The organism is Pseudonocardia oceanicola, from assembly GCF_047200735.1.
In the GTDB taxonomy this organism is placed as follows: Bacteria; Actinomycetota; Actinomycetes; order Mycobacteriales; family Pseudonocardiaceae; genus Pseudonocardia.
The window spans coordinates 228,998-281,764 of sequence record NZ_JBJZON010000005.1 but is presented as its reverse complement, the minus strand read 5'-3'; the positions used below and the strand labels follow the sequence as shown (position 1 = coordinate 281,764).

The following is a 52,767-nucleotide window of genomic DNA, read 5'->3' as shown; positions in this document are numbered from 1 at the left end:
CCACGCCGCACTCTCCGCCAGCCCGGAGGTCGGCCTGCTACTGCCCTGCAACGTCACCGTCCGCCGCGCCGAGGGCCGCACCCTCATCCAAGCCGTCGACCCCGGCACCCTGCTCGGCATCGCCGCCGGCGACCAAGCCGAACTCGCCGACACCGCCGCCGATGCCGGCAAACGCCTGCGCACCGCCCTCGACTCACTGGCATGACCAAGACTCGCAATCGCTGAGTAGCCTGCGCACCGCCCTCGACTCACTGGCATGACCAAGACTCGCAATCGCTGAGTAGATCCGCGCGCAGCGCACTACGACACCCAGAGCGATCCCGGCATCCCGCAGGGCGAGCGCCGCGACGCCAGTGTGCCGCTCCCGCCCGCCGGCCGCGTGTCAGCCGCCACCCAGGATGACGACGGGCTGGTTGTAGTCCGCCATTGAGGATGCGGACGAACGTCGCCGTTGGTGTGTCGTGTTGATCGGCTTGGTCGGCGCCGCCATCGTGACGACCTTCATGGGTCGAGGCATGCCACGGCCCTCCCGCTGATCCGCCTGGCCAGCAGTCGTGCGGAAGGGCCGTGTGCGCTCTGGAGGCGCGGTGCTCACGGTAGGGATGGATGCGGGACGGGTCGAGCACGAGCTCCGTTCGGGGGAGCTGGCGTGTCCGGGTTGCGGAGACCGGCTGAGCGGCTGGGGACGGGCGCGGACCCGGTCGGTGCGCGACGAACGAGGTATCCAGACGCTGACGCCGCGACGGACCCGCTGTGTCGGCTGCGGGGCCACGCATGTGCTGTTGCCGCTGCTGGTGCTGGTCCGTCGGGCCGACGCGGCGGCGGTGATCCTCGCGGCGCTGTGCGCCAAGGCGGCCGGGCGGGGCCACCGCGCGATCGCGGCGGAACTGTGCCGTCCCGCGGAGACGGTGCGCGGCTGGCTGCGCTGCTTCGGGGCGCGGTTGGAGCCGGCGCGGGCGGTGTTCACCCGCTGGTGCCGGGCGCTCGCGCCGGATCTGGGCTGCCCCGCAAATTCCGGACCGCTGTATTCGTGCTTTCTATGCTGCGGCCTGCTGGTTCAGGTATTCGTTGCGGACCGCGTGGGGTGTCCGGTAGCCGAGTGCTGAGTGGATACGTCGGCGATTGTAGTGCAGTTCGATGTATCGGGCAATGTCGGCGGCGGCCTTCTCTCGGGTCGGATACACCATGTGATGCACGCGTTCGGTCTTCAGGGTGGCAAAGAACGATTCAGCGAGCGCGTTGTCCCAACAGACCCCTGTCCGGCCGAGGGAATGCCGCAGATGTAGCTGGTCGAGCACGGCCAAATACTCGGCCGAGGTGTATTGGGTTCCGCGGTCGGAGTGCATGATGCAGTTCGGCTCGAAAATGTGATTCTGGTTGGCCATGCCGAGCGCGTCGGTGACCAGTTCGGTGCGCATGTGGTCGGCCATGGCGTATCCGATCACTTCTTTGTTGAAGCAGTCGATGACCGTGGCCAGATACAGCCCACCCCTGCCAGGTCGGAACGTAGGTGATGTCGCCGACCAGCTTGGCGCCCGGCCGTTCGGCGGTGAACTCCCGCTGCACCAGGTCGGGGCTGTCCGGCTCCTCGGCGCCGCGCACGGTGGTGGTCCGGAACGGCCGCGGCTGCACCGGGACCAGGCTGAGGTCGCGCATCAGCGCGCGGACCAGCTCGGGCCCGACCAGCTCGCCGGCCGCGACCAGCTCGGCGTGGATACGGCGGTGCCCGTAGGTCGCACCCGACCACGCGAACAGCTCACGGATCTTGGTGCGCAGCCGGGAGCGGCGGCGCTCGGCGGCGCTGGGGCGGCGGTGTCGCCACTCGTAGAAACCCGACTTCGACACCCCGAGCCAGGACAACATTTGCGACAGTGTGGGAGCGGCGCGGTCGCCTGCGGCCTGGTGGTGCGCGTACTCGGCGGCGATGAACTCGTACTTCTCGCTCACCGCTGCTCCCTCGCGAAGTACGCCGCCGCTTTTTTCAGGAACGCGAGTTCCATCTCCTGTTCGCGGGTCCGGCGGCGCAGTTCCTGCAGTTCCGCGCGTTCCGACAGTTCCAGCGCCGGTTCTTCGGTGGCGTGCTCGTGGCGGTACTTCTTCACCCAGTTCCCGAGCGTGGTCTCACCCAGCCCGTACTCGCGCGCCACTTCGCAGATCGGGCGGCCGCCGTCGACCACCAGCCGCGCTGCCTGCTCGCGGAACTCCGGGCTGTACTTCTGGTATTTCCTCGCCAATGATCAAGTCCTTTCCGGGGCGGACCCTATGGGGTCCGCAGTCCGGAAGGTGGGAGACACGCCAATCCGGTGCTACCCGGCCCGGCCGGCAGTGGGTGGGCCGACGCGCTGGCCGCGTTGGCGGCCGCCGGGGTGGCGCTGTCGGCCCGCTTCGGGCTCGGCACGATGCCGGTCTGGCGGGCCGCGGTGGCGCTGTCCGCGGGGCGGCTGCTGGCCCCGTCCTGGCCCGCTCCCGGCGATCAGAGGTGAGCAACACGAGTTGACCCTGACCCGGGGTGATCTTCCTCGGTGATCCTCGCCGCTTGTCCGCCGGCCACTCCCGGTTCGGCGACACGGACACGAGGAGGTGGCTGGCCATGGCGGTCAGGCCCGACGAGGACACGGCACGCACCGCGCGGGCACGCGCGGTGGCGTTGTTCCGCTATCAGCTCATCCGGGAGGCAGCGGACCCGGCGCACTCGTCCAAGCACCGCGGGCGGATGGTCCGTGAGATCGCCGCGCGCGAGCACATCGATCCGTCCGGGCGCCCGGTGCGGGTCTCCCGGGACACGCTGGATCGCTGGATCAGGGCTTGGCGGGCCGGCGGGTTCGACGCGCTGGTGCCCAGCCCGCGGCATCTGGGGCCGCGGCTGCCCGCGGAGGTGATCGAGACCGCGGTGGCGTTGAAGGTGGAGAACCCGGCCCGCACCGCGACCCAGATCCGGCGGATCCTGCACGCCCAGCTGGGCTGGGCCCCGGGTGAACGCACCCTGCAGCGCTACTTCGCCACCGATCACCTGGTTGCCGCGCAGCTGGGTGCGCGGCACGCCGGCGGCCCGGGTGCGACCGCGGTCAGCAACCCGGTGTTCGGCCGGTTCGAGGCCGACCGCCCGAACGAGCTCTGGGTCGGTGACGCGCTGCACGGCCCCCGCCTGGACGGGCGCAAGACCTACCTGTTCGCCTTCCTCGACGACCACACCCGGCTGCTGGTCGGGCACCGGTGGGGCTTCGCCGAGGACACCGTCCGGCTGGCCGCGGCGCTGCGCCCGGCGCTGGCCAGCCGCGGGGTCCCGGAGGCGGTCTATGTCGACAACGGCTCGGCGTTCGTCGACGCCTGGCTGCTGCGCGCCTGCGCCAGCCTCGGGATCAAGCTGGTGCACTCCACCCCGGGCCGCCCGCAGGGCCGCGGCAAGATCGAGCGGTTCTTGTGCGCCACGAGGCGCATGGTCGTATCCCCGGCCCAGCCGGGAGGAACTCGAAGGGAGGTTCCTGGGTCTGATGGCTTACCCGATGCCGAAAGGCTTAGGGGACAAGAGCATGCCAGCTAACCAGAGGCCGGGTCCAGGCGTTGGGGACGGTGCTCTGGGGGACCCGCGTGACATGGCGAAGCCTGTATTGGTTGAAGCCCATTCTCCAGAAGATGGAAGTTCGCATCCGCCGGAAAGACGTCTGAAACCGGTGCCGGCCCTGCGACCGAAGAGGAATCAGGTCGACGCAACCTTCGGGGCCAGGAGCGATGCCCAGTGAGGGCATTCAAGGAGATGAGTGGGACGCCTACATCACGCTGTTACGTACGACCGTGACGAACGTGGGATCGCCTACGGGACGCGAGTCCTAGGGCGACGGAGGCCCCGTAGTAGTCGCCGGAGTCACGCCCGGCCAAGGAAGACGGGAAAGCCGTCCACATGGGCCAAGGGGGCCAGGTGATCGGACACCGAGAGATCGCGAGGTATGCGTAATGCAGAGCGCCGACACGGTGCTGGGTGTCCTGCGTGAGCGCGGCGGGCGCGGCCTGCCGTTGAATGAGCTGTATCGACAGATGTTCAACCCGCAGTTGTATCTGCTGGCCTACGGGCGCATCTACGCCAACAAGGGAGCGATGACGCCCGGGACCACGCAGGAGACCGTGGACGGCATGTCCCTGCGGAAGATCGACCGGATCATTGAGGCGATGCGCCACGAGCGCTACCGCTTCCGCCCGGTCCGCAGAGTGCACATCCCGAAGAAGAACGGGAAGACGCGCCCACTGGGCATGCCGACCTGGTCGGACAAGCTCGTCGGCGAAGTCGTCCGACTCCTGCTGGAGGCGTACTACGAGCCGACGTTCTCCGACCGCTCCCACGGGTTCCGTCCCGGCCGGGGCTGCCACACCGCGCTGCGGGAAGTGGCCCACGTCTGGCTGGGGACGACCTGGTTCGTCGAGGGAGACATCGCCGACTGCTTCGGGTCCTTCGACCATGAGGTGATGGTCGGAATCCTGTCGGAGAAGATCCACGACAACCGGTTCCTGCGGCTGCTGCGTAACATGCTGACAGCCGGATACCTGGAGGATTGGAACTGGGGAGCCACGCTGAGCGGAGTTCCGCAGGGTGGCATCGCATCGCCGGTCCTCTCGAACATTTACCTGCACAAGCTGGACACCTTTGTCGAAACGGTCATCATCCCTGAATACACCCGAGGCAGGCTCCGAGCCAAGAACCCGGAGTACCGCGCAGTGGAACGGGAGATCGTCAAAGCCCGCCGCAGGGGCGATCGCGCCGAGGTGCGGTCTCTCTACCGGCGGCTGCACAGCCTGCCCAGCCAGGACCCCAATGATCCGGGCTACCGGAGGCTGCGCTACTGCCGTTACGCCGACGACACCCTGCTCGGGTTCGCCGGACCCAAGGCCGAAGCCGAACAGATCAAGCATCGCCTGGCGGAGGTCCTGCGTGATGATCTCAAGCTGGAACTCTCACCGGACAAAACCTTGATCACCCATGCTCGCACCCAGCGGGCCAGGTTCCTCGGCTATGAGATCTCGGTCGCCGGTCGGGACCGCAGAACGAGAAGGCCGTCCGCGAGCGACAAAGCGTAACCGTCGCTCGCTCAATGGCATGCTCGTTCTGCACGTCCCGGCGTCGGTGGTCAAGGCCAGACATTACAAGCCACCCGGAAGATCAACATTGACGCAGAGAGGTGCCGAAGATCGGACAGTCCCGTCGATCGCCGGCAGCCTGTCGATGCAGGGTGGCGTACTGGAGTGGGTCGGTACCCACCGCCGCCATCACGTGGTGCAGCAGCGCGACGCGGACCAGCTGGCCCAGATGAATGCGGTGAGCGCGTCCCACCATGACATGGTGATCAACCGCCGAGAGGCGCCGGTGCGAGCAGGCTGGCCGCGACCAGTAGTGGGTGGCCTCTGGATCGGTCGGGCGGGCTGGTCCGTGGGACCGGGTCGTCAGGGGCCTTTCGGTCTGTGGAGCAGGGCCAGTTGGCCGGTGCGCCATCGCGGGGCCCGGGGCATCGTTCGTGGTGAGCTCGTTGAGAGGAGCCGGAGACGACAAAGCATCTTGCGTTGTACGGCCTGGCCGGGGCGTTCGTGATCCTCGGGGTCGCGGCGTTCGGGCTGCCGCTGTCGAGCCTGTTGCTTCTCGCCGTGGTGCTGGCGTGCCCGCTGATGATGATGTTCATGATGCGGGGAATGCACGGCGGGGGCGGCCACGACGGCCACGGCGGCCACGGCGCACCGCGAGACCGGAACGAGGACCGCGGCCGGGAGGCCGATCGCCCGGCGGATTCGGATCGACTGAGGAGTGATCGGAAATGATGTGGTGGTATGGGCCTGGGATGAGCGGCTGGGGTTACGCGCTCACGACCGTCAGCATGGTGCTGTTCTGGGGACTGATCATCTTCGGGGTTATCGCCCTGATCCGCTACCTCGGCCGTGCGGACCGGTCGGTGACCGACGGGTCCTCCGCCGAGCCCATTGCCGAGCAGGTGCTGGGGCAGCGGTTCGCCCGCGGCGAGATCGATGAGCAGGACTACCGGCAGCGGCTGGACACGCTGCGCGGACGGGCCCCAGCCGATCGTGAGGCGGTGAGCCTGCCCGACCGGATCGCGGAGCAGCGATAGGTCGCCGTGGCCGCGATCAGCCCGGCGGGCTCTCGGCAACGGGTCGCCGCCTCGTCTCCGGACGGGGCGGCTGTGCCGGAGGGCATCGGATGGGGAGGAGGAGGTGGTAGTCATGGCACTCGTCGCGTTACGGCGTTTCATCGGCGCGGCCCAACTGGGACGGACCCACGCGGACGGACCGGTCTGCCGGAGCACCCTTGATCTGCGGCGGCTGCCGTGGGGGGCGGATCCGGAAGCCGCGAAGGCGCTACTGCGCGGCAGGCCGGGCGTTCTCGACGTCCGGGTGGATGCCCGCGGCGGCCAGGCGGTGGTGTGGCACGATAGTCGGACGTCGTTCGCGCAGCTGTACAACTGGCTGCAGGCACAGGCCGGGGCGCCCGACCACGGTCGCCGCCGGTGAGATGAGCGGGCAACTGGTCGGCCCCGCGGCTGGCGGGCAGGTGGCGGGGGATGCCTGTGGGTGCGCACCGCCAGCGGAATCGGGGTGCGTGCCGGATCTGTCGGCGCCGGCGGACCGGCTGGCGGCGCTGCTTGCCGCGGTGGCCGCCGAGGCCGAACCCCTGGTCACGCTCACCCACTTGTTGCGGCTGTGCCGCGACGAGCATCCGGTGCTGTGGGCGCGGGTGAGTGATCCACCGTGCCGGGCCCGCGTGGTCTGCCTGGTGGCCGAGGTCGAGGCGGCGCTGCCCGCCCCGGGCACCGCGGCGGTCCTGGATGCGCGGGTGCGGAGGGCCCTCGCCGCAGCGCTAGAGCCGCGTGAGAACACCCCGCAGGTGGCGATCGCCCGCGCGTTGGCCGAGCTGAAGGGTGACCAGGGCCCGGGTGAGGGGACATGAAACGGGCGAACTCGATGCCGTAGGCGGCGCCCCCGCCGAGTTCGGCCAGCAGCGGCCGGGCCACCGAGAAGTCGTGCGCCCGGTGGCCGTACCACTGCTCGACCGGGTCGGCCACAGGGGCGCCCTCGACCAGCGTCCGCAGCAGGCCCATCCGTAGCTGCTGCCGGCGATCGGCCCGGCCGACACGCCGAAGTCGAGGAAGGCGACCTTGGCGCCGGGGAGCACGAGCAGGTTGCCCGGATGCGGGTCGGCGTGGAGCAGGCCGAACTCGAAGATCTGACGCAGCATGGCCCGCGACCCCGCGTCGAGCACCCGCCGGGGGTCCGCACCGGCCTGTGCCAGTTCGACCGCGGGCGAGCCGGAGGACGAGGGTTCCCGCTCCGCTGGTGAGCGCCACCGAGCTCACCGCCGCCCTGTGCCGGCGGCGGGCACCGGGACCACCGGCGCCGCTGCAGGCTCATCTCGAGCACGGCGGTGGCGTGTTTCCAGCGGCTGCGCGGGCGGGTCGACGTGTGCCCAGGCACGACTCGTATCTCCGGATCTGATCGAGGTTCGGTTCGCCACCCTTGACGCGGCGGGACGCCCGGTTCGCGTAGGTCACCAGCGCGAGGGCGGCGACCACGATCGCGTCGCCGATGCCTTCGGTGAGGGTGACCCGCTCGCCGAGCACCACGACCCCGAGGATCACCCCGACCACGGGGACCAGCAGGGTCCACACGGTCACCGAGGTGATGGGGGCGCGGCGCAGCTCGCCGAACCACAACAGGTAGGGCAGCACGGTTGCGGCCAGCGCCAGTACCGCGAGGGCGGTGACGAACCGGGCGCTCCAGGTGATGGTGGGCGGGCCCTCGACCAGCGCTGCCGCGCCGGCGAGGGCCGCCCCGCCGAGCAGGAACTGGCCCGCGCCCAGCGCGAGCAGGTTGACTCCGGAGGACCGGCGGGCCAGCAGGGCCCCGGCGCCGATGCCGACCGCCGCCGCCAGGGCCAGCCCGGCTCCGCGCCCACCGCCGGAGGGGGCGGCGACCAGCAGCAGCCCGCCGAAACCGAGCGCGACACCGGCGATCTCGGCGAACCGGGGCCGCTCCCCGAACAGCCACCACGCCGGCAGCACCAGCAGCAACGGCGTGGAGTTGCTCAGCACCGCCGCAACCCCGGTCGTGACCCCGGTGACGCTGCCGAACATCGCCGCGAAGGCGACCGTCACGTTGGTCGCGGCCAGCACACCGATCAGCGCCCACGCTGCGAGACTGCGCGGGAACAACCCGCCGCCGCGCCCGGCGACCACCGTCGCGGCCAGCAACGCCACCCCGGCGACCAGGGCCCGCAGCGCCGCGAACCACAGCACCGGCGCATCGCGCATCCCCCACATGACCAGTACGAAGCAGGACGCCCAGGCCAGCACGATGACCAACATCCGCCCTGGACGCGCCCGCGCGGCCCGAACAGGGCCGGCGGGCGAGGTTGATCCGGGTGCAGCGGGCACGCGGGCCTCCTCAAGGTGTCGGCTCCCCACCAGCGCCGCCCGCGGCCGGGAGCGGCGAGGGACGCAGGCCCCGGCCGGGGATCGGAGTTCCCAACCAGCCCAGCGGGAATCGCGTGCGACGACCTATCGAGCGGTCGATGACCTTCGAGCCCCTTCAGCGATCTCTGCCACTTCGGTCGCGCTTCAATCTCTCGTGTGATCGTGCGACTCGTCAACGCGGCCCGCGGGTCCGGAGCGCCGCTGCCCGTGGTCATGGCCCCCGGACCCGTGACCCCCGCCGTGGCCGCCGTGACCGTGGCCAGCGTGCATCAGGACCATGACGAGGGCGAACCCGATCAGGAGCAGAGTCTCAACGGGTACCCCGGCCCAGAGCGCCACGGCGAAGGCGACGGCGGCGAGGAGGCCGTAGAGCCCGTACGTCCGCATCGTCGTCATCGCTCATCCCTCGCAGGGTCGGGGCGTGCGCCGATGTCGCTCATCGTGGATCTCCCTGTGCGGCCGCGACGGATTTCGTCGCGCCGTACCCCAGGATCGTCCGCCACTGGAGAGGGTCAGCAGAGCCGAACGTTGTTCATTCAGGTGCCGGAGGCCCTCTGATTAGCCGCAGTTCGCCCCTACCGTCAGGTCGGTCACGTGACCACCATCGAAACCGTGGTCCGGCGGGCACCCAGACCCGTCCGGCTACGAGGGATGCCGCCGCTGCACTCGCTCGCCCAACGACGGAGGAAAACGTGATCCGATCCGCGGACCAAACCGGCATGCAGGCCAGCAGATGTGCACCCTCGCGCCGAGCGCGCCGCGGAACCCGTGGCACTCGGCACTGAACTCGCTGCGCCCACCCGCGCCAGCGCCCCACCGCGCTCGCCGTCCGCGCGGACCGGCCCGATGTGGCCGCTACGGGATGACGCGCGGCAGTGGGAACCGCCTTGGTGATGATTTCGACCGACGGGAGAGTGTGATGGGTTCGACGTCCGCGACCGCTGTGCTGGAAGTTTCGCGGCTATACCGGGCCTCCTCCAAGGCGGTTGTCGAGGCCACGTTGTCTCGCCGGCCGGGCGTGCTGGGGGTGGAGATGAACCCGGTGGCCCAGACGGCCACGGTGACCTACGACCCGACGCGGACGTCCATGCCCGAGTTCGCCGGATGGGTCCGGGACTGCGGTTACCACTGCGAGGGCCTGTCGGTGCCGGAGCACATATGCGATCCGATGGAGGAACCGCCGCCCGACCCCGATGGGGGCGGCTCGGCACCGGTGACCCCGCCCGACGCCCACCGCGATGCATCGGCGGCCGACGGCGCACCTTCGGTGCAGGGGGCCGCTCAGGAGCACGCAGGCCACGCTGTCGACGACTCCAAGCACGAAGCGGCCGCGGGCCGCTCCCCGCAGGAGGTGATGGGGCACGGCGGAGCCCACGCCGGCATGTCGATGGACGCCATGGTTCGCGAGATGCGCAACCGGTTCCTGGTGGCGGCACTGCTGTCGGTGCCGATCCTGCTGTGGTCCCCGATCGGCCGGGACGTGTTCGGGTTCGAGGTGCCGGCGCCGTTCGGGCTCCGCGACGACGTGTTCTCGCTGATCCTCAGCCTTCCGGTGATCTTCTACTCGGCGTGGATCTTCTTCGACGGCGCGGTGCGCGCGCTGCGGGCCCGGACGCTGGACATGATGGTCCTGGTCGCCGTGGCGGTCGGTGCCGGTTGGGGCTATTCGGTGGTCGTCACCGTGACCGGGGGCGGGGAGGTGTTCTACGAGGCGGCCACCGTGCTGACCGCGTTCGTGCTACTCGGGCACTGGTTCGAGATGCGCGCCCGCGGCGGGGCCAACGACGCCATCCGCACGCTGCTGGAGCTAGCCCCGCCGATGGCGGTGGTGCTGCGCGAGGGCCGGGAGGTGGAGGTGCCCACCGCCGAGGTGGCCGTGGGGGACCTGCTGTTGATCCGGCCCGGGGCGAAGGTGCCGGTGGACGGGGTGGTGGAGGACGGCCAGTCCGAGGTCGACGAGTCGATGGTCACCGGAGAGAGCCTCCCAGTCTCCAAGGCCATGGAGTCGGAGGTGATCGGGGCGTCGATCAACACGACCGGCACGCTGCGGGTGCGGGCCACCAAGGTGGGCGCGGACACCGCGCTGGCGCAGATCGTGGCGCTGGTGCAGGAGGCTCAGAACTCCAAGGCGCCGGGGCAGCGGTTGGCCGACCGCGCCGCGTTCTGGCTGGTGTTCGTCGCGCTGATCGGCGGCGGTGCCACGTTCGCGGTGTGGGCGCTGTTCTCCACATGGCCGCTGACGGCGGCGCTGCTGTTCGCCATCACCGTCGTGGTGATCACCTGCCCGGACGCGCTCGGGCTCGCCACCCCGACCGCGATCATGGTGGGCACCGGGTTGGGCGCCACGCGGGGGGTGCTGTTCAAGAACGCCACCGCGCTGGAGACATCGGCCCGGATCGACACCGTGGTGATGGACAAGACCGGAACCCTGACCAAGGGCGAGCCGGAGGTCACCGATGTCGTGGTTGACGGGGTGGCCGAGGAGGACCTGCTGGCGCTGACCGCGGCGGTGGAGCGGGAGTCGGAGCACCCGCTAGCCGCGGCGATCGTCCGCTACGCCGCGCAGCGGGGTATCGCCTCGCTCGACGCGACCGGGTTCCGCAATGTGCCGGGCCACGGCGCGGACGCTCGGGTCGCGGGCCGGCGGGTGCTGGTGGGCAACCGCAAGCTGATGATCGGCGAGGGCGTCGACACCGGGTTCCTGGTCGCGCGGCGCGACGAGCTCGCCGCGGCGGGGCGCACCGCGGTGCTAATCGCCGTCGACGCGCGCGTGGTCGGGGTGATCGCGCTGGCCGACGCAGCCCGGGAAACGTCCGCCGCGGCGGTGGCCGCGCTGCACGAGCTGGGCGCCGAGGTGGTGATGCTCAGCGGAGACAACGAGGCCACGGCGCGCCGGATCGCCGGGCAGCTGGGCATCGACACGGTGATCGCCGAGGTGCTGCCGCGGGACAAGGCCGCGAAGGTCGCCGAGTTGCAGCAGGCCGGAAAGCGAGTGGCGATGGTCGGCGACGGGGTGAACGACGCCCCCGCGCTGGCGCAGGCTGACCTCGGCATCGCGATCGGCGCCGGCACCGACGTGGCGATCGAGACCGCGGACGTGGTGCTGATGCGGTCGGACCCGTTGGACGTGCCGATCGCGCTGCGTATCGGCAAGGGGACGCTGCGCAAGATGCGGCAGAACCTGGGGTGGGCGATCGGCTACAACGCGGTGGCCCTGCCCATCGCGGCGGGCGTGTTCGCGCCTTCGATCGGGCTGGTGCTGCGCCCGGAGATCGCCGCGGTGTCGATGTCCGGGTCGAGCCTGATCGTGGCCGTCAACGCGCTGCTGCTCAAGCGGCTGCGGCTGCCCGAACCCCCGGCGCCGACCCCGGTGCCGGCACGCCCGGCGGGTGAGCCGGTTGCCCACCGGTGATCGAGCGGCAGCGACGGAACAACGGAGAGGTTCGGAATGGACATGGGCGGGACGCAGACGACGGCCACGGCGACCAGGGGGGCCCCGCTCGATGCGCAGCGGCTGGGCAGGATCGACGCGTGGTGGCGGGCGGCGAACTACCTGTCGGTGGGCCAGATCTACCTCATGGACAACCCGCTGCTGCGGGAGCCGCTGCGGCCGGAGCACGTGAAGCCCCGCCTGCTGGGGCACTGGGGGACGACCCCCGGCCTGAACTTCGTCTACGCCCACTTCAACCGCGCCATCTACGCCCACTTCAACCGCGCCATCGTCGAGCGCGACCTGGACATGATGTATGTGATGGGGCCGGGTCACGGGGGGCCGGGGCCGGTGGCGGCGGCGTGGTTGGAGGGGACCTACAGCGAGGTCTACGGGGATGTGTCCCAGGACGAGGTGGGGATGAGGCGGCTGTTCACGCAGTTCTCGTTCCCCGGCGGGATCCCCAGCCACGTGGCCCGGAGACGCCGGGATCGATCCACGAGGGCGGGGAGCTGGGCTACTCGCTGTCGCACGCCTACGGCGCGGCGTTCGACAACCCGGGCGTGATCGTCGCCGCGGTCGTGGGCGACGGGGAGGCCGAGACCGGCCCGCTGGCCACCGCCTGGCACTCCACCAAATTCGTCGACCCACGTCGGGACGGCGCGGTGCTGCCGATCCTGCACCTGAACGGCTACAAGATCGCCGCCCCGACTGTGCTGGCCCGGATCGAACCGGAGGAGCTGGATCAGCTGCTGCGCGGTTACGGCTACGGCCCGTACGTGGTCGAGGGCTCCGACCCGGAGCAGATGCACCAGGACTTCGCCGCCGCCCTGGACCGCTGCCTCGACGAGATCTCCGACATCCAGCACAAGGCCCGCCGCGGCGGAGTGACAGAACGGCCCCGCTGGCCGATGATCGTGCTGCGCTCGCCGAAGGGCTGGACCGGACCGGACGAGGTCGACGGGCTGAAGGTCGAGGGTTCCTGGCGCTCGCACCAGGTGCCCTTCGCCGACGCCCGCGGCGACGCCTCCCACCGCGAGGTGCTGGAGCAGTGGCTGCGCAGCTACCGCCCGGAGGAGCTGTTCGACCCCACCGGCGCCCCGGTGCCCGAGATCCGCGACCTGCACCCGCCCGGTGATCAGCGGATGAGCGCCAACCCGCACGCCAACGGCGGCCTGCTGCTGCGGGATCTGCGGATGCCCGACTTCCGCGACTACACGGTGCCGGTCGAGCAGCCCGGCACCGGTGCGGTGGAGTCGACCCGGGTGCTGGGCACCTTCCTGCGCGACGTCATGCGCGACAACATGACCAACTTCCGGGTGTTCGCCCCGGACGAGAACAACTCCAACCGGCTCAGCCCGGTGCTGGAGGTGACCGGGCGGACCTGGGACGCCCGGCGCCGACCGGGACGCAGGCCGTTAATGAGTCAGCCTCCGTAGAGGCGACAGGTGTAACCCGAGCGGCCCGATCGGCGCCTGGGAGATCATGGCTGCAGACCCGATCTCCTGCCGGATAGTGAACAAGTTGGCACCTCTCTGTGTCAATGTTGATCTTCCGGGTGGCGCCGACGCCGCCGCAGGCACCGTCGCAACGCGGTGCGTGTGACGGGGCGGACGGTAGCGGATCAGCGGATGACGGCGGCGGTGAGGTTCTCGAGGGCGGTGTCGGTGTGGTGGGCCCAGGCGGTGGCCGCGGCGGCCAGCGCGAGCGCGGCGCCGTAGAGCAGGCCGTGTCCGCCGTGGGTCAGGGTGAGCTTGTCCACGCTGCGGAACGCGCGGGCCTTGCGGGCCAGGGTGAGGACCTCCGCGGCGCGTTCCCCGGTCCAGTACCCGCCAGGCAGAAGGGCGCGCTCGGCAAGCCCGGCAGGCGCGTGCGGGTCGCGGCCGGACGCACTACGACACCCAGAGCGGTCCCGGCATCCCGCAGGGCGAGCGCCACGACGCCAGTGTGTCGCTCCCGCCCGCCGGTCGCGGCAGCACTGCCATTCTTGTGGCGCTCGGGCACCGTCATTCTCCCGACGCTCCACAATCGTGGCCGGGACCCCGCCGAAGTGGGCGAACGCGCGCCGGTGGCAGTCGAAGAACGTGGCCAGGTCCTGGCTGGTGGTGAAGCAGATGAACGGGTCCCGCGAGTAGGACAGCGTCATGTGGAACGAGTAGACCTTCTTGCCCGCTCCGGCCCCGACCAGCAGACAGCCCTCGTCGCCCCAGTCGACCTGGGCCTGCGCGCCCGCGACGACCTCGAACCGGCGGTGCAGCCCGGGCGGGCGGCCCTGGGCGTCGGACTCGAGCTCGATCCGGCGCCGCGCTTCCGCGCAGTAGACCTTGATTCGCTGGTAGTGGCCGGTGAACCCGTAGTCGGCCACCAGCCGCTCATGGATCACGGTGGCCCGCAGCCGCGGGTCGTCGGCTAGCCAGGCGTCGATCATCTCAGTGAACGGATCCACCAGCCGGGGCACCGTGCCCGCCCGCGAGGTGGCCCGGGGCGGGACCGCCGGGGCGTCCGGTGAGAGGTACTTCTTCGCCGTTCGCCAGTCGCAGCCCGCCTGAGCTGCGATGTCCTTCCATGACGCCCCGGCCGCGCGCAGCGGGGCGTACCTCCTGATGTCCATCCATGCCTCCACAGGCAGGATCACGGGTGACCCCCTCCGGGCTCGTCTGCTTGGCCGCTGACAAGCCCGGAGGGTGGTCCCTCCCTGAGCCGATCTTGATCCGACGCGCCGGACCAACAACAGATCAGCTCGTACCTACAGCGACATCAGAGCCCGTACGCGGACATCTGTGGTTCTCGGCCCGCCGCGGCCGTGAGCGGCACTCGCTCACCGGCGGCCGCGCGCCCCGACCGGCGCCGCGATGTCGCCCGCACGGCGTCAGGGCGTCAGTCGGTTGCTGCTGGTCGCAGGCCGGCGGGCGTCAGCCGGGTTCCCGCTGCGGTCGCGTGCGGGAACCCGGCCGGCTCACCCGCCGGTGGTCGGATCGGTTCGCTCGCCGCGTAGAGCGCGGTGAGGAAGGCGATCAGTTCCGGCAGCTCCTCGCGCCGGAACATGCCGCGGATGCGGGCGGTGTACCGGTCGCAGGGCTTGGGGCTGGCCACCCCCAGGACGTCGTGGCCCGGCGACGGGCTTTGGCGCGTGTAGCCCCACTCACCGGGGTGCTGGTTGAGCCGGTAGCGCTCGAGCGCCCGGCTCGCCTCCTCCGCGGACACGCCGGGGGTGATCGGTGCCGGGGTGATCGGCTGCGTGGTCATGAGGCTCTCCTCCTGGTGGACGGTGTGGTGGGGCTGCGGTCTCCTCAGCGCGACCGTGCGGGGTCCCGATAGGGACCCGCGGGGGTTCCGTGCTGGCCCGTCCCGCTGCGCCCCGCTCCGTGCCCGCCTTCTGGGGCCGATGCCTGCGCGGGGGTCACCGGGACTGCGTCGAGCGGGTTCATCGCGGGTCCGACCCGCCCGGGTGTGCTGACCGTTCGGGCGTTCCGGCCCGGCGGCGGCCAGGAGGCGAGCACCTGCCGCGACGACTTCCCCCACGGCACATGGCCTCGTTCTGTGCGGCGGCTGTAGTGGTGTTTGCGCTGGTCGCTGCCTACGCTCCCGGTGTCCGAGTCGATCAACACCATCCTTTGGAGGAGGACTGATGTCGACAACCACCAGCAGCCGGGGGCGGGCCCGCCGCGCCCGACCTCCGGCGGGTTCGGCGGCCGCGGCGCAGCGGCTCGAGGAACTGACCGCGGCCCGCGAGCAGCTCGACGCCCGCTTGGCCGAGCGCCGCCGGCGCGAGGACGAAGCCCTGGCGGCGTATGCGGCCACGGCCGGGGAGGCCGAACAGATCGCCGCGATCCGCGACGCCGCGCTGGCCGAGGCGGAGCGGGCGCGTCAGGCCGCGATCGCCGAGGCCGAGGCCAAGCTGGGTGACCTCGAACGGCGACAGACCGCCGTGCTGGTCGAACTCAGCGAGCTGGGCCGCAGCGCCGACGAGCTGCACGCGCTGTTCGGGATCCCGGTCAAGCGGGTCCGGGCCATGCTTCGGGCCGGACGGGCACGCCCGACCGGTGAGCAGGCACCGGCCGCGCAGGCCGCGACCAGCGAGAACCCGCCCGCACAGCACGGCCAGGGGTGCGACGCGGCGGTGGCGTCGGAGCCTGCGGAGTCCTCCGAGGGGCAGGTGCCGGTGACGGCGGCCTGACCGGCCCAGGTCGGGCGTCGGTGGTGGGGTTCCGGTCGCGGCGGTGGCGCCCGGTCCGACCCGCTCGATGCCGGACATGACGAAGGGGCGGTGACCAGTCTGTGCTGGTCGCCGCCCCTTTTGCTCCGCCGCGAGCTCTGCCCGGTGGACTCGCGGCTGCGTGTGTCAGTGGATCGTGGCGAAGCGGCGACCGTTCTCGTCCTCGCGGATCGCGACCGTGGTCGGGGAGAGCTCCTTGAGCGCGTCGAACCCGGCGTAGACGTCGATCCAGTGCCAGCGCCGCCGGACCAGATCGGCGGCCTCGCCGAGATGCAGCGGGGACCCGAGCGTGGTCATCTCGCGGTAGAGGTCGCGGGCCTCGCGTGCACCGAAGGGCTCGCCTCCGCGGCCCTCGTCAGGGTGGGAACGCATCGTGGTCAGCCTCCTGTCTCGGCTGCGGGAAGGGAAGTGCCTGGTCGGGCGGCCCGCGTTCGGGGCGGGCCGCCCCGCGGGCCCCTAGAACGGGGCCTCAAAGTCGGCCGGGAGGGTGATCTCGACCGGCTCGTGGCGGTAGACCTCGCGCGACAGCCAGCCCAGGTACGCGTCGAACTCGGCGCTGCTCAGCTGCGCGATGTCGAGGTCGGTGGTGGTGTTCTGGGTGGTGGCCATCGTGTCCTCCGGTGGTCGGTGCGGGTGGAACGCGGCGTGCCTCAGCAGGGCGGGTCGGGGTCCCCGAAGGGGACGGGTGGGGGTTCTGGCTGGCCCATCCCGGTGTGACCGCTGCGCTCGACCGGCGGCCGAGCTGACCAACCGCAGCGCGGTCTCACCGGGATGGGTCGGCCAGGTTCATCGCCCGCTCGCCCCGGCCCGTCCTGCTGACCTCTGGGCGGTCCAGTCGTACCGACCACCGGAGGACATCCGAGCGCCGGGCGGGACCGCTCCCGACCGGTCACCCGCCCGGACTGCACCCGGCGCACCGGCTCATCGGCGCCCGGCTCGGGAACCGACCCGCCCGACCCGCACCGCCGTACCTCTGGGGCCGGTTGGCTCGTCGCCCTGGTCGGGGTATCCGTCTCAGGGTGCGGTGACCTCGAGGGGCACCGTGGCGCCGTCGCGGGTGGCCGCGGCGGCGGCCAGCGCGAGGAACTCCTCGCGCACCGCGGCGACCCCGGTGCCGCCGGTGCTCGGGTGGGTGAGGAGTCGGGCGGCGAGCTCGTCGACCGACCAGCGCAGCAGCAGCCCGTGCCGCGACAGGTACAGCGCGACGGCCCGGATCCGGTAGTGATCGGCCGGGCTGTCGAGCCAGGCGTAGGCCAGGATCTGCCACAGCCACGGCCCGACCTTCGAGGCCGGTTCGGCCCGGAGCACGGTCTTGACGTCGACGAGGGTGTCTCCCACCAGCAGGTCTCCGTCGGCCCAGTGCGGCACGAACACCGGGCCGGTGTGCCCCAACCGGGCCCCGGACGGGGGTCGCGCGGCGAGCTCGTGGAGGGCGTCGATGCTGCCTGAGGTGCGTAGGCGCTCGGCCAGCCGGGCGGTCTCCTCGACCACCGCGGCCGGGGCGAGCCCGCGCAGCAGGTCCGCGGTGGGCTGGTCCTCGCCGAGCAGATCGTCGAGGTCGTCGCTGATGATCCCGGAGCGGTAGATGTCTTCCGCGGTTGACCACCAGGCGTAGGCGCGGGCCAGGCCGCGTTCGGCCCCGGCGGTTCCGATGGTGCCGGTCGGGGCGTGCTGGTCGTGGTAGCGGTGGGTGCGCTCGGTCAGCTCGGTGGCGGGCCGGTCGGCCCAGCCCTCGCCGTCGGGTTCGGGCCAGGGCTGGGCCAGCTCCAGCCAGCCGCCCGGGGTTGGGCGCAGGTCCAGCGCCCGCGCCGCGGCCGCCGGGGGCAGCCCGCGGTGCGACGGGTAGGAGGCGGCGATCCGGTGGGCCGCATCGGGGCTGAGCAGGCCGGAGGCGGCGAGCCCGTAGAGCCCGTAGTAGGGCGGGGCCTGCTCGACGACCGCGGCCATCCGCATCCCGAACACCCCGCCCACTTCGGCCCAGTGCCGGGCGCCGAGCGGCTGCCCGGCCCGCGGGCGCACGACCGGCGCCCGCTCAGCTGCGGCCGCGGCGCTGATCTCGGCTGCGACCTGGGCGGTACCGGGCATCCGCGCGGCGAACCACCGCCCGAGTTCGCCCCGCGTCAGCTCGTGGATCAACGCCACCGCACGCTCACCTCCCTGCCCGGGCTCAGGGCTTCTGCTGCTGGTCGCGGTGCTCGTGGTCGTGGCGGCGGCGCAGCGTTCGCGGCAGCCGCTTGCCGTACTCGAGTCCGTCCTCGACGTCGCGGATCACCTCGCTCTCGCGGGTGTCGGCGCCGATGTGCCCGGCCGCGGCCTGCAGCAGCAGGTCGCGGGCGCTGTGCTCATCGAGCTCACCCCCGGCGACCAGGCGCCCGAGGGTGCGGGCGGCCTTGAGTCGGGCGTCGTGGCGGGTACCGGCCTGAGCCGCGGCCAGCTCCTCGAGCTCGTCGTCGAGGATCTTCTGCAGGTAGGCGTCCGCGCGGCGGCGGGTCAGCTGCAGCGGCTCCGCCGGTGGCGGAGGCGGCGGCGGGGTCAGCGCGTGGGCGAGCCATCCCGGTAGCGGGGCAACGGCCCCGTGCCGGCTCACCCGGTACAGCCCGTCGGCACGCACCGACCCGGCCCCGACCACGAACCCGCCGTGCCCGCGGGTGTCGATCTTCCATCCGAGCCGGCCCTGGGTGTTGCGCAGCTCCAGCCCCTCGGGCATGAGGAAGTAGCGGTGCTCCCCTCCGGACGGGGTGGTCACGGTGTAGGTGTCGACTGGGTCCGGCTGCCCGGCCTCGGCGGCCAGCCGGGCCAGCACGTCGGCCCCACCGCGAGCACCGGGGAACTCCACCGGCGGCTCGGCGCCGCGGTGCGGGTCGAGGTCGACCACCAGCACGTTCGACCTGCCCACCGCGAGTCCCAGATTCCATGGCCGCGCGCTCCACCACTCCTCGATCAGCTGCGGGTCGCGGGTGGCGGCGTCCTCCCACTCCTTGATCGCGGGCAGCTTGCCCTTGGGCGACACCGGGAACACGTAGAGCCCGGCGGCGGCGGCGTCGAGGGCGGCCTGCATCAGCCTGGTCGGGCGTGGCGGGCGCACCGTGCGCCGGCGCGGCTGGTCGCGCGGTGGCTGCGGTCGGCCCGGATCCGCCATGACGTCCCCCCGAAGGTGATCGTCTGCAGCCTGCCAGGTCGGCCCGACAGAACCGAGCAGCTCACGGCCCTGCACGGACCACCGCCCGACCGCGGGGATCGTCGTCGGGATGGTCATGGCTGGGCCTCCGTGCTGGTCGGGCCGGTCGTGTCGGTCGGGGTGGTCTTCTCGTTGTGCACCGTGGTGGCCAGGGCGGGCTGCCAGTCCCCGAGCACCGCGCGCAGCTGCTCGACGACCTGCTCGGCGGTGAGCTTGCGGCGGTCGAACCGCGCGCACATCTCGTGCACGGCGGAGGGCTTGATCCGCGGCGCCCGGGTGTCTGCGTTGCCCTGGCGGGTCGGGCGCGGCCTGGCCGCTCGCGGCCGCGGCGGTCCTGGCGCCAGGCCAGGACGGCGTCGAGGGGCAGCTGTCGGCGGGCGGCGATCTCCGTCCAGGTGTAGTCGAACTCCTCATTCAGTACGGTCACCGCCCTGGCCTTGTCCCGGTCCTCGACGTCGGCCTTCAACGCGGCGCCGAGCATCGCGAACAGCGCGTCATCGTCGGTGACCCGCGGGCGCACGATCACCGGCACCCGGCGCAGCCCGGCGATCTCCGCCGCGGCGAGGCGCCGGTGCCCGTCGATGACCTCGAGGTCGGCCACCCCGGGACGGCGCTCGAACCGGGCGTGCGCCAGCAGCGGCTGCAGCACGCCTTCGGCGCGGATCGATGCGGCGAGTTCGTCGAGATCGGTGAGTGTCGTGCGGATGTTGCGCGGGTGCATGGCCAGCCGGGCACAGGACACCAGCGCGGCCTTGCGGGGGAAGTCCCGCGGCTCGCTCACCGGCGGGATCGTCGTCGTGCTCCTGTTCGTGCTCACCGGGTGTTCTCCCTGGTCGGGTACGGTTCCGGTGAGACGGGCCAGCTAGCTCCTGGCCCGTCTCACCAGCCCGTCGTCGGGTGGGTGATGGTCATGCGGCTCGGAACGAGCGGCGGCTGCGGCGGTGCTGATCGCGGGCCTCGCGGCGCTCGTACTCGTCCTCGCCGCCCCAGACGCCGCTGTCCTCGTGCGCGCGGGCCCAGTCCCGGCACTGCCGGCGCACCGGGCAGCGGGCGCACACCGCCTTGGCCTTCGCGGTCTGCGCCAGCGCGGGCCCGGCGTTCCCGACGGGGAAGAACAGCTCGGGCTCCTGGCCGCGGCAAGCGGCCTCGTTCCGCCAGTCCATCTCGGTCTCCTCTCGAATCGTGTGGGTCTCGGGTCGGGGCACGCGCCGGTCAGGCGAGCCGGTGCTCGGTGCGGGCCAGGACGATCGCCTGGCAGCGGGGCTTCGAGCAGACCTCCTGGTAGCCCCACCTCGTCACGAACAGCTGATGGCCGCAGCCGCGGCAGAACCGCTTCTCCTCGCCGCCGTCACGGGTGCTCTGACGCTTACTGCTCCTGCTGAGCTTCATCCGCTTTCTCCTTCCGTTTCCGCTGGTCGCCGCCCTGTACGGCCACCTGGTGCCCTCCGAGTGAGGCCGGTCTGGACATCCGACGACCGCCGGGCGGCTACGCGGGCGGCAGCCGTCCGGGGTTGGGGTGGCCTCTCCTCGCTTCGGCGCGAACCGGAAGGCCCGGGGTCCCGGGAAGCCGGGCCGGGCTCGCCGTAGGCGACCGCGTGCGGCCGGAGCGCAGCGCAGGGCCTGGAGCGGGCGAGCGGGTCCTCGGGCAGGATCGCGACGTCGATCAGCGAGGAGCCCCCCACGACCCCGCGAGGCGCGCGCCGCGATCCCCGCATCCCGACCAGCGCGCCAAACCAATGGCACGCCTACTTCCCCACGGCGATCATGGCCGGCATGGGGCACCCGGAGTGGCTCCCGGACGTCGGGGCCGGGAACTGGATCGCTGCGCGCCTGGACCGGCTCGACGGCACGGTGGGCCAGCACGTTCCGGCGGTGTTCGATGCCTACGCCCGGATCATGCACCCGCCGCACACCATGGCCGGCGAGCCGGGCACCTGGGCGCAGGTCTGCACGAGCACGGGCACGATCGCCCACCCGCTGATGCAGTGGCTGACGATCTCGCGCACCCACGATGTCCCCGCCGCTGGCGGCGGGGTGACCCTGCGCTCGGCCTGGTCGGGGTCCCCGCCTGAGGAGGGGAACCTCCCGGTGCGGTCGCTGACCGCGCTGCTCGACGTGCTTGCTGAGCCGACCGCAGCGGTGCGTGTTCGCGCTGTGGGAGGGCCTGGGCTGGGTCGACGCCCGCGGCGCCTGGTTCCAGCGCATCGCGCGGCCGACGGCACTGTGATCGAGGAGGGCGAGCCTCCGTCGGCGTTCCCGCTCGAGGTCCTCGACGGGCCTCGCCTGGCGCTGCCTGGGCGGAACTATCTGCTGTTCACCGGCCCCCTGGCCGACGCGGCGGGTCTCGGTGACCCGCGGGGGATCTGGCCGCAGTCCCCGAACCTGTTCTGGCCGCAGGACCGCTCGTGGTGCGTGGCCACCGAGATCGACTTCGACTCGACCCTGATCGGTGGTTCCCGCAGGCTGATCGATGCCGTGTTGGCCTGCCTCGGCCTCGAGGCGTGGCCGGTCTCTCCGGGCGACTCGCTGGCCTGGGACGCCGACACGCTCAACCGATGACGTCCTCAACCGCTGACGCCCGCCGCCGCATCCAGCCGACCGTGCGGGTGCTCGGGCGGGTGAACACACCGGCCGGGCGGCCCGCGGGTGCGGGCCGCCCGGTGCGGGCGGTCAGCCGACCTGCTGCGGCGCGGTGGTCGCCCGGCCGTTGCTCTGCTGGTCGCCGGCCTGCTCGCGGGAGCGCTGCACCTTCTCGACCGTCGCCTTCTGGTAGCGCAGGCTGACCGCGACGTCGCGAGCCTCGATCTTGGTGCGGCGGATGACCACGTCGTCGCGGCCGGGCTGGTCGAGCTCCTTGGTGTAGGAGTCGTCGACCTCCTCGCCGGTGACCGTGACGTGCATGCCGGTCGTGAGGGTGTCGTAGACGTTCTCGGCGAACTGCCCGAACACGACCACGTCCTTCCAGACCGTGGGGCGATCGACCCACTGCCCCGTGGACTGGTCTCGGCGGCGGGAGTTGATGGCGATGGAGAAGTTGACCACCGCGGTGCCGGTGCGCTGGCTGTGGTTGAGCCGGATCTCGCGGCCGACGGTGCCGTGGAAGGTGTTCTCGTTCATGGTGGGGCTCCTGTCTGAGGGGTCGGTGTGTTGGGGTGACGCGGCTTGCCTCAGTGCGCGCCCCTGGTCTGGGGCGGGGGTTCCGGCTCGTCCATCCCGGTCGTGACCGCCTCCACCGAGACCGGCGGCCGAGCTCGGGAACCGCGCGGCGGTCTCACCGGGATGGATGGGTGCGGGTTCATCGCGTCATGGCCCGGGGTGTGTGCTGACCTTTGGGCGTCTCCATCAACCACACCGGCTCTCTGGCGGGAGTCCGCGTGGGCGTGCACCGATCCGCTGCCCGCAGACGAGACTCGGATCGGCCGGTCCTGCGGGCTGGCCCGGTAACCTCCTGGGGCTTCTCCCGACCGGCTCGTCAGCCCGAGGAGGCCCGGGTGCCCCGCCCGCGGCTGTTAGAAGAGCTGGTGCTGGATCGGGCCCTCGGCGAGGGTGGACTCCCACCGACCGCTCCGGCCATGGGCGCGGTCCCGGTTGGTGACGACCAGCTCCACCTGCTCGACGCGCAGGCGGGGCAGGTCATTGTGGCCCAGGCGGCGGCGGGCCTGGTCGTCGGTTTCTGCCTCACTGAGCAGGGTCGGGAAGTGCTCATGGCAGCCCTGCCGGGCGGTCGTGCGCGGACGGGGGCCGGGTAGGTGCCGGGTCACCCGGCGTACCGGGCGACGGGGGCACTCGATTGCAGGCCGTCCCGGCCCGTCGAGGAGGATCTGGCCGTCGCAGCGCGGGCCGGTGAACCGGCGTGCCCACTCCAGGTCCATCCGGTGCTCGGTGCCTGCCCTGCCCGTGGCGCGGTCGGCGGGCGCCGCCGGGCAGAGGACCTGGGTGGGGGCGTCCCGTGGCACCCACGCGCCTTGTAGGCGGGGATTCCTCGGGGTGATCGACGGGGCGATGTAGAGCTGGGCGCGGCACCACTCGCACCGCTCCCAGGTCGGCCACAGGACCCGCCCCATCCCCGGGGTCGGAGGCGGGGGCGGGCCCTGGGGCTCGGTCATCGCACGCCGTCGCGGATCAGCTCGCGCAGAGCGGTGGGCGTGATCCCGCGGGCGGTGATCTGGCTGACCAGCCTGGCCAGGGACAGGCCCGGGCGCAGCTCCTCGGCCACGTCGAGGGCGACGTTGGCGGTGGCGCCGTCGCCGTCGAGGAGCGCGGCGATCGCGCAGAGCGTCGCGGCATAGGCGCGGGCCTCGCCGGGCAGCTGCTGCACCATGCGCAGCCACGCGGCCCGCATGACCCCGGGTTCGGTGATCTCGGCGGTCCAGCTGACCAGCGCGTCGCGGCGCGTGGGCTGGAGCAGGGCGGCCCCGATTCCGACGATGGTGTTCTCGTCGAGCTGGTCGAGCCGACCGGAGAGCACGCGTGCGCCGAACTCGAGCACGGCGCCCTGCACCACGGCGCCCGCGCCGTCGAGGGCGCCGATCAGCTCGGCGCGCCGGTGGGCGGTACCGGTGTCGATGCGGCTGTCGAGCGCGGCGGCCAGCTCCTCGCGGGAGCGGTAGCTGACCTGGCCGGTGGTCGCCGCTGCGGTGACGGCCAGGACCGAGGTGGCCGGGTCGTCGAGGATGCCTACCTCGCCGCAGTCGCAGAGGCACTGCCAGGGCATGCCTGCCGCGATCGCGGAGGTGTGCAGGGACTGCCGGACCGGGACCCCGACCGTGGCCAGGTGCTCGGTGACGGCGTCGACCAGGTCGGCCCGAACGTCCTCGCCGATGACCACCAGTACCGCGGCGAGCTGCGCGTTCAGCCGGTGTCGGTCGATCGTGCGGGCGGCGTGCGCGGCCACCGCCGCGGTCTCCTCGCCGGCGGGCGGGAGGTCGACCCGCAGCGTGAGGCCGACCCGGCTCCCGGCGAGGGTGATGATCACGAGTGAGTCGGCGGGGGTGAAACCGACGAGCGTGGGGATCGAGGCGATGATGCCGTCGCTGCTGGTCAGGCGGATGGGCGGGCGGGCGCTGGGCTGGGACGTGTTGGTCATGGTCAGGTTCCCTTCCGGGCCGGGGTGTGCTCGCCGGCGCAGCGGCGGGTGCGTAGGGACGTGTTCTCGGCGCTGAAGCGGTTGTGCGGGTGCGGGTGCCCGCGGTGGTCGAGGGACTTGAGCTGGTCGCAGCCGGTGCAGCGGCCGTAGCCGCCGCTGGCGGTCGTGCGGGTGGTCGTCTCGGGCATGGACGGAACTCCTCACGTCGGGTCGGGCGGGGCAAGGTGGGGGAGAAGGGGTGCGGGCCCCGGGGAAGTGGGGCCCGCACCACGGCGTGCGCGATCTGCGCGCAGGTCAGCCGTGGTGTGTGCGGTGTCCGCGGAGCCGGGCCTCCCAGGCGGCGTGGTGGTGCCAGGCCACGAGCGCGCCGGTGTAGCGCGGGCTGGGGGAGTGGGTGCGGTCCTCGTCGGGGACCGGCTGCCCGTCGATGCTCAGGCGCCAGCCCTGATGGTGGTCGCGGGCGGATCGGAACCACCTGACCGCGACGCGGATCGTGGAGCACGGGACCGCGAGGTCCAACGTCACCGCGCACAGGTCGATCGGCCCGGCGGGGCAGCCGCGGGGGTCGCGGCAGATGTCCCAGCGGTCGGTGCACGCCCACTGGTGCTCGGAGTAGCGCAGCCGCTCCGGGCGTGCCTGCAGCTGCTGGGCGGTCTCGATGAGCAGGCCGCGGGCGTACTCGTGAGCGCCGTAGCCGCCGGGGCGGCTGCGGTCACGCGGGATGTTGGCGTCGACGGTGTCGGGCAGCACGTAGCTGCGCATGTAGTCCAAGCGGTCGAAGCTGTTGATCTTCCCGGTCGGGTCGAGCATCGCGGGCCTCCTCTCCAGGCGAGTGGGCGGGCCCGCCGAGGGCCCGTCCGGGGCGGGTCAGAAGCCGGGCTCGTCGAGAGCGCCGGCCAGGTCGGAGGCGATGCGGTCCTGGTTGGCGTCGCGGTCGCCGAACTCACGCCAGGCGCTGTCGGAGTTGAAGCCGAGCGCGGTGGTGAGGGTGGTGGTCGCGGTGCGGGACATCAGGGCCTCCTGGTGGTCGGTGCGGGTGGAACGCGGCTTCGCCTCAGCGCGGGCGGGTGGGGTCCCCGCAGGGGACGGGCAGGCGGTTCCGGCTGGCCCATGCCGCGTGTGACCGCCTCACCTCGACCGGCGGCCGAGCTCGACGACCGGCACGCGGTCTCACCGGGATGGGTCGGGCGGGTTCGTCTGACCGCTCGCCCCACCCGTCTGTGCTGACCTTCGGGCGGTCCAGTCGCGCCGGCCACCAGGAGGCGCGCGCCGCGATCACCACGCCCACCACTCACCCCAGGTGACCTGCGGTTCCATAGCCACCCGAGCTGCCGGGGGCGCCCCGGCAGCCCCGGTCGTTGCACCGGGACCGGGTGGGGTGTCGGGCCGGGCCCCGGTCCGGCCGGGCCCTTGGTCCTGCTCAGCAGATGCCGGAGCTGCCGCTGACGGAAGCTCGAGGCGCAGCCACGCTCAGGTGGCGCACCAGACAAGGCGGGGGTCGGGATCTAGGTCCCGACCCCCGCCACGCAGACGTCAGACGGCCGACCCGGCGACCGGCCGGCCGGTGGTCTGCTCGCCCTCGATGTCCGAGATGCCCTCGTCGTCGGCCTGGTTGCCGCTTTCGCTCGTTGGGGCCTCGGTGTCGGGGTCGATGACGAGCTCCTCGACGTGGGTCGGGGTGTAGCCCCAGGCCTTGAGCGCGTTCAGGTAGGCGACCGCTCGCGGGTTGCGCCCGGCGTTGCCCTCGCGCCAGCTGTTGCGGTGCAGGCTGGCCTCGTCGGCGGCGAGCGCGACCGCGAGCATGACCTGGGTGGCCTTGCTCGCCTTCGCGTTCTCCAGCAGCCTCAGCAGCGGGTTGGGCTTGCCCGCGTACCAGCCACTTGGCACTTCGACGCCCAGCAGTTCGCAGGCGAGCTGGTTGCCACCCTCGAACGCCTTGCGCAGCTCGTGCCCACCCGAGGCCATCGCCGTGGCGATGAACAGTGCCGCGTTGTTCGGCACGGACTTGCGGGTGAGCAGCGCCTTCAGGAACTCGCGCCGCACCGGCACCGCGGCGTCCCAGGCCTTGTTGCCGTCGATGACCCGCTTGCGCTCGACCCGGGCGGCCTCCTTCTCCGCGGCCAGCTCCTCCTCCGACTTTGTCGCGGCCGCCTCGGTGCTGGTGGGGCGGCGCCCGTAGAACGGGGCGTGCCCGTAGGCGGCGGGGTCCAGGCAGTAGGCGATGGTCTCGACCGTCGGTTCCGCGCCGGACCAGTTCCGCTGCACCTCCAGGGCGATCGCGTGCCCCGGGCAGTCCTGGTGGTCCTCGGCGGTGAGCCGGGTGTACTGGGGGTCCTTGACGTGTGGGCGCAGCTCGGTCAGCGGCTGCGCCGTGGGGTGCTCTTCGCTGTCCTGCTCGCCGTCGGCCCCGCCACTGGCGGCCCGGAGCAGGGTCAGGCCCTGCGCGCGGGCCTCGGCGTAGGCGTCGGCGAGCAATCGGCGGTCCTCGCGGTCGTTCCGCGCCCGCTGCGCGGCGTGGGCGAACCGGTTGGGTTCGCGTGCCGCGCACACGGTGAGCGCCTTGACCGCCTCGATGCCCTCCGCGGTGCCGTCGTCGAACTCCGAGATCACCGCGGCCTGGTCGAGGGTCAGCTTGTAGCGGGCCATCGCTCGGGCTGCGATCTCGCTGGAGGCGACCCGCCCGGTCTGGCGGATCCGCGCAGCCGGGGTACGGGTCCGGCGGGCGATCTGTGCCGCGGTCAGCCCCAGCTCCAGCAGCTCCTGGTGGGCGGCGACCTCCTCGTGATCGGCGATCCCGGCCCGGTGGTTGTTCTCCCCGAGCTGGTCGACGATGCGGGCGATCTGGCCGTGCCGGTCGGCCTCAGCCGGGTCGAGGGCGGCCTCGACGAGCACCCGCACTCGCGGCAGGCCCACCTTCACCGCGGCGCGGGTGCGGCGCTGGCCCTTGCGCACCACAAGCGCACCGTCGTCGCGGCGACGCACGGTGATCGGCTCCCGCACCCCCCGCTCGCGGATGTCGGCGACGAAGTGCGCGCTGAGCCGTACCTCGGTGCGGGTGTTGATCCCGACCACCAGCTCGGTCGGGTCCGCCCACATCAGCTCGCCGAGGTCCTCCGCCTCGCCGTCCGCATCGCCGTCCGCATCGGTCTCCGGCTCGGCGGCTGTCTCGGGAGCGGTTTCGGGCGTCGCGGTGTCGGCTGCGGTGTCGGCAGGGGTGGTGATGTCGGCCGTGTCGGTTTCGGTGCTGGCGCGTTCGGTTGTGCTCACGCGGACCTCCTGAAGGGCGAGTCGGTCCCCACGACCCGCAGGGGCCGTGTGGTGGCGTCCCGGGGTGGGACGCACTCGCCGGGGGCGCCCCGTCGCCCGTTGGACGGCGGGGGTTCGCGCTGGCCCGGCCGGTGTGGACCCGCTTCTGCGCGGCCGGGTGTTGCCGACATCCGCGCACCTGGGCCGATGGGCGGGTTCACCTGCGCCGGAGCCTGCGCGGTTCATCGTCGGCATGGGCGCGGGACGCCAGAGTGCGAGTCCCACAACGCGGGCCGCCAGCGGTGCGAAGGCCCTGCTGCGGCTCCACAGATTTGACCACGCTGAGTAACACCGCGATGACTGCTGCCGAGCGTTCCTCTGACTCAACGGCAGGGGAGCAGCGATGGAGCAGAGGATCGCGGTCGTCACGGGCGCCTCATCGGGCATCGGTGCGGCCTTCGCCAGAACGCTCGCCGGGCGGGGGTACCGGGTGTTGGCGGTGGCCCGCCGGGCCGAACGGCTTGTTGCCCTCCGCGACGTGACCTCCGGTGCGGTGGTCCCACTCGTCGTCGACCTCACTCGACCGGGCGCGGCGGACGAGGTCGTCGCCGCGGCCGAGCGGTTGGGACCGGTCGACCTGCTCGTCGCGAACGCCGGTCGCGGCGTCGTCGGCCCTTTCCAGGTCCATGATCCCGTCGACGCGACCTCGATGGTGCAGCTCAACGTCGTCTCGACGACCCAACTGGTCCGAGGCCTCCTGCCGGGCATGGTTGAGCGTCGCTCCGGAGGGGTGATCGTGGTGTCCTCGGTAGGTGGTCTCGCTCCGGCACCGTGGATGGCGGTGTACGGAGCGACCAAGGCCTACCTCGCCAGCTTCGCGCAGGCACTGGCGGAGGAGGTACGCGGGACCGGGGTGCGCGTCACCGCGCTGTGTCCGGGCCCCACCGTGACAGAGTTCGACGTCGCCGCCGGACTGGTCGACGGCGGCATCGCTTCGGCCCCGGGCGCCCTGACCCCCGAGCAGGTCGCGGCGGACGCACTCGCCGGGTGGGAGCGCAGCCGGACGATGGTCATCCCTGGCCTGCTCTTCCGTATCCTCTCGGTGATCCAGCGTGTCCTTCCACGCGACATCGTCACCAGGATGAGTGGGAGCGCCCTGCGGAAGGCCGCGACATCGCTCACCCTCCCGCCCGACACCTCCGATGCCGCGACTACGGCCGGCCCACCCGCGCCGGATACGCCGATCTCGGTCACGCCCTCCTGACCCCGAACTCCGAGCCCGGGTCCCCGGGCAGAATCGATATGACGCGGCTCTGCGCGGGTAGCCCCGGCTCGGCCACGAAGGATGCGGTCCGATCGCGGCTACGGCCCCGGCCCGCCCCCGGCGGCCGGGCCGTGCGCGTTCCCGCGGGCGCTGCTGCTTACACAGCGGGCGGCCGTCCAAGCGGAGCTCGGGCGATCCCGCCACGGACTCCTGATCAGCTGCGGCAGGTCCCGTCCAGTCCGAGGGCTTCGATCTCGTCGAAGTCCAGGACGGCCGCGGCGGTCTTGCGCGCCTGGGCGACGATCACCGCGGCGATGGCCTGCGGGGTGCGCGCGCCGATACGATCAACGTTCACCGCGTCCGCTCCGTCCCGGTGCGGGCCGACGTCGAGGGCGTCGAGCCGGACGACCGACGAGCTCGGGTCTCCGCAGAGCGGAGCGGGCCCGGCTCGCACCGTCCAGCGGGGCCCGTGGCCGGGCTCCGTGCGGCCGGGGCCGGCCCAGAGGGCGGCCCGCCGCCCACCGACGGTGTCGAGCGGGAGGCACTCGACACCGCGCGCGCACCAGCTCGGCCACGTCGTCGAGGTTCACCGTGTCCGGCGCAGCGGGCCCGGCGGGCCGCCGGACGAGGGCGGCCTCGGGCCGCCACTCGGCGCTCTGCTCGTTAGCAGGCGTAGCGCGCGTCCGACGAGCCTGTCGGGTTCGAGGCCGGCTTGTCGGGCGAGGTCGAAGATGTCGCCCATCAGGTCCGCAGCGACCTCTGTGAGGACGTCCGGGTCGGTGGGCTCGGCCGGTCCGCCGCTGCAGCGGTCGCCGTAGAGGGCGAGCGCCACCGGAACGGACTCGGCCTCGGCCTCGGCCTCGGGCTCGGGCTCGGGCTCGGGCTCGGGCTCGCTGATGGTTCCGCTGTTCTGCTCGCAGCAGCCCTCGCCGTAGCAGTCCCGCCCGTAGCAAGTCTGTTCGGTCGTGACGTCGATCCCGGGGTCGCGCCATCCTCGGATCAGGCCGAGCACCAGCGAGGTCGCGGACTGGTCGAGCGTCAGGCCGATGCCGGTGAACCACGCTTCGACGACGTCCTGCAGGTCGCGCCCGCCGCGGGGGGTGGGCTCGGTCAGCCAGTGGTTCTCGGCGGTCTTGATCTCCAGGAACAGCCGGAGGATGGCCCGCACCGCGGGCTGGCTGACGTCCAGTGCCAGGGGCAGGAGCCTGGCGCCGGGCCGGAAGACCTCGTCGAGGTAGCGGCTGGGCGGATCGGACGGCGTGTGGTCGGTGCTCATGGGTGATCGGGTCCTTTCGGGGCCGCGGGCGGCCTGATGCGCGAAGGGCAGGAAGAACTACGAGATGAGGCGGGGCGGCCCCGGACAGTCAGGCGGCCCGGGCGTGGGCGGCCGCGAGGCTCATCGCCCGCAGGCCCTGGCGCTCCATCTCGTAGGCGGTGTCGGCGTTCTCGACCCGCTGGGCGGCGGAGGTGACCGCGTGCAGGACCCCGCCGGAGGTGCAGTCCCCGCCGGAGATGAAGTCGCGCAGGATCGCGTCCTGCTGCTCGTTCGTGAAGCTGAGCTTCTTGCAAACGTGCTCGATCGTCTCGGTGGGCTGGGCGATGTCCACCCCGGCCTCGGCGGTGATCTCACGGATCTGGACGCGGACGAAGTCGCGGTCGAGGAAGCTCGCCACGGCGTCGCGGGCCTTCTTCCCGACCAGCTCCAGCGCGGTGGCCTGGGTGTCGTGGCTCCAGCGGATCTGGCCCTCCTCGAGCTTGCCGCCGAGGTGGACTTCCGAGAGGGCGTGCTTGTTGATCGTCATGCCGTTGTTGCAGACCTGGACGATCAGCTGCGGGGTGATCTTGAACTTGCCGTGGCCGGTCTCGCTGTTGGAGATCACGAATCCGGCGAAGACCAGCGGGTTGTCGGCGCCGCGGGCGCCGGTGAACGGGCTGCGGTAGTCGGCCAGCAGCTCGGGGGCCTGCTCGGCGATCTCGGCGGAGCGGACCTTGACGTACATGTGGGTCTCGGTCAGGTCGGCCTGGGTGATGTCGACCTTGGCGCCGGCGTGGCGGATGCCGTCGAGGACGCTGAGCAGGATGTCGAGGTTGTCGACGATGCGGTAGGAGTCCGACAGCATCGCCCGGAGCACTCCGGGATCCGGCGACCCGGAGTCCCGCAGCCCGCGGACGAGGAAGCGCCGGTCGGGCTTGTCGGCCAGCCAGGCGTTGACGTTGGTGTCGTAGAGGTCGGTCTTGTGGGTGCGCAGCCGCCGCAGGTACGGAAGCGGGATGTCGAGCTTGGCGGCCAGGTCCGCGTCGGCGGACGAGGTCGGGGTCAGGACGGCGTCGCAGGTGGTGACCCCGTCGGGGCTGATCCGGTGGTCGACGCCTGCGACCCGGAGCTTCCCGTCGACGACCCGCAGGTTCCGGGCGGCCGCAACGACGTCGAGCTTCGCGTCCTGTTGGGCGCGCAGGACCTCGACGATCTCGGGCAGCGCGGCGTTGCGGCGGGTGAGCAGCTCGGTGGCGGTCATGACAACTCCTGATGGAGTCGAAGGACGCCCCGGGGACCGGCGAGGGGGGCGCACCGGGCCCGGGGCGGCCTCACCGCGGTGGTGAGGCGTGACTCGCCCGCGCCCCGGACGTGGCGCGGGCGGGGCACCGCGCTCGCCCGACCGGCGTGAGATCACCACCCGATCCGGCAGCCGAGCTCCGCGACCGCCGCGGTGATCTCACCCGCGTCGGGCCGGGCAGGCGGGGCATCGGGCCGGGCAAGCCACGGCCGGGGTGCAGAGTCACCACGCCCTCGCCCCCGGCGAGGCCATACCCGCTCACCTGCGAGTCTCGCTCACACGACAGCACAAGGCCTATCTCGTAGGTTGTCTGCTCACCGAGCACTTGCCTAAGCGGTCTTCTTCTCGCATTAGACCTGGACTTCTGAGGTCCACGCATAACCCGAACCTGAGTCCTCAGAGTATTGACGGAACCCATAGCGTCAAAGATACAAGGCGACAATTGGCAGCGGATTTCCACTCGGAGAACTATCCAAGCTTTAGACTCACGGATCGCATCAAGCTATCCGAGTGAGCTTTCGAAGCGGATAACCCAGAGATACCTCAGTCAAGGCTCAAAGAGGCTCTGACCTGGAGCTTTGTGTTCCGTCGGATCGTCGACCGGCACCTCCTCCGCCGCTGCGAACGCGACCCAAAGAATGGGGGTTGACGACTACGAAGAATGGCGCCTAACCTAGTCACTGCCGGGGCCCCAGGGGCCCGCCTCGCTCTACTCGGAGCACGATACAGCGCCCATCCTGCAAGCGGAATGAGGTACTCCCATGCCCAGAACCAGCAACGAACTCAGCGGTGTCGGCCCCGCCCGGGGGGTCTGCCCGGTCTGCTCGAGGACCCGGCGAGTCGGGGCCGGCGGCCTGTTCCACCGCCACCTCGACCGGGCCGGGAGTCGCTGCACCGGCAGCTACCAGCCGCTGCACGAGCCGGGCCGGGACAGTCGGACGGTGTCGACCTTCGCCCTGCTGCACGACCGGCGATGCGACAACGTGGTGCTGGCGCAGATGTCCCCCCGCCCCGGGACGGCCCAGATGGTGTTGACCGTTGCCTGCGACGACGGCAGCGCGGCGATCGGCATCGCCCTCGGCTCGTCGGCCGTGCAGGAGCTCGTCGACTACCTCGACGAGTGGGCACAGTCGACCTTGGCCGCGACCGTGCCGCTGCTCGCCGCGGCACTCGCCACCGGGGAGTCGCCCAGCCCGGCGCAGACCGACTGGACCGCGGTGCTGCCCGCGACCGCCACCGTGCACGGCTCGCCGAGGCGGCGCCTCAAGGTCCGCACCTGCGGAAGGGATGTGCCCCTCCTCGCCCTCGCGGCACTGCACACGCGTCCCGACGGGACCGACAACACCTTCGCCGTCCTCGACTACCAGCAGGTCTGCCTGCTCCGCGACGGACTGCGGCTCTGGCTCGCCTGGACCCACTTCCTCACCGGCACCGGACTGGTCGACCCCGACCCCCGGCCCGAGGCCACGACCGACGGCACGAGCTGAACCCCTCCGTCCACCACCTCTCACTCACCGACCTCGATCCCCACCCTCGACACCGAAGGAACCGAGATGACCGACCACGCACGCCGCCTGCTCGCCTCGAAGGCCCCGTTCTGCAGCTCGGGCAAGACCGGCCACCCCGACTCGCAGACCGCAGCCCGCGCGCTGCGCTCCGCGCGCTACCTCCGCCACCTCGACGCCACCGGCGGCCGCATCCCCGGCCGCAAGGAGAAGCTGACCTACCACTGCCCCGCCTGCGGCTGGTGGCACCTCGCAGCGAGCTCAGGGCGCCGCCGCCGCGGGGACTACCGCCACGAGGACGCCCGGCGCCGCCATCGATGACGACCAGGTACTACCTGTGCCCAGGCCGGATAGGGGGCAGCGGATCCGCGCCGTAGCCTCGCCGGTGGCGCTGGTCGACCCCCCTCGACCAGCGTCGCCCTGGCCCGCCACCACCGCGGCGGCCGTTCACGACAGGCGGGCGGACCGTTGGGGTTCAGACGTGCTCGGTGACCGGCGGGGGCTTGATCACGAACTTGACCACGACGGCGTCGGGGTCGGTGATGACCTCCCCGTCGCTGCTCACCCACTGGGCACGCAGGTACTCCCGGGCTCGGTCCTCGCTGATCTTCGCCGCGACCATCCGCTGCAGCAGCGTCGGCGGCGTCTCGGAGCTGTCGGCGTCGTGCTCGGCCACACCCGCACGGTACGTCGCGGTTCCCACGGATCTCGCCGCAGCCATCCCGCGCGTCGACGACCCGCAGGCGGGGGCGGCGTCGCGCCGTGTCCTGAACAGGTCTCGAGGGGCTCGGCGAACCGAGCCCCTCGAGGCGTCTGGAGATCAGCTCACGACCCGGATGTTGTGGACGATGTCGAACCGGGTCACCGAGACGATCTGGTGCTCCTGCCCGCAGTCCGGGCAGCGGATCCACTCGCCCATATCGTAGCGGCCTCGCCGCATGTCGGTGGTGAAGTCCTGGTCGCAGGCGTCGCCGACGTCGATGATCGTGCCCGGGCTCAGGTCGAGCGGGACACCGTCGATGCTGGGGGCGCTGGTCTTCTCGGCCATCGGATGCTCCTTCGCTGTGGAGTTGTGGTGGAACTGCGGCTCGTCCCAGCGCGGGCCGCTCGGGGTCCCGCAGGGATCGGCGGGGGTTCCGCCTCGCCGGACCGGGTGTGATCGCGTCAGCGACCCCGTAGGGGCCTTATCTCACCCGTGTCGGCGCGCGGGTGGGTTCATCGCCGGCACGCCCCGGGCGGGGGTGTGCTGCCTTCGGGCGGTTCCGGTGCAGCTCGCCGGGGAAGGGGTCGGTCGAGTGACCCACACCGCCACGAGTCGAACTGATGTTCGATATGGGGTAGCGTGCTCCGCGGCCGCGGTGCCGGGATGGGGAAGATCCCGCGCACCGCGGCTTGTTCATCGTCGGCGCAGGTTTCCGCTGGTCGCAAGCCTGGCGTGCTCGCGGGGCGGACGAGGGAGGTGAGGGCGCGTGGGTGGTTCGAGCCGCTATGACCGCGAGGTCCAGGTCGATGCCGAGCACGTCGCCGAGGCCCAGGACTTCCGGGCGCTCGCCGCGGCGTTGCGCGAGCAGCACGACGGGGCGATCCCGGACCGGCGCCTGGCGTGGCAGGTCGCCGGTGTGCTGTCCGCGGCCGCGGGGGAGCTGGCCAACGGCCGTCCCCTGCCGCTCGAGGTGCGCCGCAGCGTCCGCGGGATGGCCGGGGCGCTGCGCGAGGCACTCGAGGAGTGAAGGCCACGACGCCCCCGTCTATCGAGCACGTCGGACGGGGGCGCCGGGGCTGTCTGCGCTACGCGGGCGTGACCGTGCCGCCGCGGATGATGCGGAACGCGGTGCAGGTCCAGTGCCCGAGTGCGTCGGGTTCGAAGCGTGCGGCGAGAGCCTGGGGGCGGTCGAGGAGGACCAGCGCGTTGGCCTCGACCACCCAGCGGTGGGGCTGGGCGGCGTGCCAGCGGGCCACCCTGGCCCCGCGCGGGAGGGCTCGAAGGGTCGGCTGCAGGGCCTTGAGGTAGCGGAGCACCTCCGGGGTCGCGTGGCGGGCGGCGGCGGACAGCGGCCGGCGCAGGGTGGCGGCTTCGAGCAGGACTTGGACACCGGCCCGTGCCGCCCGGCGGGCGTCGGTGCGGGGCTCGACGTCGGGCACGAGGGGGCCCGCGTAGACCGACTCGGCCGCGACCTGCTGGCCGTCGGGAACGTGCCCGCAGGTCGGGCAGCGATCCAGCGCGGAGGTCTCGACGATCGGCTCGGCGGGGACGAAGGCATGGCCGGTGGAGCGATCGTGGGAGACGCGGTAGCTGACCGGCATCGTGTTCCTCCTCGGACGCCCCCGGCGGTGCGCCGGGGCCGGCGAGGGTTGGCGTCGATCGGTGGGTCGCCGGCGGGACGGGCAGGCCCGCGCGTCGGGTGCGTGGGCAGGGCTCGCCGCAGGCGATCGCGTAGCGGCCGCAGCGCAGCGGAGGGCCTTGCCCGCGGCGCACGGCAGCGCGGGAGCGTCCCGCGGCCGGCGCCCCTCGATCGCCCCCTCGTTCGCCGTCCCCTCGGGCGGCGCGGCGAGTGCTCGATGTGGGGTGCTCGGACCGGGGGCGCGAAGTTGTTCACAGATCCGTCGGCGGCGAGGGTCTGGGCCGTCGGGTGGGCCATGGTCGTCTCATGCAGACGACTGGCTCGGCGCCGGTGATGGCGCCTCTCAACGACCGTTCGGAGGCCGGTCTGGCGCTGGCCGAGGTCGCGAGGGACACCTCGGAGTTCGCGCGCGGCATGATGCCCGGCGCGGCGGTGACGGTGCCGGGCGTGGTCGTGGGCGACGCGGTGAGACTGGTGGAGCTCGCGCGGGAGGTTCTCCGGCGCGCGGTGGCGCTCGAGCTCGCGGCAGGCGCCTCGTGGGAGGACCTGGCCGCAGAGCTCGGACAGGAGGCGCCCGGCACCCGGGCCGGATGGACAGCACACACCGCGCGGCGGGTCTCCTCGGCCGCGGGTGCCGCAGGTGCAGGCGCTCCTGGTGGGAGAGACGCTGCGCCGGATCCGGGCCCGGGAGGAGCAGCGGTGCACCATGCCGCCGCCGTGACCTGTGCCCGTCGCCGGTCCCGCCGCGGGCGGGGGGACGGTCAGCCCGCGGCGCGGTGCTGCAGCGGGTAGGCGCTGTGGACCTCGTTGCGGCGCAACGCGTACGTGGCGAGCGCCGAGTCCAGCTCGTCGCCCCCGCCCTGTCACGCGGTCGCCGGGGTCGCTGTGCAGCGGCTGGTCAGCGCGGCGATCAGGGTCGCCCCGGCTTCGACCTCCCAAGTGAGCTGGTCGGCCAGCTCCGCGGCGCCGTTGTCGCGTAGCCGGGCGTCGATGGCCGCGAGCCGCAGCCGAGCCCGGCCGAGGTCGTGCTGGTGCTCGGCCGCGATCGCGGCGCGCTGGTCAGCTTTGGGTCTCGCGGTGGGACGCGGACCAGCGCGACAATGAGCAGCGACGGCTGCGCCCCTTCGGGCTGCTGCGGCTGCATGGACATCACCGACCACCTTCTCCCTAGATCAAACCAGCTGCGGGGCTGCTCGTCCGGCCCACCGGGGTCGCCGGCGCCGGGCCGCTGTCCGCGCATCCGGGCCGGTGTCGGATCCGCGCGCCGTGCGGCGCCGGTGTCCGCGCCCCGGCGAGCTCGGACTGTTCGTCCCAGCGGCTGCTTCGACCTGTGCCCGTAGCTCGGTGAGGTCGCGCTCGTGGCGCACGCACAGGTCCTCGAGCTGCACGGCGGCGCGGGCGTTGGCGTCGTCGACGCGCTGCTGGCCGTGCGCGCGTTCGGCGGCGAGCTGTTCGCGCAGCCCCTCGGCGGTGGCCGTCGCGGTGGCCAGCTGGGCCCGCAGCTCCGCCGCGACGTCGCGGTGCCGGGCGGCGTCCTCGCGGGCGGCGTCGAGCTGCGTGGACAGCGCCTGGTTCCCCCGGTCCGGGGGATCGGCCCGCTGCTCGGCCACGTCGGTGCGCCGTGCGAGCTCGGCGCGTTCCTTCTGTTCCTCGCCGAGGCGGCGCTCCAGGTGCTCCACGTCGGCCGTGGCCGCGGTGAGCTGCATCTGCAGCTGCGACGCCTCCGCGCAAACGGTGTCGGCTTCCTGCCTGGTTTGTGCGAGCCCGCTCGGAGAGCAGGGACTTGGTGTACTCCAGCTCCTCCGCGGCTTGTCATGGAGGTGAGCGACGGCGAGGAGCGATAGAGTTCTGACTGTGACGGCGGCGGTGGCAGGCGGAGCGGGCGCGAGTGGCCCGCCGTTCGCCGATGCCACGCCGGCCCAGATCCGGGCCTCGCTCACCAGCGAGGACGCCGAGCGGTTCGACGAGCAGTGGCGCACGGTGATGCAGCGCGCCACCGAGCGCCTCGACCTCGCCGAGGTCCACCAGGCCCTCGAGTCCTGGCGACGCGTCGCCTGGCTGACCTCGGCACACGGCCAGGACGGCTACCGACGGATGCTGGGCAGGGCCGAGGACACGCTCCGCACCCGTACCGGCCCGGAGGGAACGGTCTCGTGGAGCCGGCTCAAGGCCGAGCTCGGGGTCGCGGACTGACCTCCGCTCCGTGACCTACACGATTGAGGTCCACCCCGAGGCTCAAGCCGCGATCGAGGCCCTCCCCGCACAAGGCCTGCACGCCCTCGTCGAGGTCTTCGCCCTGCTCGAGCTGTCCCCGTGGACCGGCCTTTCCGTGAAGCCGCTCGCCAACCCGGACGCCCCGCTACGGAACCTGCCGTTCGGTGCTGGCAACGGCATGGTCACGTACCTGATCCTCGAACGGGAGCGAGAGGTCCACATCGTGTCGCTGCTCTGGGCGGGCCGATGACTGCTACGTCTGCCGCCAGGACGAGCCCGAGCCGCTGGCAGGCTACCGCCTATGTCCTTCCAGTCCCTGATCTACGATCCGGTCCGGCACACCGGCGAGCTGCGGCCGGCTGGTTCCGCGGTTAGGAGTCGGTCTCGACGATCGTCGCGCCGGCGGCGGCGTTCTGCACTGACTCGCAGCCCTTTCTGGCTGCGGCCTTGGTCTCGTAGGCCTCGCCGCTGGCGACGACCTGGCCGTTGCTGGCCTTGAGCCGGAACCGGTACTTGCCGGCCCGGTCCTGGTACACCTCGAACTTGCCCGCCATGCGCCTACTCCCACCTTGATCGAATAGCGTGGACGGTCGGCACCGTAGCGCGATACGCGGTGAGCAGGGTCTCCGACACGTCGGAAGCGCTGGAGCTCGGATTGGTGAAGGCAGAGGAACCGCACGAGCTCGACGCGCTGGTCGTCCTCGACCGATGAGAAACACCGCCACCGCTTGCCTGCTAGCGGGCCCGACCATTTTGCGCACCTCGCGTGCGGTTGGCTTCCTTGTTCCAAGGGGCGAGCTCTAGCGTGTCGAGCCGCTGTGCGACGTAGGGAAGCAGCTCATCGGGGAGGGCTTGGGCCTGGCCTCGCGCTCGTCCTCGGTGACGATCCAGTACATCAGTCCCCGGAGTCGCCCCTCGGCCCGACAGCGGAAGAGCGCTTCTACCCCTGCCGCAGTGGCGCCGCTGCGTCAGCTGGCGACCGCCCCAGGCGCGCGGGTTGACTGCTCGACGGCGGCCCGCCGCTGGGCGAAGACCGTGAGGACCTGCCCCAGTTGGTCGACGTCTCGGCCCCCGCTGCAGTGTGGGGCGGTGAGAGCAGCGACGAGGGCCGCCCCCGCGGTTGCCTCGTGCTCAAGCTGGTCGGCCAGGGCGTCATGGCCATGCGCACGGAGCCGAGCCTCGATTGCGGCGCTCTGGAGGCGGGCTCGGCCCAGGTCGCGGTCGCGCTCGGTCGCAATCGCGGCGCGTTGATCGGCCTGCGCGTCGCGATGCGCGCGGACCAACGCCTCCACCTCGGGCTGCGGCGGCTGCATCTCCTTCACCGACCCCATCTTCAGCAAGACGTGTACCGTGTCGTTGCCGATCAAGAGTCGCAGGTTGTGTCGGTGGGCAGTGGAAGGCTCGCCGCATGCGAGCCACTGACGCACCGAGGCCCTACCGAGCACCGAGCGACGCACTTGCAGTGCTCGCGCTTTGCCATGGGTGTCCGCACCCGCTGGAGGAGGTGCGCCGCAACGGTCTGGGACAGTTGACCTGTCGGCTGTGTCGCCAGCAGATGGATGGATCCCCGGCGCGCGGGCTGTCCGCGGCTACTCGGGGGCGATGACCCGCAGCACCTGGATTGGGCGCGGGGCGATGAGCTCGCCCTCGTTCTCAAGCAGTCGCCCGCCCGTCATCAGGCCCTCCGTCACCGGGCGCATAGCGCCCGAGGCATCGGCCATCCAGGCGACCACCGGGACGGTGGTCGGCTCGTCGTTGGTGTCAAGTTCCACCGTCCAGCCCGGCTCGGCAGCCACGACCGACTGCAGGCGCCCGGTGGGTACAAGCTGCACGAAGCCATCGAGCGAGTCGGCAGGGACTCGGCGTCCGGCGAGCTGGTCGACGACTAGCGCCTCACCCTCAGCCGACCAGCCTTCGACAGGCCGACCGTAGATGGTGGGCTCCTCCCGGAGCGGGTTCGCCAGGTCAGCAAAGTAGACCGCCCGCCAATCCGACAACTCGCCGTCGTGCGGGCGGACGTACTGCGCCTCCCAGCCGGTCGGCGTCCAGTCGTGCTCGGCGATGAGGCCACCGAACCTGCGCACCATCTCGGCGATCTCAGCCACGGCGGGCATCGTGATCACTCTTCCTCAAGGGCTGCCTGGGCCTGCTCAGCGTCGTGGGCTTGGGAACATAGCGCTCCTGCTCGGCGACCTTGCGCCGATACCAGTCCTGCGCGCCCTGCTTGGTCATGTCGAGAGCCCGGCCGATCTCAGTCCAGCTTGCGCCGGCTTCTCGAGCCTCCCTCATCACGGACCAGCGTCGAGCGACGAGCAGGTCAACCACGCGCCGGTTCGCTTCTAGGGCGTCGAGCGGTGAGACGTCTGCGACCTCGGCGAGCGCCTGTTCGATGATCGCCGGGTTAGCGCCCTCGGCGACGGCCTCGGCCCACGTCTGACGGGCGCCGTACGCGTCCCATAGCGCCAGCAACTCGCCGACCTCGGCCCGCTCGATCTTCACGGCCATACGTCAAGCTTGCTTAACAGCGACCTGAGCGTCAAGCCAGCTTGACGTCGACGGGACGGTCCGAAGACCACGTCCTTCTCTCTTCGGACCGCGGGTAGAGCACCTCGCTCTGCAGCCCTCCTCATCGATGTCGTCAACGACCGAAGGACAGCGTTCTCCCACCCCCTGGGGTGATGCGAGGTCAGCGAGGCAAGGACCGGCGCTGCGGTAGATGGCGCTGCCGTAGCGATAGCCACACTTCAGGGAAGAAGTGTCAGAGCCCCAACATGCCGGGGCCGAACGACTCGAAAATGCCGTGATCCAAGGTGGCAACCTCAGCGACGCCGAGCCGTTCGGCGAGCGTGATCACTGCCGCGTCGCTGGTACCCAGTGGGAGATCCACATAGGTGTCGACGAGATCTGCCATGCGGGCGTAGTCCTCGCCCGTCAGCTCGACGGTTCGGAAGTCTCCGGCGGCGAGCGAGCGTAGGAAGGCTGACTCGGCCCGCGCGCTTCCTCTTCGGTGCAGCAGGTATCCGACCTCGGCGACCACGGGAGCTGGCAGCACCATCGGTCGGCCCGCCAGGTGCATGGCGGTGAACAACTCGACGCAGGCGTGATGGTCAGGATCTCGGGACAGTCCAGCGGCGACCAGCGGGCCGGTGTCGCAGACCAGCACCTACTTGCCGAACCCCTCGGCGAGGATGTCCTCGCTGTCGGCTCCGACACGGGTGCCGTCGCCGGGCTCGATCCCGAACCACGCGGGCGGCCACGCCCGCACCGCACCGACTCGACTGCGCAGCTGCTCGAGCGCCGCAGGAACGTCCTCGTCGGGCAGCTGCTGCACCAAGCGAGCCAGCTCCTCGCGCTCCTGCTCCGCGCTCATGGCCGCGAGTCTAGCCAGCTCGAAGGCTCCGCCCTCCTATTTGCCGACGTGGGCGGCGGGAAACGGTGGCCGAGGTCGAGGCCCACCTCCAGCGTGGTGGCGGACCTCACCGCCCCGGCGCGCCTCCGTTCAGCCTGGCGCGAGCTGCCGTACAACCCGGAGCCGAGGTCCCCGGCGGGAAGAGGAGAGATGGCAAGGCAGCTCCAGACGACGCTCATCGATGACATCGACGGCGGCCCGGCCGACGAGACGGTCCGGTTCAGCCTGGACGGCCACCACTACGAGATCGACCTGGCCAGCGTGAAGTCTGAGGCCCTGCGGGCGACGCTCACCCCCTACGTGGCTGCCGGGCGGCCGCAGAAGACGACGCCGAAGGCCCCGCGCCGCGCCGCCAGCGGCGCCGACCGGGAGCGCAACCGCGCGATCCGGGAGTGGGCTCGCAGCCAGGGCCTGCAGATCGCGGCGCGCGGGCGAATCCCGGACGAAGTGGCCATCCGCTACGAGCACCTGGCCGTGCGCAGCTGACGGCCTGGAGCAGACCCGGCTGCGCGATGCTTCACGGCCGGGCGCTGCACGCCACCCCTAGCCCCCGTGCAGAGCCTGGATCTAGCAGGCCTTACGGGCGAGGGAGCCCGCATTCTGACAGCGGTATCCGGAGTGCTGGAGCACGTCATTGAGTTACTTGGAGGCGTAGATGGGGGCCTCCATGTCAGCAGGTCGCCGCAATCCGGTCGGCCGGCTCGGGCGACACAGCTCAGGAGCTCTGTACTACGGATATGTAGTACAGTTGGTGCATGTCGGAAGTGCCGGTACGCGAGCTGAACCAGAACACCTCCGCTGTCCTGGCCCGCGTCAAGCTCGGCGAGCCGATCGACATCACCGAACGCGGCACGGTAGTTGCCCGGTTGGTTCCCGCCCAGGGCCACCCGCTGAGCGAATGGCTCGCCACCGGCAAGCTAATTCCGGCCACGGTCACCGGCCCGGCACCCCGTCCGCACGATCCGGTTCGCCGTGACCAGGAGGCGGGCGAGCTACTGCGCGAGCTGCGTGACGAGGAACGCTACTGACACCTGCAATGATCTATCTCGACACCGCGGCGTTGGTGAAGCTGGTCCGCTCCGAACCGGAGAGCACCGCGCTGGCCGACTGGCTCGACGCGCGGCCCGACCAGCCGTGGGTGTCCTCGGTGCTGGTCGAGGTCGAACTGCCCCGAGCCTTGCGCCGGGTCGAGCCCACCCTCCTCGTCGACGTACCTGCGACCCTGGCCAGGGTGGCCCGCTATGAGATCGACGATATTGTGCGCGCCGCCGCCGCGGCGTACCCCGATCCCGACCTGCGGTCGCTCGACGCGATTCATCTCGCCACCGCTCGCGGCGTGTTCGGCAAGCACCTCACGGCGTTCGTCACCTACGACCGGCGGCTCCTGAGTGCGGCCGAGTCCGCCGGCCTTCCAACTGCACACCCTGGAGTGCAGTGAGCGTCAGCCCGACCGCACGACCTGGGCGCCGGCGTCATCCGAAACGGCCCCGGAATGGATCCAAACGGCCGCGTTGGTTGTGAACTTGAGCTCGGCCGGGCGCCCAGGCGATGCACGTCGCGGGTCCGGCTCGTGCCAAAGCCGCTGGCGGGCCGAATCTGTTTGTGATCAAGTTGCGCCGGTGCCTGCGCTCGAGTGCCCACGAGCAGCCCGGGAACCCGACACTATGACGAAAACGACAGTTAGCGGTAGCCAGTAATCCGCCCTTTGACGCTGAGACGGCGAGAACCGAAATGCACGCAGCTGCCGCTCCCGGCCAGACGATCCCGGTTCGCGGCGCTCGTCACTGGCCGCCGACTGTCCGACATTGAGCTCGATCGGCTATCCGTCAACCTCTCGACGCGCGGGAAGCGCAGCTGCGCGACAGTTCCTGTATCTGCGATCAACTTTGCTGGATCAGGAGCAGACGTGCTGCATCGGCGACAACGCCGCCCGCCGACGCGCGCTGCGACGGACGCGACCCAGGTCTGGGCCCAGTGGTGCCCATGCCGGGGTGGCGGAACCACCGATCGTCGCGGATCGTTGGGCCCGAACGGGCGCCCGATCGGCGGTGATGGTGTGATCTGCTGGTTCCGCGGACCGCGATGGACCGCGACACTGCACACGAACACGACGGAAGGGGTGCCAGGTGGCCGACGGCGACGCCGATCTGCCGAAGTCGATCCAGGGTGAGCAGCTGGAGGAGACGGGGATCGTTCGGGCCTCGGACGAGGACGTCGACCTCTACGTCGACCGCGTCTCCGACGAGGTGCTGGCGTGCCGGGAACGCGGCCGCCACCTGTTCCCCACGATCCGGCAGGCGGGGATCCACTTCACCGAGGTGGACGACGAGGGGCTGTTCGTCCGCCGACTGACCTGCACGTGCTGCCTGCTCGCCGTCAAGGTCGAGAGGTGGGAGGGCGTGCGGCAGCGGGGTCGGACCCGGTTCCACCGGGTCGCCTCCAACCTCGAGTACCGGACCGGTCCGGAGGGGCAGACCTACCTCGCGGAGACCGGTCGCGGCCGCATGACACCGCGCCAGATCGGCGACTCGGTGGCCTCGAAGGCGCTGGCGGGCCAGACCCTCTCCGCCCTGCGCAAGGCGGCCAAGGAGGCCGCGAAGGAGGCCGCCAAGGAGGCAGGCGGCCCGGCCGGGCGGAAGCGCGCCGCGCGGACCACGGCCGAGGCGGGCTGATCGATGGGCATCAGGGAGATCCGGTACTGCGACCTCACGGGCTCCGAACAGGACGTCGAGTCGCACGAGCTGAACATCGACCAGATGCGGGTGCAGATCGACCTGGCGGCTCCGGAGTACCGCAAGCTGCTGGGGCTGCTGCAGCCCTACATCGACGCCGGCCGGGTCGACGCGTCGATCCCGGACCTGCGGTCGGCCACGAAGCGCGGCGGGAGCGGCCAGGTCAGCACGAGCACCGGGCTCACCGCGGAGGAGCGCGAGCAGCTGCGGCAGTGGGCCGAGGACAAGGGGATCGAGGTCCCGTCCAACAACCGGTTCAAGCGGTCGCTGGTCGAGCAGTGGCGCGAGGAGCGGGCCGCGGACCAGCCCGCGTGATCCGTCGGTTCCGCCATGACGGCGGGTGGATCTGCGGGCCCTCGCTGGTCACCCGCTCGGCCATCTCGGAGGCCACGAGCTTGACCATGGAGGCCTGCGTCGGACTGGGCTGCCCCGCATTCACCGCGGTACACACCTGGTACATCAGTGCCCGCGCAGCCTCGACCTGCGCGCCGCCATATCGGCGATCTTGAAGCGCAGCCCCTGATTGGCTATGCCGCGACCTCCCCGATCACCCGCGCGTGGGGGCGCCGGACCGTGGTGCTGGCCCGCTACACCCGCAACAAACGCCTCGCAGACGTCCACCAGTGGGCGTTCTGCGCCCTGACCAACTCACCGGGCGCCCGCGTCTACTACGACGCGCTGCGCGCTCGCAAGATCGGCCACGCCGCGCTACGCCAACTAGGGAACCGGCTTGTCGGGATCCTGCACGGCTGCCTGAAGACCAGAACCCTCTACGACGAGACCACCGCCTGGCCCACCGCCGACACCGCCGCTGCTTGACATGGCTACGGCGTGGGGCGTCCGACGCTGACGGCCTGGCTGCGGCCGAGAACCTGGCGTTATGTCAGGGCTGCTGGTGAAGGCTTGGCGTCAGTGCATTCGGGCCTCGTTTGGGCCAGCGTCCACCGCTACGTAGGCTGCCATCCGGGATCCACCTCTCGAACCCGCCGGCCTGGCCTGGTCGCTTCTATCGGGGGCAGGCCGCTGAGCCGGGCGAGCCTCAGCGCTCCTCTTGTGGTTCTCCGGGATGGTCCGTCAGGTCGGCTCGCTAACGCCGACAAAGGTTGCTCCGACCTCAAGAGGCTCTACTCGCGCGGTATCACCACCCGGCAGGGTCGTCTCGTCGAGACGGAGCTCTCCTTTGAGGAGGCGGAAGTGACCTACACACTCGGCGTCGACCTTGGTACGACGTTCGTGGCCGCCGCCATCGGCCAAGGGGCCCGGGTCGAGATGTTCACCTTGGGTGAACGCTCGATCGTCAGCCCGGCAGTCGTCTACGTACGTAAGGACGGTGCGGTCGTCACGGGTGATCCCGCGAGCCTGCGTGCCGTGAGATGCCCGGATCGGGTGGGCCGCGAGTTCAAGCGCCGCCTCGGCGATCCAACTCCGGTGACACTCGGGGGGCAGCCATATGGCGTGACGACGCTGCTCGCGGCATTACTGCAGGACGTGGTGCAACGGGTGGTTGCGCACCAGGGGGCCGAGCCGGATGGGGTGGTCCTCACTCATCCTGCCAACTGGGGTCCGTTCCGCCGCGGGCTGTTCGAAGAGGTCGCGGAGTTGGCCGGGTTGCCGGGGGCTCGCATGATCACCGAACCGGAGGCCGCCGCCGCCCATTACGCCAGTTCCCGTCGACTGGCCGACGGTGAGATTGTCGCGGTCTACGACCTCGGCGGCGGCACTTTCGACGCTACCCTGCTGCGCCGGCGAGCGAACAGGATCGATATTTTGGGCATGCCGGAGGGTATCGAGCGGCTCGGCGGAATAGATTTCGATGAGGCCATACTGGCTCACGTCAAATACAGTGCGGCCGCTGCGTTCGCTGAGCTCGATATGCGTGACCCGCAGACCACTGTTGCGCTGGCGCGGTTGCGCCAGGACTGTGTCGCGGCTAAGGAGGCGCTTTCCGTCGATGTCCAGACGACCATCCCCGTCTTCCTGCCGAATCAGCATTTCGAGGTCGATCTCACTCGCGCCGACTTCGAGGGCATGATTCGCGCGCCAATCGAGTCCACCATCAGCGCGCTCACCCGAACGCTGGCGTCAGCGGACGTGGCGCCTGAACAGGTCAGCGCGGTGTTACTGGTCGGTGGGTCGTCGCGCATCCCCCTGGTTGCGCGAATGATCGGCCAGGAGCTGGGCCGTCCCACAGTCGTGGACGCGCACCCCAAACACAGCGTTGCGCTGGGCGCTGCTCGGCTCGCCGAGGACGGCGTCGGCCACAGCCGGGCCGGGCATACGGCCGCCGTACTTGGACCGCCATCCGAGTCTGCCCCGTCGATCCTCGCGCCGCCGGCGGCGCACAAGCGCGGCCCGCTGCCCGAGTCGACGAAGCCGTCCGGGCCGAGTAGCTCCCTCTCCGTGGGTTCTGGTGCGGCCGAGAAGGTTCCCGGTCCGCCGGCCGGGGACGAGTCGGGCCTGGTTTCCCGGCTACGCCGTGCGCACGCGGCAGCCAGTCCCCGACGGCCGCTGCTGGTCTTGGCATCACTGGTCGCGGTTGTCGCGGCGTTGGCCGGACTCTCCGCGGTAGTCCTCCCGCTGACCCGCTCGAGCACAGATCCTTCGGAGGCCGCGCGGATCCCGACCGGGCCGGTGCTCAGTACGACATCCGGGACGTCGGTACCGGCCACACCAACATCGGCCGCGCCGACGTCGGCCATGTCCAGCCCGCCGCAGCTGGCCCAGAGCGTGCCCACCCCGACGGTCAAGTCGACGGTTTCAGCGGGCCCTATGCCCAATTTCATCGCCATCGCGCCCAATGGTCGCTTCGCGTACATCGCGAACCGCACCGCGGGTGTTGTGTCTGTTCTGGAGACGGCGACCAATGAGCTTACCGCGACGATTCCGGTTACGGCCGGTCCGCCACAGTACGTGACGTTCGCACCGGACGGAAGTCGCGCCTACGTCAGCGTCTTCGACGACGCCGGGCGCGTCGCCGTGATCGCGGTGATCGACACGTCGGCGAACGCGGTGATCGCCACCATCCCCGTCACCTCGCGGCCCTACATCCCGGCGGTATCCCCGGACGGCGCGGAGGTGTACGTTCCCGATCACGATTCGGCGGCCATCTCGGTGATCGAAACCGCCACGGGTGCCGTAAGCATGGACCTCAAGGTGGCTCCCAACCCGCACTGGATCGAGTTCTCGTCCGACGGCGCTCGCGCCTACAGCGCGGACCACGAATCCAACGAAGTTGTCGTGATCGATACCAGGAACCATCTCATCGTCGCCCGGGTGCCGGTGGAAATGAGTCCGCACAGTCTTGCCGTCCACCCGAACCGCCCGTTGCTCGCCGTCGTCAACGAGGACAGCGGCACCGTGGCCATGATCGACACGCGTAGCGACACGATTATCACGACAGTGCCGGTCGGCAAGAATCCGGCGAGTGTCTCGTGGGCCCCCGACGGGCGCTTCGCCTACGTACCCAACGCCGATGACGACACCGTCTCTGTGATCAGCGCAGATACCTTCACCGTCACTGCGACAGTGCCGACCGGGGACAATCCGACGAGGGTCGCGGTCGGTCCCGACGGGCGATCGGGATACGTAACCAATCGCAGCAGCGGCACCTTGACGGTACTGAACCTGGCTGGATGAGAGTGCGACGCGGGCGAGGATGGTACTGCGGCTCGAGGTATCTAGCATGGCTGCCTCGTTTCCGGATCTTGCTATCCCTACGGGCGATGCTCGGTCTCGACCCACTCAAGGAGATGCCCGGGCTGGCAATCGAGCACCCGACACATGGCCTCGAGTGTGCTGAAGCGCACTGCTTTTGCCCGGCCGTTCTTGAGTACTGCCACGTTGGCCGGCGAGAGCCCGATCCGCTCGGAGAACTCTCGTACACTCATTTTCCGCCGAGCCAGCTCAACGTCGATCCGTACGACGATCGACATCAGATGATCACCTCGGGCTGATCCGCAGCGAGGTAGCCTGCTGCATGGGGGTCACGCCCAGCGCCGCGATACTAATCGTTCGTCGGGAGGGACGGCAGTATCGCGGCGCCCGTTGTAGCGGCGATACGCAAGATCCACTTGGACACGCCAACGAGCGCCGGGCTGGGACGCCCTTCCTGAGTGTGACATCGAGCCCGACGACTGAAAGCTTGACCGGACAACCCGCCGTAACGGGTGTCAGGCGCGGCAGCTTCCATCTGCTGACGACCATCCTTCGGCCGCAGAGCAGAACGAAGCCTGATGCGACAGCCATCGTCCACCCATGGATCCATGTAGTTGCCTCCCGGCGAGGTCTGCGTTGTGTGTGAGCTGACACGGGGAAGCCATCGCCTGACGATCGGGACGCCGAACAGGAGCACCAGGAAGATCCGGAGGCTAGGGCACGCGTTCCACGGTAGTCGCGATCGATTATCACTCCATATCTATCGACTGTCAATCATCGTGCGGACCGGGGGACGGTTGGTAGACGGCACCGTGGGAAGCGGCAATGCGAGTCCAGTGGTGTGAAGCGCCCGGAGTCACCGATACTTCGTCGGGGCGCCTTACGCGGTCCGGGTTCGTCTGCGCGGGCTATCGCCTTGGGTGGCTGAGGTTCTAGCGTGCAACCCTCGCCGCCGAGGACGCCTCCTGCAACATCGGCGCGCGAGGCCGAGGAGGGACCGTGCGAGGGACCGCTCGCGTCCGCACCCGGATCGTCTCGCTCTCGGTGGCGATCGCGGCGATCGCCGTCGCGCTCTTCGGCGTGCCGCTCGGGCTCGGGCTCGCCCGCTATGCCGTCGCCGAGGAGGGCGTCGCGCTGCAGCGGCTTGCCGATCTGACTTCGGCGACGGTGCTCACCGACCTCGCCCACGACCGCGTTCCCGCGGTGCTGCCCGGCTCGGGGACGGCCGCGACCTCGCTCGGCCTCTTCGATGAGGACGGCCTGCTCCTGGCCGGCGAGGGCCCCAGGGGTGGAGATCTAGGTGTTGCGGCTGGGCTGAACGACGTCGTTCCACGGGTTGCGCAGATTGGCGGCGAGCTGGTCGCCATTAGTCCGGTGATCGGCGATGGGGAGATCCTCGGTGCGGTCCGAGCTGCGCGGCCCGTGTCTGTGGTGTACACCGCGCTGATCCCGATCTGGTTGGGCATGCTGGGCTTGGCTGCGCTTGTCCTGACCGCGGCGTGGGTCATCGCCCGGCGGCAGGCCCGGCGGCTCGCCCAGCCGCTGGAGGACCTGGCCGTTTTGGCGGGCCGGCTCGGCGAGGGGGACTTCAGCGTGCGGCCGCGGCGGGCCGGGCTCGCCGAGGTCGACGCCCTCGGGGCCGCGTTCGCCGGCACCGCCGCCCGCCTCGACGACCTCCTCGCCCGCGAGCGGGCCTTCTCTGCTGAGGCGTCGCACCAGCTCCGGACGCCGCTGGCGGCGTTGCGGCTGCGGCTGGAGAACGCTCGGGCGGACGTCCGCGCCCGACCGGGTGCCGGTGTCGGGCCCGCGCTCGACGCCGCGGTGGTCGAGACCGAGCGGCTGACGCACACGGTCGAGGAGCTGCTGGCGCTCGCACGGTCGCGGGGCGGCGACGGGCGCGGCCCGGTCGACCTGCACTCCGTGCTCGACGAGGTGGTGGAGACCTATCGGCCGCGGCTGGTAGCGGAGGGCCGCAGCCTCGAGCTGGACCGGGACGGGTGCGCGGAGCTGGACGGCGAGTCGACGGTCGTGGGGTCCCGAGCTGCGATCGGCCAGGTCCTGGCGGTGCTGTTGGACAACGCGCTGCGGCATGGCAAGGGCGCCGTCCGGGTCGGGTTGCGCGAAGTCGGCGACGCGGTGGCGGTCGACGTCAGCGACGAGGGGTCGGGATTCGCCGACGACGGTCGTCTTGAGCGCGATGGCGGCCCGCCTGGCGACTCGACGGTCCCCGACGGGACGGGCCTGGGTCTCCCGCTCGCCACCCGGCTGGCCGAGGACCAGGACGGCCGGCTGGTCGTCTCGCGGGACAGCCCGCCCGTCGTCACGCTTTTCCTGCCGATGATCGAGGTTGGCCGCCAGCACGGTTCCCTGGGCAGAGGGGACACGCAACCTGCCAGGACAGACGGCCACATCTGAGCGCGGGACGAGGCTGAGACATCTCGCGGGTGGCGTCGTCCGGGCGCTTGCCGACCTGAGCTCGGGACCGCTGTCAGCACCTACTGCGGCTCCATCAGGACACGCTCGCCTTGGGTGGACGACGCGGCTTGCGAGGATGGGCGGGTGCGTGTTTTCGATGCTCGTGCCGCGGCTCTCGTGAGTGGTGCGGTGATCCTGATCGTCGAGACGCTCACTACCCGCCTTGTTGCCCCCTACGTTGGCCTCACCCTTGAGGCCACGACGGCAGTGATCGGCGTGGCGCTCGGCGGTATCGCTGCCGGAGCTGCCTTAGGGGGGCGACTCGCTGATCGACGCAGGCCCCGTTCGGTGGTCGTGGGAGGGCTGACGGTTGGCGGGTTGGGCGTGTTGGCGGTGCGCCCGGTAGTCCGTGTGCTCGGGCCTCTGGTAGGACAGGGGCCGTCCGCGGCTGTGGTGCTCGTCGCGTGTGCGACCCTGCCCGCGATCATTGCTCTTGCAGTAGTCGGTCCAGCCGTGACACGTGCGGTGCTCAACGAAGTCGCCGGAGCCGGCAGGATCATCGGGTCGTTGGCGGCCGCGGGGACTGTAGGGTCGCTCGTGGGAACCTTCGCAGCGGGCTTCGTCCTTGTGGCGCTGTTCCCTGTCGGGGTGATCCTGTTTGTGTGCGCGGGCGCCTGCCTGCTCCTTGCAGCTTTGATGGCTACAAAGCGACCTCGTCGTAAGGTTGCGATCACGGCGACTACCGCGGCTCTGCTGGGAACCCTGCTGACCTGGGTACCGGGTCGGTGCGACATTGAGACCACGTACTACTGTGCTCAAGTCGAGGGCGGTGTCTTGCCGACCGAGCGGATCCTGGTACTCGACGACCTTCGCCACTCCTTCGTCGACCTCTCTGACCCGCGCCGTCTGGAGTTCGCCTACACGCGCCGCTTCGCCGACGCGATCGACACCAGCCTGCCGGGTGGGGAGGCAGTCGACGCCGTGCATCTCGGCGGAGGCGGATTCACCATGCCCCGGTGGCTCGCCGCGACCCGTCCCGGGACCCGTTCTACCGTGCTCGAACTCGACAAGGGGGTCGTGGAGCTGGGGCGACGCGAGCTCGGCGTTGACGAGATCAGCGGCGTGTCAACGCGAATCGGAGATGCGCGGGCGAGTCTGGCGGCTCTTCCCGACCGATCAGCCGATCTGGTGATCGGGGACGCCTTCGGGGCGCGGTCAGTCCCGTGGCATCTGGCGACCACGGAGTTCGTCGCAGACGTCTCGCGGGTCATGCGGCCGAGAGGCCTGTACGTCCTCAATGTGATCGATCAGTATCCGCACTCGCTGCTGTGGTCTGTGACCGCAACTGTGTCTACGAAGTTTTGGCAGGTAGCGGTCCTCGTTCGGCCGGATCAGCTCGGCCGGCGGCAGGGTGGGAACGCGGTCGTCGTCGCGACGAACGGAGCGCTCGACCTTGCGCAACTGGAAGATCGTGCCGCCGCCCGCGGAGAGCCCGGCTCGGTCCTTGGTGGAAGGGAAATCTTCCCCCGGACCGAGGGCCACGAGGTGTTGACCGACGACCACGCACCGACCGACCAGCTCGCTGCACGTGGCAGGCTGGGCTGAGCGCGGACCTCAGCGGGTCCGCCACAGCGTCGCGCGGTCGGGTGCGCCAATGTCCGGCGAGTCGCACGCAGTTGACTGCAGCCCCGTCAGGCAAGAGAGTAGGTCTGTGGCGCTGATGCCGAAGACATGGACGTCGCCGTCACGGAGACGAGGCGTCGCCGCCGTCCTGGTGGACCTGATCCGGGACCTCGTCCCGTTCGTTCAGACGGGGATAAAGGCGCTCGACGAGTTGCACGAACGTGTGGCCCTCAGGCTGAAGAACAAGTGGCGCGGTTGATCGGTTGAGAGTACCGGGCTCACGCTTCCCTCTGGGTTTCGTCCCCACGGGAGCCCGGGCGTCACAGCCAGCGGTGAGGACATACTCGACCCTTGCCCCGCATGGTCGCCGCCGCTCACAGACTGTTTCAGCTGTGGCACTGTTTCGGCAGTTGTGGCGATCTAACGCCCATTGGTCGCAGGCACACCGGGCCGTTGGTCGTCAACGGTTCGAGTGACTGAGCTGCTAGCGGCACCAGTCCGCTGGGTGCCTGCACCTCGGCGACGCCGAGCCAGGTAGGGAACGATCAGGCGTCCGGCGACCTGTGCGCCCCGATCCTTGCGGTCGCGTCGGGTATCCCGGTTCCGCAGTTGGAAGCAGTGGCCACTGTTCGGTCCGCTGCTGGGGCGGGTACGAGCCCGCTCGGTACGCCACGGCCGACGAGGGTGCTGCGCTGCAGCGGCTGTCGTCTTCGCTACCGCGGCTGGGGCATCGACTTGGCCCGCGGCGGGGTCCTCGCGGTGCTGGTCCGGCTCGGAGACGCCTGGGAGGAGGGCCCAGGCTGTTCGACGATGAGGGGCTGTTCGCGGCGGCGACGGCGTCGCGACCCGCGACGCGCACGTCACGGCCGCGTTCGGCGGCGCCGGCCTCGCATGTTACCGAGGGTGCGGCGAGCTGGTCGCGCCCCGTCCAGAGGATGGGCGAGACGGAGCACGACCTGCACCGGGGAGCCGTACGCGGCTCACTGCGGTCGTGTGAGCTGATGCGCTGCAGCCGAAACGGGTTCTCGCGGACTGCTTGGCAACGCCTCCGCACGGCGAGGGCGCCTTTCGGGTCGGGGCTCCGCGACGTCGGCGACGCGGTGGCGGGTCGTCGGCCGGCGCGACGAGGGACCGGACTTCAGGAACGGCCGGGCCGCGCGCGACCGCCCGCCCGGCCTCAGCGGGGGGCCGACGGTCATCACGCCGGCCTCGGACCGGCATTCCGCTTCCCGCTGGGATGGCCGAGGACCAGGCTCATCGGCTGGTTGCCTCGCGGTCCGCCAGTTTGAGGACGCTCTTCCTACCGCAAATCGATGGTGCCGAGGTGCTCCCAGCTCTGCCAGTTCCCGGGCAACGGCAGGCGCCGGCGGTGAGCGGCACCTCATCAGTGTGCTCTCCACCTTGCCCTACACCGCTACTGATCGTGCATCGGCCGT

62 protein-coding genes and 3 pseudogenes (2 of these 65 only partly in view) are annotated in these 52,767 nt (G+C 71.2%); 29 read left to right on the top strand and 36 right to left on the bottom strand.

Going from position 1 to position 52,767, the window contains the following annotated elements:
* Positions 1–205, top strand: partial view of a DUF302 domain-containing protein gene (locus tag ACL02T_RS10960; protein ID WP_412830532.1) — the 3' portion only. Its footprint begins 188 nt before the window's first position; 205 of the gene's 393 nt are visible here — the last part of the coding sequence; its start codon lies beyond the left edge, outside the window; its stop codon occupies positions 203–205.
* 177 nt (positions 206–382) lie between these two features.
* On the opposite strand, the gene ACL02T_RS10955 is transcribed toward ACL02T_RS10960, so the two are convergent.
* Entirely contained in the window at positions 383–505 is a 123-nt protein-coding gene (locus tag ACL02T_RS10955) for a hypothetical protein (protein WP_412830531.1), read from the bottom strand.
* A 97-nt stretch (positions 506–602) separates the two neighbouring features.
* Here ACL02T_RS10955 and ACL02T_RS10950 point away from each other — a divergent pair, with 97 nt between their 5' ends.
* Positions 603–1,106 (top strand): DUF6431 domain-containing protein, encoded by a 504-nt coding sequence (locus tag ACL02T_RS10950; protein WP_412830560.1) that lies wholly within the window; start codon positions 603–605, stop codon positions 1,104–1,106.
* On the opposite strand, the pseudogene ACL02T_RS10945 reads toward ACL02T_RS10950, so the two are convergent.
* Positions 1,038–2,234: pseudogene (locus ACL02T_RS10945) on the bottom strand (IS3 family transposase). The gene ACL02T_RS10950 and the pseudogene ACL02T_RS10945 overlap by 69 nt on opposite strands.
* 69 nt (positions 2,235–2,303) lie before the next feature.
* Here ACL02T_RS10945 and ACL02T_RS10940 point away from each other — a divergent pair.
* The 7 genes from ACL02T_RS10940 to ACL02T_RS10910 all read left to right on the top strand — a co-directional run bounded on the left by ACL02T_RS10940 (position 2,304) and on the right by ACL02T_RS10910 (position 6,940).
* Positions 2,304–2,483 carry a hypothetical protein gene (locus ACL02T_RS10940; RefSeq protein ID WP_412830530.1) on the top strand — a complete coding sequence of 60 codons (180 nt, stop codon included), beginning with the start codon at positions 2,304–2,306 and terminating at the stop codon, positions 2,481–2,483.
* 107 nt (positions 2,484–2,590) lie between these two features.
* Positions 2,591–3,541, top strand: a complete 951-nt coding sequence (locus tag ACL02T_RS10935) for a DDE-type integrase/transposase/recombinase (protein WP_412830529.1) — start codon at positions 2,591–2,593, stop codon at positions 3,539–3,541.
* 410 nt (positions 3,542–3,951) lie between these two features.
* A complete protein-coding gene (locus tag ACL02T_RS10930; protein ID WP_412830528.1) occupies positions 3,952–5,067 on the top strand; it encodes a reverse transcriptase/maturase family protein in 1,116 nt (371 codons plus the stop codon).
* 480 nt (positions 5,068–5,547) lie between these two features.
* Complete coding sequence (locus tag ACL02T_RS10925; RefSeq protein ID WP_412830527.1) at positions 5,548–5,799, top strand: hypothetical protein; 252 nt, start codon at positions 5,548–5,550, stop codon at positions 5,797–5,799.
* A 20-nt stretch (positions 5,800–5,819) separates the two neighbouring features.
* The gene (locus ACL02T_RS10920) at positions 5,820–6,104 is read left to right on the top strand and encodes an SHOCT domain-containing protein (RefSeq protein ID WP_412830526.1); all 285 of its coding nucleotides are present in this window, start codon (positions 5,820–5,822) and stop codon (positions 6,102–6,104) included.
* 112 nt (positions 6,105–6,216) lie between these two features.
* Positions 6,217–6,504, top strand: coding sequence for a hypothetical protein (locus ACL02T_RS10915; RefSeq protein ID WP_412830525.1), 288 nt, complete (start codon positions 6,217–6,219; stop codon positions 6,502–6,504).
* An 88-nt stretch (positions 6,505–6,592) separates the two neighbouring features.
* On the top strand, positions 6,593–6,940 hold the full coding sequence (locus ACL02T_RS10910; RefSeq protein ID WP_412830524.1) for a hypothetical protein: 348 nt from the start codon (positions 6,593–6,595) through the stop codon (positions 6,938–6,940).
* On the opposite strand, the gene ACL02T_RS10905 is transcribed toward ACL02T_RS10910, so the two are convergent.
* Together ACL02T_RS10905 and ACL02T_RS10900 are read right to left on the bottom strand one after the other, a co-directional pair.
* The gene (locus ACL02T_RS10905; RefSeq protein ID WP_412830559.1) at positions 6,851–7,282 is read right to left on the bottom strand and encodes an AarF/UbiB family protein; all 432 of its coding nucleotides are present in this window, start codon (positions 7,280–7,282) and stop codon (positions 6,851–6,853) included. The genes ACL02T_RS10910 and ACL02T_RS10905 overlap by 90 nt on opposite strands.
* 115 nt (positions 7,283–7,397) lie before the next feature.
* Positions 7,398–8,423: a DMT family transporter gene (locus ACL02T_RS10900; RefSeq protein ID WP_412830523.1), complete on the bottom strand. Its 1,026-nt coding sequence runs from the start codon at positions 8,421–8,423 to the stop codon at positions 7,398–7,400.
* Between the two features lie 958 nt (positions 8,424–9,381).
* Here ACL02T_RS10900 and ACL02T_RS10895 point away from each other — a divergent pair.
* Both ACL02T_RS10895 and ACL02T_RS10890 read left to right on the top strand, forming a co-directional pair.
* On the top strand, positions 9,382–11,874 hold the full coding sequence (locus ACL02T_RS10895) for a heavy metal translocating P-type ATPase (RefSeq protein ID WP_412830522.1): 2,493 nt from the start codon (positions 9,382–9,384) through the stop codon (positions 11,872–11,874).
* Between the two features lie 42 nt (positions 11,875–11,916).
* Positions 11,917–13,298, top strand: a pseudogene (locus tag ACL02T_RS10890) (phosphoketolase family protein); the annotation flags it as partial.
* 218 nt (positions 13,299–13,516) lie between these two features.
* Here the strand turns inward: ACL02T_RS10890 and ACL02T_RS10885 are convergent.
* Together ACL02T_RS10885 and ACL02T_RS10880 are read right to left on the bottom strand one after the other, a co-directional pair.
* Positions 13,517–14,503, bottom strand: coding sequence for a hypothetical protein (locus ACL02T_RS10885; RefSeq protein ID WP_412830521.1), 987 nt, complete (start codon positions 14,501–14,503; stop codon positions 13,517–13,519).
* 266 nt (positions 14,504–14,769) lie between these two features.
* A complete protein-coding gene (locus ACL02T_RS10880; RefSeq protein WP_412830520.1) occupies positions 14,770–15,138 on the bottom strand; it encodes a hypothetical protein in 369 nt (122 codons plus the stop codon).
* Between the two features lie 382 nt (positions 15,139–15,520).
* Between ACL02T_RS10880 and ACL02T_RS10875 the strand changes: the two genes are divergently transcribed.
* Positions 15,521–16,069, top strand: coding sequence for a translation initiation factor IF-2 (locus ACL02T_RS10875; protein ID WP_412830519.1), 549 nt, complete (start codon positions 15,521–15,523; stop codon positions 16,067–16,069).
* A 165-nt stretch (positions 16,070–16,234) separates the two neighbouring features.
* Here the strand turns inward: ACL02T_RS10875 and ACL02T_RS10870 are convergent, their stop codons facing one another.
* The 7 genes from ACL02T_RS10870 to ACL02T_RS10840 form a co-directional block, all read right to left on the bottom strand.
* Entirely contained in the window at positions 16,235–16,480 is a 246-nt protein-coding gene (locus tag ACL02T_RS10870) for a hypothetical protein (protein WP_412830518.1), read from the bottom strand.
* A gap of 84 nt (positions 16,481–16,564) precedes the next feature.
* Complete coding sequence (locus ACL02T_RS10865) at positions 16,565–16,717, bottom strand: hypothetical protein (protein WP_412830517.1); 153 nt, start codon at positions 16,715–16,717, stop codon at positions 16,565–16,567.
* Positions 16,718–17,122: 405 nt separating this feature from the next.
* The gene (locus tag ACL02T_RS10860; protein WP_412830516.1) at positions 17,123–18,250 is read right to left on the bottom strand and encodes a hypothetical protein; all 1,128 of its coding nucleotides are present in this window, start codon (positions 18,248–18,250) and stop codon (positions 17,123–17,125) included.
* A 25-nt stretch (positions 18,251–18,275) separates the two neighbouring features.
* Complete coding sequence (locus ACL02T_RS10855) at positions 18,276–19,364, bottom strand: bifunctional DNA primase/polymerase (protein WP_412830515.1); 1,089 nt, start codon at positions 19,362–19,364, stop codon at positions 18,276–18,278.
* A complete protein-coding gene (locus ACL02T_RS10850) occupies positions 19,309–20,103 on the bottom strand; it encodes a ParB/RepB/Spo0J family partition protein (protein ID WP_412830514.1) in 795 nt (264 codons plus the stop codon). The genes ACL02T_RS10855 and ACL02T_RS10850 overlap by 56 nt, the downstream gene beginning before the upstream one ends.
* Positions 20,104–20,194: 91 nt before the next feature.
* Positions 20,195–20,449 (bottom strand): WhiB family transcriptional regulator, encoded by a 255-nt coding sequence (locus ACL02T_RS10845; protein WP_412830513.1) that lies wholly within the window; start codon positions 20,447–20,449, stop codon positions 20,195–20,197.
* A gap of 49 nt (positions 20,450–20,498) precedes the next feature.
* Positions 20,499–20,675, bottom strand: coding sequence for a hypothetical protein (locus tag ACL02T_RS10840; protein WP_412830512.1), 177 nt, complete (start codon positions 20,673–20,675; stop codon positions 20,499–20,501).
* A 384-nt stretch (positions 20,676–21,059) separates the two neighbouring features.
* Here ACL02T_RS10840 and ACL02T_RS10835 point away from each other — a divergent pair, with 384 nt between their 5' ends.
* Positions 21,060–21,845, top strand: coding sequence for a hypothetical protein (locus ACL02T_RS10835; RefSeq protein ID WP_412830511.1), 786 nt, complete (start codon positions 21,060–21,062; stop codon positions 21,843–21,845).
* Between the two features lie 111 nt (positions 21,846–21,956).
* Here ACL02T_RS10835 and ACL02T_RS10830 read toward each other — a convergent pair whose 3' ends face one another.
* The 7 genes from ACL02T_RS10830 to ACL02T_RS10800 form a co-directional block, all read right to left on the bottom strand.
* The gene (locus ACL02T_RS10830) at positions 21,957–22,403 is read right to left on the bottom strand and encodes a single-stranded DNA-binding protein (protein ID WP_412830510.1); all 447 of its coding nucleotides are present in this window, start codon (positions 22,401–22,403) and stop codon (positions 21,957–21,959) included.
* Positions 22,404–22,795: 392 nt separating this feature from the next.
* Positions 22,796–23,392 (bottom strand): hypothetical protein, encoded by a 597-nt coding sequence (locus ACL02T_RS10825; RefSeq protein ID WP_412830509.1) that lies wholly within the window; start codon positions 23,390–23,392, stop codon positions 22,796–22,798.
* Positions 23,389–24,372 carry a DUF4192 domain-containing protein gene (locus ACL02T_RS10820; RefSeq protein WP_412830508.1) on the bottom strand — a complete coding sequence of 328 codons (984 nt, stop codon included), beginning with the start codon at positions 24,370–24,372 and terminating at the stop codon, positions 23,389–23,391. Before ACL02T_RS10820 ends, ACL02T_RS10825 begins: the two co-directional genes overlap by 4 nt.
* Before the next feature lie 2 nt (positions 24,373–24,374).
* Positions 24,375–24,560: a hypothetical protein gene (locus ACL02T_RS10815; protein ID WP_412830507.1), complete on the bottom strand. Its 186-nt coding sequence runs from the start codon at positions 24,558–24,560 to the stop codon at positions 24,375–24,377.
* Positions 24,561–24,666: 106 nt separating this feature from the next.
* On the bottom strand, positions 24,667–25,182 hold the full coding sequence (locus ACL02T_RS10810) for a hypothetical protein (RefSeq protein ID WP_412830506.1): 516 nt from the start codon (positions 25,180–25,182) through the stop codon (positions 24,667–24,669).
* Between the two features lie 57 nt (positions 25,183–25,239).
* Entirely contained in the window at positions 25,240–25,383 is a 144-nt protein-coding gene (locus ACL02T_RS10805; protein ID WP_412830505.1) for a hypothetical protein, read from the bottom strand.
* Between the two features lie 522 nt (positions 25,384–25,905).
* Complete coding sequence (locus ACL02T_RS10800; protein WP_412830504.1) at positions 25,906–27,639, bottom strand: ParB/RepB/Spo0J family partition protein; 1,734 nt, start codon at positions 27,637–27,639, stop codon at positions 25,906–25,908.
* Positions 27,640–28,021: 382 nt separating this feature from the next.
* On the opposite strand from ACL02T_RS10800, the gene ACL02T_RS10795 reads away from it, so the two are divergent.
* Positions 28,022–28,882, top strand: a complete 861-nt coding sequence (locus ACL02T_RS10795; RefSeq protein ID WP_412830503.1) for an SDR family NAD(P)-dependent oxidoreductase — start codon at positions 28,022–28,024, stop codon at positions 28,880–28,882.
* A 214-nt stretch (positions 28,883–29,096) separates the two neighbouring features.
* Here ACL02T_RS10795 and ACL02T_RS10790 read toward each other — a convergent pair whose 3' ends face one another.
* From ACL02T_RS10790 to ACL02T_RS10780, 3 genes are all read right to left on the bottom strand, one after another.
* A complete protein-coding gene (locus ACL02T_RS10790; protein WP_412830502.1) occupies positions 29,097–29,237 on the bottom strand; it encodes a hypothetical protein in 141 nt (46 codons plus the stop codon).
* A 231-nt stretch (positions 29,238–29,468) separates the two neighbouring features.
* Entirely contained in the window at positions 29,469–30,158 is a 690-nt protein-coding gene (locus ACL02T_RS10785; RefSeq protein ID WP_412830501.1) for a hypothetical protein, read from the bottom strand.
* An 88-nt stretch (positions 30,159–30,246) separates the two neighbouring features.
* On the bottom strand, positions 30,247–31,398 hold the full coding sequence (locus ACL02T_RS10780; protein WP_412830500.1) for a DUF932 domain-containing protein: 1,152 nt from the start codon (positions 31,396–31,398) through the stop codon (positions 30,247–30,249).
* Positions 31,399–32,198: 800 nt separating this feature from the next.
* Here ACL02T_RS10780 and ACL02T_RS10775 point away from each other — a divergent pair.
* Both ACL02T_RS10775 and ACL02T_RS10770 read left to right on the top strand, forming a co-directional pair.
* Complete coding sequence (locus tag ACL02T_RS10775) at positions 32,199–32,924, top strand: hypothetical protein (protein WP_412830499.1); 726 nt, start codon at positions 32,199–32,201, stop codon at positions 32,922–32,924.
* Between the two features lie 66 nt (positions 32,925–32,990).
* Positions 32,991–33,263, top strand: coding sequence for a hypothetical protein (locus tag ACL02T_RS10770; RefSeq protein ID WP_412830498.1), 273 nt, complete (start codon positions 32,991–32,993; stop codon positions 33,261–33,263).
* Positions 33,264–33,417: 154 nt separating this feature from the next.
* Here the strand turns inward: ACL02T_RS10770 and ACL02T_RS10765 are convergent, their stop codons facing one another.
* Both ACL02T_RS10765 and ACL02T_RS10760 read right to left on the bottom strand, forming a co-directional pair.
* The gene (locus ACL02T_RS10765) at positions 33,418–33,618 is read right to left on the bottom strand and encodes a hypothetical protein (RefSeq protein WP_412830497.1); all 201 of its coding nucleotides are present in this window, start codon (positions 33,616–33,618) and stop codon (positions 33,418–33,420) included.
* Positions 33,619–33,762: 144 nt separating this feature from the next.
* Positions 33,763–33,990 carry a hypothetical protein gene (locus ACL02T_RS10760; RefSeq protein ID WP_412830496.1) on the bottom strand — a complete coding sequence of 76 codons (228 nt, stop codon included), beginning with the start codon at positions 33,988–33,990 and terminating at the stop codon, positions 33,763–33,765.
* A gap of 421 nt (positions 33,991–34,411) precedes the next feature.
* On the opposite strand from ACL02T_RS10760, the gene ACL02T_RS10755 reads away from it, so the two are divergent.
* The gene (locus ACL02T_RS10755) at positions 34,412–34,672 is read left to right on the top strand and encodes a hypothetical protein (RefSeq protein WP_412830495.1); all 261 of its coding nucleotides are present in this window, start codon (positions 34,412–34,414) and stop codon (positions 34,670–34,672) included.
* Positions 34,673–34,730: 58 nt separating this feature from the next.
* Here ACL02T_RS10755 and ACL02T_RS10750 read toward each other — a convergent pair whose 3' ends face one another.
* Both ACL02T_RS10750 and ACL02T_RS10745 read right to left on the bottom strand, forming a co-directional pair.
* Positions 34,731–35,246: an Rv3235 family protein gene (locus ACL02T_RS10750; RefSeq protein WP_412830494.1), complete on the bottom strand. Its 516-nt coding sequence runs from the start codon at positions 35,244–35,246 to the stop codon at positions 34,731–34,733.
* 1,210 nt (positions 35,247–36,456) lie between these two features.
* Positions 36,457–36,990 (bottom strand): hypothetical protein, encoded by a 534-nt coding sequence (locus ACL02T_RS10745; protein WP_412830493.1) that lies wholly within the window; start codon positions 36,988–36,990, stop codon positions 36,457–36,459.
* A 148-nt stretch (positions 36,991–37,138) separates the two neighbouring features.
* On the opposite strand from ACL02T_RS10745, the gene ACL02T_RS10740 reads away from it, so the two are divergent.
* Positions 37,139–37,477 (top strand): DUF6247 family protein, encoded by a 339-nt coding sequence (locus ACL02T_RS10740; protein ID WP_412830492.1) that lies wholly within the window; start codon positions 37,139–37,141, stop codon positions 37,475–37,477.
* Between the two features lie 10 nt (positions 37,478–37,487).
* Positions 37,488–37,748 (top strand): type II toxin-antitoxin system RelE family toxin, encoded by a 261-nt coding sequence (locus ACL02T_RS10735; RefSeq protein WP_412830491.1) that lies wholly within the window; start codon positions 37,488–37,490, stop codon positions 37,746–37,748.
* A 121-nt stretch (positions 37,749–37,869) separates the two neighbouring features.
* On the opposite strand, the gene ACL02T_RS10730 is transcribed toward ACL02T_RS10735, so the two are convergent.
* The 6 genes from ACL02T_RS10730 to ACL02T_RS10705 all read right to left on the bottom strand — a co-directional run bounded on the left by ACL02T_RS10730 (position 37,870) and on the right by ACL02T_RS10705 (position 40,868).
* Positions 37,870–38,052 (bottom strand): YegP family protein, encoded by a 183-nt coding sequence (locus ACL02T_RS10730; RefSeq protein ID WP_412830490.1) that lies wholly within the window; start codon positions 38,050–38,052, stop codon positions 37,870–37,872.
* Between the two features lie 414 nt (positions 38,053–38,466).
* Positions 38,467–38,865, bottom strand: a complete 399-nt coding sequence (locus ACL02T_RS10725) for a hypothetical protein (RefSeq protein WP_412830489.1) — start codon at positions 38,863–38,865, stop codon at positions 38,467–38,469.
* A gap of 222 nt (positions 38,866–39,087) precedes the next feature.
* Positions 39,088–39,603 carry a hypothetical protein gene (locus ACL02T_RS10720; protein WP_412830488.1) on the bottom strand — a complete coding sequence of 172 codons (516 nt, stop codon included), beginning with the start codon at positions 39,601–39,603 and terminating at the stop codon, positions 39,088–39,090.
* Positions 39,596–40,003 carry a hypothetical protein gene (locus tag ACL02T_RS10715; RefSeq protein ID WP_412830487.1) on the bottom strand — a complete coding sequence of 136 codons (408 nt, stop codon included), beginning with the start codon at positions 40,001–40,003 and terminating at the stop codon, positions 39,596–39,598. The genes ACL02T_RS10720 and ACL02T_RS10715 overlap by 8 nt, the downstream gene beginning before the upstream one ends.
* 253 nt (positions 40,004–40,256) lie before the next feature.
* Positions 40,257–40,661 carry a type II toxin-antitoxin system VapC family toxin gene (locus ACL02T_RS10710; protein WP_412830486.1) on the bottom strand — a complete coding sequence of 135 codons (405 nt, stop codon included), beginning with the start codon at positions 40,659–40,661 and terminating at the stop codon, positions 40,257–40,259.
* On the bottom strand, positions 40,662–40,868 hold the full coding sequence (locus tag ACL02T_RS10705; RefSeq protein ID WP_412830485.1) for a hypothetical protein: 207 nt from the start codon (positions 40,866–40,868) through the stop codon (positions 40,662–40,664).
* Between the two features lie 189 nt (positions 40,869–41,057).
* On the opposite strand from ACL02T_RS10705, the gene ACL02T_RS10700 reads away from it, so the two are divergent.
* The 5 genes from ACL02T_RS10700 (at position 41,058) to ACL02T_RS10680 (ending at position 43,954) form a co-directional block, all read left to right on the top strand.
* On the top strand, positions 41,058–41,393 hold the full coding sequence (locus ACL02T_RS10700; RefSeq protein WP_412830484.1) for a histone-like nucleoid-structuring protein Lsr2: 336 nt from the start codon (positions 41,058–41,060) through the stop codon (positions 41,391–41,393).
* 269 nt (positions 41,394–41,662) lie between these two features.
* A complete protein-coding gene (locus ACL02T_RS10695) occupies positions 41,663–41,935 on the top strand; it encodes a type II toxin-antitoxin system Phd/YefM family antitoxin (protein ID WP_412830483.1) in 273 nt (90 codons plus the stop codon).
* A gap of 8 nt (positions 41,936–41,943) precedes the next feature.
* A complete protein-coding gene (locus tag ACL02T_RS10690) occupies positions 41,944–42,345 on the top strand; it encodes a type II toxin-antitoxin system VapC family toxin (RefSeq protein WP_412830482.1) in 402 nt (133 codons plus the stop codon).
* Between the two features lie 688 nt (positions 42,346–43,033).
* Positions 43,034–43,579, top strand: coding sequence for a hypothetical protein (locus tag ACL02T_RS10685; protein WP_412830481.1), 546 nt, complete (start codon positions 43,034–43,036; stop codon positions 43,577–43,579).
* A 3-nt stretch (positions 43,580–43,582) separates the two neighbouring features.
* On the top strand, positions 43,583–43,954 hold the full coding sequence (locus tag ACL02T_RS10680) for an Lsr2 dimerization domain-containing protein (protein WP_412830480.1): 372 nt from the start codon (positions 43,583–43,585) through the stop codon (positions 43,952–43,954).
* Here the strand turns inward: ACL02T_RS10680 and ACL02T_RS10675 are convergent.
* Positions 43,896–44,099, bottom strand: coding sequence for an acyl-CoA dehydrogenase family protein (locus ACL02T_RS10675; protein ID WP_412830479.1), 204 nt, complete (start codon positions 44,097–44,099; stop codon positions 43,896–43,898). The genes ACL02T_RS10680 and ACL02T_RS10675 overlap by 59 nt on opposite strands.
* 68 nt (positions 44,100–44,167) lie before the next feature.
* Here ACL02T_RS10675 and ACL02T_RS10670 point away from each other — a divergent pair.
* Together ACL02T_RS10670 and ACL02T_RS10665 are read left to right on the top strand one after the other, a co-directional pair.
* Positions 44,168–44,458 (top strand): annotated as a pseudogene (locus ACL02T_RS10670) (IS110 family transposase); the annotation flags it as partial.
* Between the two features lie 375 nt (positions 44,459–44,833).
* A complete protein-coding gene (locus tag ACL02T_RS10665) occupies positions 44,834–47,275 on the top strand; it encodes an Hsp70 family protein (protein WP_412830478.1) in 2,442 nt (813 codons plus the stop codon).
* Between the two features lie 77 nt (positions 47,276–47,352).
* Here ACL02T_RS10665 and ACL02T_RS10660 read toward each other — a convergent pair whose 3' ends face one another.
* Positions 47,353–47,571, bottom strand: coding sequence for a helix-turn-helix domain-containing protein (locus tag ACL02T_RS10660; RefSeq protein WP_412830477.1), 219 nt, complete (start codon positions 47,569–47,571; stop codon positions 47,353–47,355).
* A 721-nt stretch (positions 47,572–48,292) separates the two neighbouring features.
* On the opposite strand from ACL02T_RS10660, the gene ACL02T_RS10655 reads away from it, so the two are divergent.
* From ACL02T_RS10655 to ACL02T_RS10645, 3 genes are all read left to right on the top strand, one after another.
* Positions 48,293–49,708 carry a sensor histidine kinase gene (locus ACL02T_RS10655; RefSeq protein WP_412830476.1) on the top strand — a complete coding sequence of 472 codons (1,416 nt, stop codon included), beginning with the start codon at positions 48,293–48,295 and terminating at the stop codon, positions 49,706–49,708.
* Positions 49,709–49,822: 114 nt separating this feature from the next.
* The gene (locus ACL02T_RS10650) at positions 49,823–51,313 is read left to right on the top strand and encodes a fused MFS/spermidine synthase (protein ID WP_412830475.1); all 1,491 of its coding nucleotides are present in this window, start codon (positions 49,823–49,825) and stop codon (positions 51,311–51,313) included.
* A 106-nt stretch (positions 51,314–51,419) separates the two neighbouring features.
* Positions 51,420–51,590 (top strand): hypothetical protein, encoded by a 171-nt coding sequence (locus ACL02T_RS10645; RefSeq protein ID WP_412830474.1) that lies wholly within the window; start codon positions 51,420–51,422, stop codon positions 51,588–51,590.
* 1,147 nt (positions 51,591–52,737) lie between these two features.
* On the opposite strand, the gene ACL02T_RS10640 is transcribed toward ACL02T_RS10645, so the two are convergent.
* Positions 52,738–52,767: the final stretch of an FAD-dependent monooxygenase gene (locus ACL02T_RS10640; protein ID WP_412830473.1), read on the bottom strand. It continues 1,272 nt past the right edge of the window; 30 of the gene's 1,302 nt are visible here — the last part of the coding sequence; the start codon falls outside the window, past its right edge — the gene reads right to left on this strand; it ends in the stop codon at positions 52,738–52,740.

What these genes read in the sequence shown, in the direction of transcription:
- ACL02T_RS10840 (WP_412830512.1), bottom strand. Translation starts at nt 20,675, where the DNA reads ATGAAGCTCAGCAGGAGCAGTAAGCGTCAGAGCACCCGTGACGGCGGC.
- ACL02T_RS10950 (WP_412830560.1), top strand. Translation starts at nt 603, where the DNA reads ATGGATGCGGGACGGGTCGAGCACGAGCTCCGTTCGGGGGAGCTGGCG.
- ACL02T_RS10715 (WP_412830487.1), bottom strand. Translation starts at nt 40,003, where the DNA reads ATGGCCGTGAAGATCGAGCGGGCCGAGGTCGGCGAGTTGCTGGCGCTA.
- ACL02T_RS10930 (WP_412830528.1), top strand. Translation starts at nt 3,952, where the DNA reads ATGCAGAGCGCCGACACGGTGCTGGGTGTCCTGCGTGAGCGCGGCGGG.
- ACL02T_RS10730 (WP_412830490.1), bottom strand. Translation starts at nt 38,052, where the DNA reads ATGGCGGGCAAGTTCGAGGTGTACCAGGACCGGGCCGGCAAGTACCGG.
- ACL02T_RS10770 (WP_412830498.1), top strand. Translation starts at nt 32,991, where the DNA reads ATGACCGACCACGCACGCCGCCTGCTCGCCTCGAAGGCCCCGTTCTGC.
- ACL02T_RS10805 (WP_412830505.1), bottom strand. Translation starts at nt 25,383, where the DNA reads ATGTCCCGCACCGCGACCACCACCCTCACCACCGCGCTCGGCTTCAAC.
- ACL02T_RS10810 (WP_412830506.1), bottom strand. Translation starts at nt 25,182, where the DNA reads ATGCTCGACCCGACCGGGAAGATCAACAGCTTCGACCGCTTGGACTAC.
- ACL02T_RS10675 (WP_412830479.1), bottom strand. Translation starts at nt 44,099, where the DNA reads ATGTACCAGGTGTGTACCGCGGTGAATGCGGGGCAGCCCAGTCCGACG.
- ACL02T_RS10750 (WP_412830494.1), bottom strand. Translation starts at nt 35,246, where the DNA reads ATGCCGGTCAGCTACCGCGTCTCCCACGATCGCTCCACCGGCCATGCC.
- ACL02T_RS10775 (WP_412830499.1), top strand. Translation starts at nt 32,199, where the DNA reads ATGCCCAGAACCAGCAACGAACTCAGCGGTGTCGGCCCCGCCCGGGGG.
- ACL02T_RS10660 (WP_412830477.1), bottom strand. Translation starts at nt 47,571, where the DNA reads ATGTCGATCGTCGTACGGATCGACGTTGAGCTGGCTCGGCGGAAAATG.
- ACL02T_RS10705 (WP_412830485.1), bottom strand. Translation starts at nt 40,868, where the DNA reads ATGAGCGCGGAGCAGGAGCGCGAGGAGCTGGCTCGCTTGGTGCAGCAG.
- ACL02T_RS10825 (WP_412830509.1), bottom strand. Translation starts at nt 23,392, where the DNA reads ATGACCGAGCCCCAGGGCCCGCCCCCGCCTCCGACCCCGGGGATGGGG.
- ACL02T_RS10760 (WP_412830496.1), bottom strand. Translation starts at nt 33,990, where the DNA reads ATGGCCGAGAAGACCAGCGCCCCCAGCATCGACGGTGTCCCGCTCGAC.
- ACL02T_RS10815 (WP_412830507.1), bottom strand. Translation starts at nt 24,560, where the DNA reads ATGCCCGAGACGACCACCCGCACGACCGCCAGCGGCGGCTACGGCCGC.
- ACL02T_RS10680 (WP_412830480.1), top strand. Translation starts at nt 43,583, where the DNA reads ATGGGCATCAGGGAGATCCGGTACTGCGACCTCACGGGCTCCGAACAG.
- ACL02T_RS10695 (WP_412830483.1), top strand. Translation starts at nt 41,663, where the DNA reads ATGTCGGAAGTGCCGGTACGCGAGCTGAACCAGAACACCTCCGCTGTC.
- ACL02T_RS10895 (WP_412830522.1), top strand. Translation starts at nt 9,382, where the DNA reads ATGGGTTCGACGTCCGCGACCGCTGTGCTGGAAGTTTCGCGGCTATAC.
- ACL02T_RS10955 (WP_412830531.1), bottom strand. Translation starts at nt 505, where the DNA reads ATGAAGGTCGTCACGATGGCGGCGCCGACCAAGCCGATCAACACGACA.
- ACL02T_RS10885 (WP_412830521.1), bottom strand. Translation starts at nt 14,503, where the DNA reads ATGGACATCAGGAGGTACGCCCCGCTGCGCGCGGCCGGGGCGTCATGG.
- ACL02T_RS10780 (WP_412830500.1), bottom strand. Translation starts at nt 31,398, where the DNA reads ATGACCGCCACCGAGCTGCTCACCCGCCGCAACGCCGCGCTGCCCGAG.
- ACL02T_RS10830 (WP_412830510.1), bottom strand. Translation starts at nt 22,403, where the DNA reads ATGAACGAGAACACCTTCCACGGCACCGTCGGCCGCGAGATCCGGCTC.
- ACL02T_RS10870 (WP_412830518.1), bottom strand. Translation starts at nt 16,480, where the DNA reads ATGCGTTCCCACCCTGACGAGGGCCGCGGAGGCGAGCCCTTCGGTGCA.
- ACL02T_RS10935 (WP_412830529.1), top strand. Translation starts at nt 2,591, where the DNA reads ATGGCGGTCAGGCCCGACGAGGACACGGCACGCACCGCGCGGGCACGC.
- ACL02T_RS10880 (WP_412830520.1), bottom strand. Translation starts at nt 15,138, where the DNA reads ATGACCACGCAGCCGATCACCCCGGCACCGATCACCCCCGGCGTGTCC.
- ACL02T_RS10700 (WP_412830484.1), top strand. Translation starts at nt 41,058, where the DNA reads ATGGCAAGGCAGCTCCAGACGACGCTCATCGATGACATCGACGGCGGC.
- ACL02T_RS10785 (WP_412830501.1), bottom strand. Translation starts at nt 30,158, where the DNA reads ATGAGCACCGACCACACGCCGTCCGATCCGCCCAGCCGCTACCTCGAC.
- ACL02T_RS10855 (WP_412830515.1), bottom strand. Translation starts at nt 19,364, where the DNA reads ATGACCATCCCGACGACGATCCCCGCGGTCGGGCGGTGGTCCGTGCAG.
- ACL02T_RS10920 (WP_412830526.1), top strand. Translation starts at nt 5,820, where the DNA reads ATGAGCGGCTGGGGTTACGCGCTCACGACCGTCAGCATGGTGCTGTTC.
- ACL02T_RS10835 (WP_412830511.1), top strand. Translation starts at nt 21,060, where the DNA reads ATGGGGCACCCGGAGTGGCTCCCGGACGTCGGGGCCGGGAACTGGATC.
- ACL02T_RS10690 (WP_412830482.1), top strand. Translation starts at nt 41,944, where the DNA reads ATGATCTATCTCGACACCGCGGCGTTGGTGAAGCTGGTCCGCTCCGAA.
- ACL02T_RS10795 (WP_412830503.1), top strand. Translation starts at nt 28,022, where the DNA reads ATGGAGCAGAGGATCGCGGTCGTCACGGGCGCCTCATCGGGCATCGGT.
- ACL02T_RS10845 (WP_412830513.1), bottom strand. Translation starts at nt 20,449, where the DNA reads ATGGACTGGCGGAACGAGGCCGCTTGCCGCGGCCAGGAGCCCGAGCTG.
- ACL02T_RS10865 (WP_412830517.1), bottom strand. Translation starts at nt 16,717, where the DNA reads ATGGCCACCACCCAGAACACCACCACCGACCTCGACATCGCGCAGCTG.
- ACL02T_RS10915 (WP_412830525.1), top strand. Translation starts at nt 6,217, where the DNA reads ATGGCACTCGTCGCGTTACGGCGTTTCATCGGCGCGGCCCAACTGGGA.
- ACL02T_RS10820 (WP_412830508.1), bottom strand. Translation starts at nt 24,372, where the DNA reads ATGACCAACACGTCCCAGCCCAGCGCCCGCCCGCCCATCCGCCTGACC.
- ACL02T_RS10875 (WP_412830519.1), top strand. Translation starts at nt 15,521, where the DNA reads ATGTCGACAACCACCAGCAGCCGGGGGCGGGCCCGCCGCGCCCGACCT.
- ACL02T_RS10745 (WP_412830493.1), bottom strand. Translation starts at nt 36,990, where the DNA reads ATGCAGCTCACCGCGGCCACGGCCGACGTGGAGCACCTGGAGCGCCGC.